This window comes from Arthrobacter echini (assembly GCF_008107445.1).
In the GTDB taxonomy this organism is placed as follows: Bacteria; Actinomycetota; Actinomycetes; order Actinomycetales; family Micrococcaceae; genus Arthrobacter_D; species Arthrobacter_D echini_A.
The window spans coordinates 730,237-787,907 of sequence record NZ_VSLD01000001.1 but is presented as its reverse complement, the minus strand read 5'-3'; the positions used below and the strand labels follow the sequence as shown (position 1 = coordinate 787,907).

48 protein-coding genes and 3 tRNA genes (2 of these 51 only partly in view) are annotated in these 57,671 nt (G+C 66.3%); 28 read left to right on the top strand and 23 right to left on the bottom strand.

What is annotated here, in order from left to right; genetic code table 11:
• The 3 genes in view from FQ377_RS03755 to FQ377_RS03745 are tightly spaced (at most 53 nt apart) and all read left to right on the top strand, a layout consistent with a single transcriptional unit that may run on beyond the window.
• Positions 1–141, top strand: the 3' end of a protein-coding gene (locus FQ377_RS03755) for a hypothetical protein (protein WP_148599856.1). Its footprint begins 624 nt before the window's first position; only the last 141 of its 765 coding nucleotides appear in the window; the start codon falls outside the window, past its left edge; the stop codon is at positions 139–141.
• Positions 138–1,739 carry a DNA polymerase Y family protein gene (locus FQ377_RS03750; protein ID WP_316245910.1) on the top strand — a complete coding sequence of 534 codons (1,602 nt, stop codon included), beginning with the start codon at positions 138–140 and terminating at the stop codon, positions 1,737–1,739. Before FQ377_RS03755 ends, FQ377_RS03750 begins: the two co-directional genes overlap by 4 nt.
• Positions 1,740–1,792: 53 nt before the next feature.
• Positions 1,793–5,209, top strand: coding sequence for an error-prone DNA polymerase (locus tag FQ377_RS03745; RefSeq protein ID WP_148600088.1), 3,417 nt, complete (start codon positions 1,793–1,795; stop codon positions 5,207–5,209).
• Between the two features lie 59 nt (positions 5,210–5,268).
• Here the strand turns inward: FQ377_RS03745 and FQ377_RS03740 are convergent.
• Positions 5,269–5,351 (bottom strand) — tRNA-Leu (locus FQ377_RS03740).
• Between the two features lie 322 nt (positions 5,352–5,673).
• On the opposite strand from FQ377_RS03740, the gene FQ377_RS03735 reads away from it, so the two are divergent.
• Genes FQ377_RS03735 through FQ377_RS03710 form a run of 6 tightly spaced genes read left to right on the top strand, consistent with a single transcriptional unit; the run spans position 5,674 to position 13,206 of the window.
• Positions 5,674–6,411 (top strand): FhaA domain-containing protein, encoded by a 738-nt coding sequence (locus FQ377_RS03735; protein WP_148599855.1) that lies wholly within the window; start codon positions 5,674–5,676, stop codon positions 6,409–6,411.
• A complete protein-coding gene (locus FQ377_RS03730; RefSeq protein WP_148599854.1) occupies positions 6,408–6,896 on the top strand; it encodes an FHA domain-containing protein FhaB/FipA in 489 nt (162 codons plus the stop codon). The genes FQ377_RS03735 and FQ377_RS03730 overlap by 4 nt, the downstream gene beginning before the upstream one ends.
• A gap of 2 nt (positions 6,897–6,898) precedes the next feature.
• Entirely contained in the window at positions 6,899–8,539 is a 1,641-nt protein-coding gene (locus tag FQ377_RS03725) for a PP2C family protein-serine/threonine phosphatase (RefSeq protein WP_262364276.1), read from the top strand.
• Positions 8,532–9,962: an FtsW/RodA/SpoVE family cell cycle protein gene (locus FQ377_RS03720; protein ID WP_148599853.1), complete on the top strand. Its 1,431-nt coding sequence runs from the start codon at positions 8,532–8,534 to the stop codon at positions 9,960–9,962. The genes FQ377_RS03725 and FQ377_RS03720 overlap by 8 nt, the downstream gene beginning before the upstream one ends.
• Entirely contained in the window at positions 9,959–11,401 is a 1,443-nt protein-coding gene (locus tag FQ377_RS03715; RefSeq protein ID WP_148599852.1) for a peptidoglycan D,D-transpeptidase FtsI family protein, read from the top strand. The genes FQ377_RS03720 and FQ377_RS03715 overlap by 4 nt, the downstream gene beginning before the upstream one ends.
• Positions 11,398–13,206: a protein kinase domain-containing protein gene (locus tag FQ377_RS03710; RefSeq protein WP_148599851.1), complete on the top strand. Its 1,809-nt coding sequence runs from the start codon at positions 11,398–11,400 to the stop codon at positions 13,204–13,206. The genes FQ377_RS03715 and FQ377_RS03710 overlap by 4 nt, the downstream gene beginning before the upstream one ends.
• Before the next feature lie 63 nt (positions 13,207–13,269).
• Here FQ377_RS03710 and FQ377_RS03705 read toward each other — a convergent pair whose 3' ends face one another.
• Positions 13,270–13,914 (bottom strand): aminodeoxychorismate/anthranilate synthase component II, encoded by a 645-nt coding sequence (locus FQ377_RS03705; protein ID WP_148599850.1) that lies wholly within the window; start codon positions 13,912–13,914, stop codon positions 13,270–13,272.
• A gap of 358 nt (positions 13,915–14,272) precedes the next feature.
• On the opposite strand from FQ377_RS03705, the gene FQ377_RS03700 reads away from it, so the two are divergent.
• Entirely contained in the window at positions 14,273–14,521 is a 249-nt protein-coding gene (locus FQ377_RS03700; protein ID WP_148599849.1) for a cell division protein CrgA, read from the top strand.
• A 222-nt stretch (positions 14,522–14,743) separates the two neighbouring features.
• On the opposite strand, the gene FQ377_RS03695 is transcribed toward FQ377_RS03700, so the two are convergent.
• Positions 14,744–15,457: a rhomboid family intramembrane serine protease gene (locus FQ377_RS03695; protein ID WP_316245907.1), complete on the bottom strand. Its 714-nt coding sequence runs from the start codon at positions 15,455–15,457 to the stop codon at positions 14,744–14,746.
• Positions 15,458–15,623: 166 nt separating this feature from the next.
• Positions 15,624–16,166, bottom strand: a complete 543-nt coding sequence (locus FQ377_RS03690) for a peptidylprolyl isomerase (RefSeq protein ID WP_148599847.1) — start codon at positions 16,164–16,166, stop codon at positions 15,624–15,626.
• A 174-nt stretch (positions 16,167–16,340) separates the two neighbouring features.
• Between FQ377_RS03690 and FQ377_RS03685 the strand changes: the two genes are divergently transcribed.
• Positions 16,341–17,216, top strand: a complete 876-nt coding sequence (locus tag FQ377_RS03685) for a hypothetical protein (protein WP_148599846.1) — start codon at positions 16,341–16,343, stop codon at positions 17,214–17,216.
• Between the two features lie 99 nt (positions 17,217–17,315).
• On the opposite strand, the gene FQ377_RS03680 is transcribed toward FQ377_RS03685, so the two are convergent.
• The 11 genes from FQ377_RS03680 to dnaA form a co-directional block, all read right to left on the bottom strand.
• Positions 17,316–18,233 carry a DMT family transporter gene (locus tag FQ377_RS03680; protein WP_148599845.1) on the bottom strand — a complete coding sequence of 306 codons (918 nt, stop codon included), beginning with the start codon at positions 18,231–18,233 and terminating at the stop codon, positions 17,316–17,318.
• Between the two features lie 83 nt (positions 18,234–18,316).
• Positions 18,317–18,389 (bottom strand) — tRNA-Ala (locus FQ377_RS03675).
• A gap of 189 nt (positions 18,390–18,578) precedes the next feature.
• Positions 18,579–18,652: transfer RNA gene (locus FQ377_RS03670), tRNA-Ile, on the bottom strand.
• Positions 18,653–18,732: 80 nt separating this feature from the next.
• Entirely contained in the window at positions 18,733–19,251 is a 519-nt protein-coding gene (locus tag FQ377_RS03665) for a DUF3566 domain-containing protein (RefSeq protein WP_148599844.1), read from the bottom strand.
• Entirely contained in the window at positions 19,248–21,917 is a 2,670-nt protein-coding gene (gene gyrA / locus FQ377_RS03660; protein WP_148599843.1) for a DNA gyrase subunit A, read from the bottom strand. Before gyrA ends, FQ377_RS03665 begins: the two co-directional genes overlap by 4 nt.
• Positions 21,918–22,060: 143 nt before the next feature.
• On the bottom strand, positions 22,061–24,085 hold the full coding sequence (gyrB, locus tag FQ377_RS03655) for a DNA topoisomerase (ATP-hydrolyzing) subunit B (RefSeq protein WP_395858463.1): 2,025 nt from the start codon (positions 24,083–24,085) through the stop codon (positions 22,061–22,063).
• A 247-nt stretch (positions 24,086–24,332) separates the two neighbouring features.
• A complete protein-coding gene (locus FQ377_RS03650; protein ID WP_148599841.1) occupies positions 24,333–24,866 on the bottom strand; it encodes a DciA family protein in 534 nt (177 codons plus the stop codon).
• Positions 24,859–26,109 carry a DNA replication/repair protein RecF gene (gene recF, locus FQ377_RS03645; RefSeq protein WP_148599840.1) on the bottom strand — a complete coding sequence of 417 codons (1,251 nt, stop codon included), beginning with the start codon at positions 26,107–26,109 and terminating at the stop codon, positions 24,859–24,861. Before recF ends, FQ377_RS03650 begins: the two co-directional genes overlap by 8 nt.
• 10 nt (positions 26,110–26,119) lie before the next feature.
• Positions 26,120–27,016, bottom strand: a complete 897-nt coding sequence (gene gnd, locus FQ377_RS03640) for a phosphogluconate dehydrogenase (NAD(+)-dependent, decarboxylating) (RefSeq protein ID WP_148599839.1) — start codon at positions 27,014–27,016, stop codon at positions 26,120–26,122.
• Positions 27,017–27,063: 47 nt separating this feature from the next.
• Positions 27,064–28,188, bottom strand: a complete 1,125-nt coding sequence (dnaN, locus tag FQ377_RS03635; RefSeq protein WP_148599838.1) for a DNA polymerase III subunit beta — start codon at positions 28,186–28,188, stop codon at positions 27,064–27,066.
• Between the two features lie 462 nt (positions 28,189–28,650).
• Positions 28,651–30,063 (bottom strand): chromosomal replication initiator protein DnaA, encoded by a 1,413-nt coding sequence (dnaA, locus tag FQ377_RS03630; protein ID WP_262364248.1) that lies wholly within the window; start codon positions 30,061–30,063, stop codon positions 28,651–28,653.
• A 460-nt stretch (positions 30,064–30,523) separates the two neighbouring features.
• On the opposite strand from dnaA, the gene rpmH reads away from it, so the two are divergent.
• From rpmH to FQ377_RS03590, 8 genes are all read left to right on the top strand, one after another.
• Positions 30,524–30,661, top strand: a complete 138-nt coding sequence (gene rpmH / locus FQ377_RS03625) for a 50S ribosomal protein L34 (RefSeq protein ID WP_022892375.1) — start codon at positions 30,524–30,526, stop codon at positions 30,659–30,661.
• Positions 30,662–30,742: 81 nt separating this feature from the next.
• Positions 30,743–31,123 carry a ribonuclease P protein component gene (gene rnpA, locus FQ377_RS03620; RefSeq protein ID WP_148599836.1) on the top strand — a complete coding sequence of 127 codons (381 nt, stop codon included), beginning with the start codon at positions 30,743–30,745 and terminating at the stop codon, positions 31,121–31,123.
• Positions 31,124–31,170: 47 nt separating this feature from the next.
• Positions 31,171–31,482, top strand: a complete 312-nt coding sequence (gene yidD, locus FQ377_RS03615) for a membrane protein insertion efficiency factor YidD (protein WP_148600086.1) — start codon at positions 31,171–31,173, stop codon at positions 31,480–31,482.
• A 2-nt stretch (positions 31,483–31,484) separates the two neighbouring features.
• Positions 31,485–32,447 carry a membrane protein insertase YidC gene (gene yidC / locus FQ377_RS03610; RefSeq protein WP_148599835.1) on the top strand — a complete coding sequence of 321 codons (963 nt, stop codon included), beginning with the start codon at positions 31,485–31,487 and terminating at the stop codon, positions 32,445–32,447.
• Positions 32,444–33,004, top strand: a complete 561-nt coding sequence (locus tag FQ377_RS03605; RefSeq protein WP_148599834.1) for a Jag family protein — start codon at positions 32,444–32,446, stop codon at positions 33,002–33,004. Before yidC ends, FQ377_RS03605 begins: the two co-directional genes overlap by 4 nt.
• Entirely contained in the window at positions 32,997–33,668 is a 672-nt protein-coding gene (gene rsmG / locus FQ377_RS03600; protein WP_148599833.1) for a 16S rRNA (guanine(527)-N(7))-methyltransferase RsmG, read from the top strand. Before FQ377_RS03605 ends, rsmG begins: the two co-directional genes overlap by 8 nt.
• 201 nt (positions 33,669–33,869) lie before the next feature.
• Positions 33,870–34,757: a ParA family protein gene (locus tag FQ377_RS03595; RefSeq protein ID WP_148600085.1), complete on the top strand. Its 888-nt coding sequence runs from the start codon at positions 33,870–33,872 to the stop codon at positions 34,755–34,757.
• 236 nt (positions 34,758–34,993) lie between these two features.
• Positions 34,994–36,295, top strand: a complete 1,302-nt coding sequence (locus FQ377_RS03590) for a ParB/RepB/Spo0J family partition protein (RefSeq protein ID WP_316245906.1) — start codon at positions 34,994–34,996, stop codon at positions 36,293–36,295.
• Positions 36,296–38,123: 1,828 nt separating this feature from the next.
• Here FQ377_RS03590 and trxA read toward each other — a convergent pair.
• The 5 genes from trxA to FQ377_RS03565 form a co-directional block, all read right to left on the bottom strand.
• Positions 38,124–38,450, bottom strand: a complete 327-nt coding sequence (gene trxA / locus FQ377_RS03585) for a thioredoxin (protein ID WP_148599831.1) — start codon at positions 38,448–38,450, stop codon at positions 38,124–38,126.
• 25 nt (positions 38,451–38,475) lie between these two features.
• On the bottom strand, positions 38,476–39,510 hold the full coding sequence (gene trxB, locus FQ377_RS03580) for a thioredoxin-disulfide reductase (RefSeq protein ID WP_262364273.1): 1,035 nt from the start codon (positions 39,508–39,510) through the stop codon (positions 38,476–38,478).
• A 164-nt stretch (positions 39,511–39,674) separates the two neighbouring features.
• Positions 39,675–41,216 (bottom strand): hypothetical protein, encoded by a 1,542-nt coding sequence (locus FQ377_RS03575; protein ID WP_148599829.1) that lies wholly within the window; start codon positions 41,214–41,216, stop codon positions 39,675–39,677.
• Between the two features lie 71 nt (positions 41,217–41,287).
• A complete protein-coding gene (gene murJ, locus FQ377_RS03570; RefSeq protein WP_148599828.1) occupies positions 41,288–43,015 on the bottom strand; it encodes a murein biosynthesis integral membrane protein MurJ in 1,728 nt (575 codons plus the stop codon).
• A 51-nt stretch (positions 43,016–43,066) separates the two neighbouring features.
• A complete protein-coding gene (locus FQ377_RS03565) occupies positions 43,067–43,543 on the bottom strand; it encodes an NUDIX hydrolase (protein WP_262364247.1) in 477 nt (158 codons plus the stop codon).
• A gap of 190 nt (positions 43,544–43,733) precedes the next feature.
• Between FQ377_RS03565 and FQ377_RS03560 the strand changes: the two genes are divergently transcribed.
• Together FQ377_RS03560 and FQ377_RS03555 are read left to right on the top strand one after the other, a co-directional pair.
• Complete coding sequence (locus FQ377_RS03560; RefSeq protein ID WP_148599826.1) at positions 43,734–45,179, top strand: CCA tRNA nucleotidyltransferase; 1,446 nt, start codon at positions 43,734–43,736, stop codon at positions 45,177–45,179.
• A complete protein-coding gene (locus FQ377_RS03555; RefSeq protein ID WP_262364246.1) occupies positions 45,176–45,826 on the top strand; it encodes a histidine phosphatase family protein in 651 nt (216 codons plus the stop codon). Before FQ377_RS03560 ends, FQ377_RS03555 begins: the two co-directional genes overlap by 4 nt.
• On the opposite strand, the gene FQ377_RS03550 is transcribed toward FQ377_RS03555, so the two are convergent.
• Positions 45,823–46,980, bottom strand: a complete 1,158-nt coding sequence (locus FQ377_RS03550; protein WP_148599825.1) for a DUF418 domain-containing protein — start codon at positions 46,978–46,980, stop codon at positions 45,823–45,825. The genes FQ377_RS03555 and FQ377_RS03550 overlap by 4 nt on opposite strands.
• A gap of 232 nt (positions 46,981–47,212) precedes the next feature.
• Here FQ377_RS03550 and mshA point away from each other — a divergent pair, with 232 nt between their 5' ends.
• Genes mshA through FQ377_RS03535 form a run of 3 tightly spaced genes read left to right on the top strand, consistent with a single transcriptional unit; the run spans position 47,213 to position 50,946 of the window.
• The gene (mshA, locus tag FQ377_RS03545) at positions 47,213–48,472 is read left to right on the top strand and encodes a D-inositol-3-phosphate glycosyltransferase (RefSeq protein WP_148599824.1); all 1,260 of its coding nucleotides are present in this window, start codon (positions 47,213–47,215) and stop codon (positions 48,470–48,472) included.
• Between the two features lie 9 nt (positions 48,473–48,481).
• The gene (locus tag FQ377_RS03540) at positions 48,482–49,252 is read left to right on the top strand and encodes a phosphatase (RefSeq protein ID WP_148599823.1); all 771 of its coding nucleotides are present in this window, start codon (positions 48,482–48,484) and stop codon (positions 49,250–49,252) included.
• Between the two features lie 26 nt (positions 49,253–49,278).
• Positions 49,279–50,946 (top strand): formate--tetrahydrofolate ligase, encoded by a 1,668-nt coding sequence (locus FQ377_RS03535; RefSeq protein ID WP_148599822.1) that lies wholly within the window; start codon positions 49,279–49,281, stop codon positions 50,944–50,946.
• Between the two features lie 78 nt (positions 50,947–51,024).
• Here the strand turns inward: FQ377_RS03535 and FQ377_RS03530 are convergent, their stop codons facing one another.
• The gene (locus FQ377_RS03530) at positions 51,025–52,110 is read right to left on the bottom strand and encodes an inositol-3-phosphate synthase (RefSeq protein ID WP_148599821.1); all 1,086 of its coding nucleotides are present in this window, start codon (positions 52,108–52,110) and stop codon (positions 51,025–51,027) included.
• Between the two features lie 192 nt (positions 52,111–52,302).
• Here FQ377_RS03530 and FQ377_RS03525 point away from each other — a divergent pair, with 192 nt between their 5' ends.
• The 4 genes from FQ377_RS03525 (at position 52,303) to FQ377_RS03510 (ending at position 57,435) form a co-directional block, all read left to right on the top strand.
• Complete coding sequence (locus FQ377_RS03525; protein WP_262364245.1) at positions 52,303–53,874, top strand: glycosyltransferase family 87 protein; 1,572 nt, start codon at positions 52,303–52,305, stop codon at positions 53,872–53,874.
• A gap of 122 nt (positions 53,875–53,996) precedes the next feature.
• Complete coding sequence (locus FQ377_RS03520) at positions 53,997–55,094, top strand: lipid II:glycine glycyltransferase FemX (RefSeq protein WP_148599820.1); 1,098 nt, start codon at positions 53,997–53,999, stop codon at positions 55,092–55,094.
• Positions 55,091–56,530 (top strand): phytoene desaturase family protein, encoded by a 1,440-nt coding sequence (locus FQ377_RS03515; RefSeq protein WP_148599819.1) that lies wholly within the window; start codon positions 55,091–55,093, stop codon positions 56,528–56,530. Before FQ377_RS03520 ends, FQ377_RS03515 begins: the two co-directional genes overlap by 4 nt.
• Before the next feature lie 116 nt (positions 56,531–56,646).
• Positions 56,647–57,435 carry a response regulator transcription factor gene (locus FQ377_RS03510; RefSeq protein WP_148599818.1) on the top strand — a complete coding sequence of 263 codons (789 nt, stop codon included), beginning with the start codon at positions 56,647–56,649 and terminating at the stop codon, positions 57,433–57,435.
• On the opposite strand, the gene FQ377_RS14975 is transcribed toward FQ377_RS03510, so the two are convergent.
• On the bottom strand, positions 57,405–57,671 hold the 3' end of the coding sequence (locus tag FQ377_RS14975; RefSeq protein WP_262364244.1) for a signal peptidase I. 747 nt of this gene lie beyond the right edge of the window; the window shows 267 of its 1,014 coding nt (coding positions 748–1,014); the start codon falls outside the window, past its right edge; it ends in the stop codon at positions 57,405–57,407. The genes FQ377_RS03510 and FQ377_RS14975 overlap by 31 nt on opposite strands.

Here is a 57,671-nt window from a genome sequence, read left to right as displayed (position 1 = left end):
GGACGGCTCCGCCACGCCTATGTGGGACTGGCCGAGCTGCAGGGCACCGCGGACGGAACCGTGCTCCCCGGAGCCCCCTCCCTCGGCGACGGCGATCCCGCCGGTTCCCTGTTCGAACCCCGGCTGATGAAGTCCTCGTGAGATCCACCCTGCCCGCAGCGCCCACCGCCACCCGGACCCTGATGTTCTGGTGCCCGGACTGGCCCGTGACGGCAGCACTGCGCGAACACGCGCTGCCCGCGGACACCGCACTCGTCCTCGTGGAGCGGGGGGAGGTCTTCGCGTGCTCCCCCGCCGCGCGCCAGGACGGCGTGCGGCGGGGACTGCGGATCAGGGAGGCCCAGGCCCGCAGCACCGGACTCGTGTCCCTCGCGTACGATGCCTCCCTCGACGAACGCGCCTTCGAACCCGTGACCGCGGCGGTCGAGACCATCATGCCCGGCGTGCAGGTGATCCGTCCCGGGCTGTGCGCCATCAGGGTCAAGGGACCCGCGCGGTACTACGGCAGCGAGGAGAAGACCGCCGGCGTCGTCGTCGACACCCTTGCCGCCATCGGCCTCACCGATGTGCGGATCGGCGTCGCCGACGGGCCGTTCGCCGCCGAGCAGGCAGCCCGGGCCACCGACCAGCTCGACGACGACGCCGCGCCGGTCGTCGTCATCCCGCCCGGTGGCTCGCCCTGGTTCCTCAGCAGCTACCCCCTGGAGGTCCTGGAGCAGCCGAAGCTCACGGTGCTGCTCAAACGGCTCGGCATCCGGTCCCTCGGCGACTTCGCCGCCCTCAGGGCCTCCGACGTCCGGAACCGCTTCGGCCTCGAGGGCGCCGTGGCCCACCGTCAGGCCGGCGGGCTAGACCACCACGACGTCGTGGCCCGCACGCCCCCGCCCCAGCTCGACGCCGTCGCCGATTTCGAGCCGCCGCTGGCCCGTATCGACCAGCTCGCATTCACCATGCGCACCAGGGCTGCTGCCTTCATCGACACCCTGCGCGGGGCCGGCCTGGTCTGCACGGCCCTGCACGTGTCCCTGCACACGGAGTCGGGCGAGGTCTCCGCGCGCCGCTGGCAGCACCCGCGCTGGTTCGACGCCGACGACGTCGTGGACCGTGTGCGCTGGCAACTGCAGGGGGCCAATGCGTCCGACCACGGCCTGACCTCCGGCATCACCCGGGTGCACCTGGTGCCCGACGTCGTCGAGGACCTCGGCGATCACGCCGACGGCCTGTGGGGCACGGGACCGGACGAGAGCATCCACCACGGCCTGGCCCGGGTGCAGAGCATGCTGGGCCACGGCGCCGTGCTCACCGCCGTCATCGCCGGGGGCCGGCTCCTGGCGGATCGCCGCGTCCTCATCCCCTGGGGGGACGTGCCGGCGGGATCGCAGTCCCCGGGACCACCCGCCAGGGAGCGGGACCAGCCCTGGCCGGGCAGGCTGCCGGGCCCGGCTCCGGCCACCGTGTTCGCCGACCCCAGGCCCGCCGTCGTCGTCGATGCGCGCGGCAATCCGGTGGACGTGGATCCCCGCGGTCTCCTGAGCGCCGATCCCGCCTTCTTCAGCGCCGGGTCCGACGGCGGACAGCGGCCTGTGCACTCCTGGGCCGGGCCGTGGCCCATCAGTGAACGGTGGTGGGATCCGAAGGGACGGGCGCTCCACCGCTTCCAGCTGGTGGATCAGTCGGGATCCGCCTGGCTGCTGCTGCTCGAGGACCACGCCTGGTGGGTGGAGGCGAGCTACGACTGACCGGGGTGCCGGCAGCAGGGACAGTGACGGGAACGACGACGGGACGGAGGACCATGGGCTGGAACAACCCACCCATCCCGTGGTCGGAGTTCGAGCGGAATCTCTCCGCGACCCGGCCCGGCGCACCGCCCGTGGGCGCCGACGGCGGTGACAGTCCCGCGTGGTCGCGGAAGCGCCTGCCCTACACGGCCCCTGCGGCTCTCCCCGCTCCGGAGGGCCCGGTGGTTCCGTACGCCGAACTGCACGTCCACTCCAACTTCAGCTTCCTCGACGGCGCCTCCAGCCCCGAGCACCTCGCCGAGGAGGCCCACCGGCTCGGGCTGACCGGCCTGGCCCTGACCGATCACGACGGCCTGTACGGCGCCGTCCGCTTCGCCGAGGCGACCGAGAAGTACGCCAATTTCTCGACCATGTACGGCACCGAGCTCTCGCTGGGACTGTCCCGACCCCAGAATGGGGAGGCGGATCCACAGGGCAAGCACCTGCTGGTCCTGGCCCGCGGGGCCGGCGGCTACCACCGCCTGTCCACGGCCATCACGGAGGCGCAGCTCCACACCGAGGCTGAGAAGGGCAAGCCCTGCTACGACCTCGAGCGTCTCGCCGGACATGCCGGTGGCCAGTGGATGATCCTCACTGGCTGCCGCAAGGGGTCGGTCCGCTCGGCGCTCACCGCCGGAATCACCGAGGCCGAGACCGAGCTCCGGAGGCTCGTGGACCTGTTCGGCCAGGATTCCGTCACCGTCGAACTGATCGACCAGGGCAACCCGCTGGACACTGCACACAACGCTGCCCTGGCCACCCTCGCCACCCGCCTGCAGCTGCCCACCGTCGCCACGAACAACGTGCACTACGCCACTCCGGACCAGCACCGGCTCGCCTCCGCCCTGGCCGCGGTCAGGGCGCGCCGGAGCCTGGACCAGATGGACGGCTGGCTTCCCGCTGCCGGTTCCGCCCACCTGCGCAGCGGGGCGGAGATGCTGCGACGGTTCAGGGACTACCCCGGAGCCGTGGAACGGACCGTGGACCTCGCAGCGGAGCTGTCCTTCACCCTGCGCAGTGTCACCCCCGGCCTGCCGAACATCGAGCTGCCCGAGGGGCACACCCAGATGAGCTATCTCCGGCAGCTCGTCTGGCAGGGAGCCGACAGGCTCTACGGGGGCCGGGCCGACGTCCGGGAACGCATCGAGCGCGAGCTGGAGGTCATCGAGGACAAGAACTTCCCGGGCTACTTCCTGATCGTCCACGATCTCGTGCAGTACGCCCGCCGACACGGCATCCTGTGCCAGGGGCGCGGATCGGCCGCGAACTCGGCGGTCTGCTATCTGCTGGAGATCACCGCCGTCGACTCCATCAAGTACCGGCTCCCCTTCGAACGCTTCCTGTCGAGTCTGCGCGACGAGGAACCGGACATCGACGTGGACTTCGACTCGGACCGGCGCGAGGAGGTCATCCAGTACGTCTACCGCAAGTACGGACGCTTCAATGCCGCCCAGGTGGCCAACGTGATCACCTATCGGCCGAAATTCGCCGTCCGGGACATGGCGAAGGCACTCGGTCACAGTCCCGGGCAGCAGGACGCCTGGTCGCGGCAGATCGAGCGCTGGGGGGGCCTGGTCTCCAGCAGCGATCACGACATCCCGGAGTCTGTGGTCACACTGGCGCAGGAGGTGCTGAAGTTCCCCCGCCACCTGGGGATCCACTCGGGCGGGATGGTGCTGACGGACCGGCCGGTGGGCGAAGTATGCCCCATCGAGCATGGACGGATGGAGGGTCGAACCGTCCTGCAGTGGGACAAGGACGACTGCGCCTGGATGGGACTCGTGAAGTTCGACCTCCTGGGGCTCGGCATCCTCGCCGCCATCCAGTACAACTTCGACCTCGTGGAACGGCACTTCGGTGAGACATGGGAGCTGCACACCATTCCGAAGGAGGAGCAGGGCGTCTACGACATGCTGTGCTTCGCGGACTCCATAGGGGTGTTCCAGGTGGAGAGCCGCGCCCAGATGGGAATGCTCCCCCGCCTGCAGCCACGCCAGTTCTACGATCTCGTGATCGAGGTGGCCCTGGTCAGGCCCGGTCCCATCCAGGGCGGTGCCGTTCACCCCTACGTCAAGCGGAAGATGGGCGAGGAGGAGGTCCGGTACATCCACCCCGAGCTGAAACCGGTCCTGGAGCGGACCCTGGGTGTTCCCCTCTTCCAGGAACAGCTCATGCAGATGGCCATGGTGGTGGGCGGCTGCACCGGCGCGGACGCCGACCTCCTGCGCCGCGCGATGGGATCGAAGCGGGGTGAGGAGCGGATCGACTCCCTCAGGGCCACGCTGTACGAGGGCATGGCGTCCAAGGGGATCACCGGAGAGACGGCGGACGCGATCTACAGCAAGATCTACGCGTTCGCGAACTTCGGTTTCGCCGAGAGCCACTCGATCAGTTTCGCGCTGCTGGTCTACGTGAGTGCCTGGTTGCGCCTGCACTATCCGGGGGCGTTCCTCGCCTCGCTGCTGCGTGCGCAGCCCATGGGGTTCTACTCGCCGCAGACGCTCGTGGCGGACGCCCGGCGGCATGGCGCCGTCGTGCTGCGCCCCGACATCCTGCTCTCCGGGGTGCACGCCGACCTCGAACCGCTGGAGGGGTACCACCCTCCCTCCGATCCTTCCCGGCGTACCACCGGCATGGACTGCTGCATTCAGAACGAGCAGGCGCCGGTAGGTCCCTTCGATCCGGATACACCCTTCGACTCCACCCTGCACCGGCGTGACGGCAACCATGCGGTGCGGCTCGGACTCGCCAGCGTGGAATCCCTCGGCATGAAGCTGGCCGAGAGAATCGTCGCGGAGCGGGAACGGGAGGGCCCCTACGAGGATCTTCCCGATCTGGGACGGCGAACCGGGGTCAATGCGGGCCAGCTCGAGGCCCTGGCGGCAGCGGGCGCGTTCGACTCTATGGGCCTGACCCGCCGGGAGGCGCTGTGGCATGCCGGCCCGGCGTCCACCGAGCGGGCCGACCAGATCAAGGGCACCGCCGTCTACATCCAGCCCCCGCTCATGCCCGAGCTCTCGGACATCGACAAGGTCGGGTCCGATCTCTGGTCCACCGGGATCACTCCGGACGACCACCCCATGCGCCACGCCAGGAGCAGACTGGTTCGTCGCGGCGCCCTGACGGCACTGGAGCTGAAGACGACGGAGTCCGGTCGGAGGATCGAGGTGGCGGGAGTCGTCACGCACCGGCAGAGGCCGGCGACCGCGAGCGGCATAACCTTCATGAACCTCGAGGACGAAACGGGACTGGTGAACATCATCTGCTCGGTGGGCGTCTGGCAGCGCCACCGCCGGGTGGCGCGCGAGGCCGGCAGCGTGATCGTCCGCGGCATCCTCGAACGCTCCGACGAGGGGATCGTGAACGTGGTGGCGGACCGCATCGAGGTCCTGCAGCTCAGGGCCACCAGCAAGTCACGCGACTTCCGCTGACCCGCGCCCGACGACGAAGGGCCCCCGCCAAGCGGAGGCCCTTCCCAGTTGTTGCACTGTGCGCGAGGGGGGATTTGAACCCCCACACCCTTTCGGATACTGGCACCTGAAGCCAGCGCGTCTGCCGTTCCGCCACTCGCGCAGTCTGAGTTTCCAACTCCTGCACGCAGGGGCGCAGATGTTGTGAACAGCAGAAACGAGCATAGCGGAGAGCCGCAGCAATCACCTAAACACCCACGGACATCGCCGGCCGTACCATGGATCCACGCACCGGGAGCTGCGTGGCTCGGTGATCGTTAGGACAAAGTGATCCTCGGGGAGCCCTCCTGAAGCCCTTTCAGGAGGGCTCCCAGTAGTATCGGATGGAACACGCCCGGCTGGACCCTGCCATCAGGCAGCACCGGGCACGATACCGCGGCACCCCGCCGTCGGACCGGCGCAGCGACAGGAGAAGGAGGCACGCGATGGGCATTCTCGACAACGTGGAACGTGGAATCGAAAAGTTCGTCCGCGGCGCCTTCGCGAGTGGCTCCCACTCCCAGGTACAGCCCCTGGAGATCGCCAGTGCCCTTCGGAAGGAGCTCGACAACCGCTCCCTGGTTCTCTCGCAGGGTCGCACCCTCGCGCCGAACGTCTTCGCCGCGCGCCTGTCCGACTCCGACTTCGACCTCGCCCAGCAATGGGGTTCCCCTCTCGCCGAGGAACTCTGTGATGTGGTCATCGCCCACGTGAACAGTCAGCAGTACAGCCTGCAGGGGCCCGTGCGTGTCTCCTTCGAGCACGACCCCGACCTTCGGGCGGGTGTCTTCGAGATCGATTCGTCCATCGAGAAAGCGGGCGCGGAGCGTCGCCCTGCGGGGCCCGCTGCTCCAGCGACGCCCCGGCACGAGCCCGTGCGGTACCAGCCGGTCCTCGAGCTCGACGGGCGGCGGCACTCCATCACCTCCGGTTCGGTGGTGCTGGGTCGCTCGTCCGAGGCGGACATCCTCGTCGACGACACCGGGGTGTCGCGTCGGCACCTGGAGATCCGCTCGGAGAACGGGCGCGTCTACGCCGTCGACCTCGGGTCCACCAACGGCAGCTACGTCAACGGCCAGCGCGTGGCGGGCCGCACGGAGCTCACCGACGGCTCGGCCATCTCCCTGGGGCGGTCACGCCTGATGTTCCGCATCCTTCCCGAGCAGGGCGGCGGACACCGATGACCGATGCCGGTGAACTCACCGTCACCCTGCTGCGCTTCGGATTCCTGCTCCTGCTCTGGGTCCTCGTCCTCAGCACCGTCGGTGCCCTGCGCCGCGACCTCGTCGTGGGCCGACGGAACAAGGTGGGTACGCCCACGGCACGGGAGATCCGCAGGAACCCGGACCTCGTGGAACAGGCGCCGCCGGCGCGCACGACGGCGCGGCAACTGGTCGTCACTGAAGGCCCCCTCACAGGGACGGTCCTCGAACTCGCCGCCAGCCCCATCCTGCTCGGCCGGGCACAGGAGTCGTCCATCGTCCTCGAGGACGACTACGCCTCCGGTCGGCACGCGCGCCTGTTCCCGCAGGGCAGCCGCTGGTTCGTCGAGGACCTCGGCTCCACGAACGGCACGTATCTGGCCGGTCAGCAATTGACGCGAGCCCTGCCCGTCGAGCCGGGAGTCCCGATCCGGATCGGCAAGACGGTCATCGAATTGAGGCCATGAGCATGAGGCTCGCCCTGCGGTTCGCCGCCCGCTCCGACGTGGGCATGGTGCGTGCGAAGAACGACGACTCCGCCTACGCCGGCCGCTATCTCGCTGTCGTGGCCGACGGCATGGGCGGCCATGCCGGCGGCAACGTCGCCTCGGCGTCGACGGTGCTGGACCTGATCCATCTCGACCACGACGGACACGGTGGCGAGGCGGGAACGCATCTCGCGGACGAGATCCAGACCGCCAACTCGCTGCTCTCCGAACTGGTCAGCACCAGTCCGCAACTCGCGGGGATGGGCACCACCGTCACGGCCCTGCTCCTCGAGGATTCCACGCTCCAGCTGGCCCACATCGGAGATTCACGCGCCTACCGCCTCAAGGACGGCGTCTTCGAGCAGATCACCACGGATCACACCTTTGTGCAGCGGCTCATCGACGAGGGCCGCATCACCCCCGAGGACGCGGAGGTCCACCCGCACAAGAACGTCCTCATGCGCGTCCTGGGCGACGTCGATGCCAGTCCCGAGCTCGATCTGGACCACTTCGACGCAGCGCTGGGGGAACGTTGGCTGCTGTGCTCCGACGGGCTCAACGCCGTCCTCCCCGATCGCGTCGTCGAGCAGACCATGCGCGACGCCCCGGATATCCGCGAGGCCGTCAACTCCCTCGTGGACATGACGCTCGCGGGCGGCTCGCCCGACAACATCACCGTCGCCGTGATCGAGGTCGTCGACGCGGACGACGACGGCGTACTGCCCGCCGCCCTGCCTCCGGCACGGGAGGCTGCGGGCGAACGCGACGGCGCAGTCGAAGGCTCCGGTGAGACAGGGGACCCCGCGGAGACGGACACGGCGGAGACCGCCTCCACGGATATCGAGCACAAGGGGGATCTGCCCGGTACGGCCATCCGCGCCGATGTGATCCGCGAGGATCTGCTGACCAGACCCCATGTCCTCGTGGGCTCGGCCGCCCTGGCCACCGAGACGGGCCAGATCCCCATCGTGACGCAGCGGACCACGGAGCGGCGCGCCGCGAAGATGCTGATGCGCCAATCGGACGAGGATCTGGCCGAGAACCTCGAGGACGAGCCTCCTGTCCGGAAGCGGCGCTGGCTCGTGCCGGCATTCCTCTCCCTGCTCACCCTGATCCTGGTGGCCGTCCTGGGCTTCGGTTACACCTGGACACAGACGCGCTACTACATCGCCGATGCCGATAATCGCGTCGCGATCTTCACGGGGGTACCCCAGAGGGTGGGACCCATCGATCTGAGCGACCTGTACCGGACCACCGACATCCCGGTCTCCAATCTGCCCGAGTACCAGCGCTCCCAGGTGAGGAACACCCTGCCCGCAGCGAGCCTGCAGGAGGCCGAACGGATCGTGGGCGATCTGCGCAGTGAGCTACGCGCCGTCTCCTGCGATCCGGTCACGCCGGGCACCGCCTCCGCGAACCCGAGTGCCGGCGGCGGGGGCCCGACCGCCGGCAGCACGGCGCGTCCTGGTCCCTCCGGATCGGCCGATCCATCGGCGTCCGCGTCCGGATCGACCGGCCCATCGGCGTCCGCGTCGCCGGGTCGGTCGGCGTCCGCGCAGGCCGGCGCCGCCTCCGGGACCGGTTCGCCGTCCGTGGACTGTGGAGGTACCGGAGATGAGTGATGTCCTGACCGCTCCCCGCTCACGGCGCAACATCGAGCTCGTCCTGCTCCTGCTCGCCCTCGTCGTCGCCATCGGGGCAAACTTCCTGGCCAACCTCGGGCGCAACGAACCGCTCGGCGACTACTTCTGGTCCCAGGCGCTGACACTCGGGCTCATGAGCCTGTTCCTCCACATCGTGCTCCGATTCCGGGCGAAGTATGCCGATCCGGTGATCCTTCCCATCGTGACTGCCCTGAACGGGATCGGCCTGGCCATGATCCACCGCCTCGATCTCTCGGCGGTCTCGGTGAATCCCGATTTCACCCCCGTGGCGCCGCAGCAGGTGATGTGGACCGCGGTGGCGATCGGGGCGGCAGCGATCCTGCTGCTCGTGTTCAGGGATCACCGGATCCTCCGGCGGTTCACCTATACCTCGCTGATCGTCAGCGCCGTGCTGCTCCTGCTGCCCCTCATGCCACCACCGCTCGGCCTGGAGATCAACGGGGCGCGGATCTGGATCTCGGTCGGTTTCGGCACGTTCCAGCCGGGTGAGATCGCGAAGATCACCCTCGCCATCTTCTTCGCCGGCTATCTGTCCACCAACCGCGATCTGATCCTGCTGGCCGGCAAGAAGATCGGCCCGCTCCAGCTACCGCGCTTCCGTGACCTGGCCCCGATGGCCGCGGCCTGGGTGGTCAGCATCGGCGTGCTGATCTTCCAGCGCGATCTGGGGTCGTCGATCCTCTTTTTCGGTCTCTTCATGGTCATGATCTACGTGGCGACGAGCAGGGTCAGCTGGGTCCTCATCGGCCTGGCGATGATCGCCGGCGGGGTGTTCGTCGCACTCGAGCTGTTCAGCCATGTGGCCCTCCGCTTCGACTCGTGGATCAACGCCTTCGACCCCGACGTCTACAACCGGTCTCCCGGCGGAAGCGGTCAGGTGGTGCAGGGCCTCTTCGGACTCGCCGACGGCGGCCTCCTCGGCACGGGTCTCGGCGGGGGCAGGCCCGACCTCGTGACATATGCGAACAGCGACATGATCATCGCCGCACTCGGTGAGGAGCTCGGGCTCATCGGCGTCGTTGCGATCGTGATGCTCTACGTCATCCTCGTCTCCCGTGGCATCAGGGCAGCTCTCGGGACCAAGGACGGCTTCGGCAAGCTGCTGGCGTGCGGTCTCTCCTTCACCATCGCGCTCCAGTGCTTCGTGGTGATCGGCGGCATCACCCGGCTCATCCCGCTGACGGGGCTCACCACGCCGTTCATGTCCGCCGGAGGGTCGTCACTGCTCGCCAACTGGCTGATCGTGGCACTGCTGCTACTCATCTCGGAGACCGCGCGACGCCCGGTCACCAGCACGCCCATGAAGAATTCGTTCCCCGAGCCGGTCGGCGTCACGGGGAAGATCAGCAGAACCAGGGAAGCCAGGGAGGGGAACCGATGAATCAGGCCATTCGCGGGGCCTGGGTGGTCGCCGTCACCATGTTCGCCCTCGTCCTGGGTTCCCTGACCTACGTACAGTTCTTCCAGGCGGCGGAACTGACGGCCAACCCCTGGAACAACCGCCAGCTCTATCAGGACTTCGGCCGTCAGCGAGGTGCGATCCTCGTCGACGGTCGGGCCGTGGCGCAGTCCGTGCCGTCCAACGACCAGTTCAACTACCAGCGTGTCTACGGGGAACCCGAGCGGTACGCACATCTGACGGGTTTCTATTCCCTCTCGATCGGGTCCACGCAGCTCGAGGACGCGGAATCGGAGATCCTCGCCGGTACCAGCAGCTCACTCTTCTACGACCGTGTGGTGAGCCTGTTCTCAGGTGCCGAACCGGGCGGCGCATCCGTGGAACTGACGATCGACCCCCAACTCCAGCAGCTCGCGTCGGACCTGATCCCGGAGGGCCAGCGGGGCTCCATCGTGGTGATGGAACCCTCCACCGGCAAGATCCTCGCGATGGTGTCCAAGCCGACCTACGACCCGAATCTGCTGTCGGGGCACGACACCTCGATCGTCGCCGAGAATCTTGCCGCACTCACGGAGCAGCCGGGCCTGTCCGTCTACACCAATCCGGCCACGGAGTCGCTCATCGCACCGGGGTCCGTCTTCAAGCTCATCGATGCTGCGGCGGCGCTCGAGTCCGGTGAGTACGACGCCGAGTCCGAGATCCCCAACCCGCCGGCACTGGAGTTCCCCGGCATCGAGTACACTCTCCCGAACTTCGTCTCGGGCGGGTGTGCGAGCCGGGCGACGGCGGATCTCGAGTTCGCCCTGGAGCAGTCCTGCAATACGGCATTCGCGCAGATCGCCCTGGACCTGGGTGAGGAGGCCCTCCGCAAGCAGGCGGAGCGGTTCGGCTTCGGCGAGGAGCTGTCCATTCCCACCCGGGTGCTGGCCAGTATCTTCCCGACGGACCTGACGGATCCCGAACTGGCCCAGTCGGCGGTCGGCCAGTTCGATACGCGCGTGACGCCCCTGCAGATGGCCATGGTCGCCGCTGCCATCGCCAACGATGGTGAGCAGATGAAACCGCAGCTCGTCTCCTCCATCAGGGCTGCCGACCTCGAACTGATCGACTCCCCGCAGCCGGAGACGCTGCGGCAGTCGGTGAGCCGTGAGACGGCGGACCAGTTGACTCAGTGGATGGTCAACGTGGTGGACAACGGAACCGCGGCAGGAGCCCAGGTCGCGGGCGTGAAGGTCGCCGGCAAGACAGGGACCGCCGAGGTCACCGACAGTGGAGACAATGCCTGGTTCACCGGCTTCGCCCCTGCGGACGACCCGCAGGTGGCCATATCGATCGTGATGGAGAACGTGGACATCCCCACCGGTCAGCAATTGACCTCACCCAGTGCCAAGAGACTCATAGAGGCGGTGTTGAACAGATGAGGCCAACGTCAGGAATCACCCTGGGCGGCAGATTCGAACTGACCGACCGCATTGCCATCGGTGGCATGGGGGAGGTCTGGAAGGCCCGGGACCGGATCCTCGGCCGCGTCGTCGCGATCAAGATCCTCAAGGAGGAGTACTCGGGCGACCCGGCATTCCTGAACCGCTTCAGGGCGGAGGCACGCCACACCGCCCTGCTCAACCATGAGGGAATCGCGAATGTCTTCGACTACGGCGAGGAGGGCGGGTCCGCCTACCTCGTCATGGAACTCGTCCCGGGGCAGCCGCTCTCCGCCGTGATCGAGAAGGAGCAGGTCCTCTCACCGGACCGGACCCTGTCCATCGTGGGTCAGACCGCCACGGCCCTCGCCGTCGCCCACCGCCAGGGACTCGTCCACCGCGACGTCAAGCCCGGTAATATCCTCGTGATGCCGGACGGTCGTGTGAAGATCACCGACTTCGGGATCGCGCGGCTCGCCGATCAGGTGCCGTTGACCGCCACCGGTCAGGTCATGGGCACAGCCCAGTATCTTGCTCCGGAGCAGGCCACGGGCCAGCCCGCAACGGGCTCCTCCGACATCTACGCACTCGGTGTGATCGGCTACGAACTGCTGGCCGGACGGCGCCCCTTCTCCGGCGAATCACAGATCGCCATCGCACTCGCCCAGGTCAACGACGCGCCACCTCCCCTGCCGGAATCGATCCCGCACCCGGTGCGGGCACTCATCGGCTCGATGCTGGCCAAGAACCCGGCCGATCGGCCCGCTGATTCGGAGGCCCTGGCGCGGGCAGTCGATGCCATCCGTTCCGGCGATATCCGGGCGGCGGAGGCCGCCGTCCCCGGAATGCTCGCCTTCTCCCGCGGCGCCGACATCCCTACGGCGGCGGTACGGCGCCAGGACACGCAGGCGACGACGGCCATCTCTTCCCCGTCGACGTCGGCCCTGCCGACCGTGGCCGCTCCCACCACCGCCGGGATCGCGGCGTCGCGGGACTGGTCGGAGGACGACGTCGACGGCCCTGACGGCGCGCAGGCGTACGACCAGGAGGTCAACCGGCGTAGCCCGTGGCTGATACCGCTGATCGTCCTGCTCCTGCTCGCACTCGGCGCGATCGCGTTCCTGATGCTCCAGCCCCTGCTCGTGGGGGACGACGCGGCGGACGTACCTCCGGTGGAAACCACCTCCGCGGCACCCACGACGCCGTCACCGGAACCCAGCGAGACGCCGAGCGAGTCCGCGGAGATCGTCATCACCACGAGCGACTATCTGGGGAGGCCGGTCGCCGACGTGACGGACGAGCTCGCCGAGCTCGGCTTCAGGGTGACGACGGACACGGATCCACCCTCCGACACCCGGGAGGGCCTCGTGACAGGCATCGATCCGGTCGGGAGCCTCAGCCGGGGCGACACCATCACCCTCAATGTCTCCAGCGGCCCCGAGAATGTCACGGTTCCGGCGGGCCTGCAGGGAAGAACCGCCGCCGAGGTGGACCGGATCCTCGTGGATCTCGGACTGGTGCCGGTGAACGAGGGGACCGAGGAGTCCCAGCAGCCCGAAGGCACGGTGGTCAGAACCGCACCCGGAGCCGGAGCGGTCGTCGCCACGGGAACCAACGTCAACTATGTCGTCTCCTCCGGTCCTCCCGCACCTGCGCCACCCGTCGAGCCCGCACCGAGCGAGGAACCCCCGCCCGCGGAGGATCCGCCATCGAGCCCGGACCCGGCGGCAACGCCGAGTCCGGAGCCCACCACGAGTCCGGCCGCAGCAGCCGACCCGACACCCGCTCCCACCTCGACGCCCTGAATCGGCAGCTCCGGAGGCCGCCGTCTGAACCCTCCTGAGGTCGGAGGGCGCCATGTTCCTACGTCAGCGTGCGATGAGTGGGCTGAGGCCCGCAGCGGTGGCAGCGGCCCCCCGGAGACCCAGGGACTCCAGCCAGTTACCCAGTAACTGGTAGCCGCCCTCGGTGAGCACGGACTCCGGGTGGAACTGGACGCCGTGCAGGGGCGCTGTGGTGTGGTCAAGTCCCATGATGATCCCGCTCGCCGTGCGCGCCGTGACGGTCAGCTCGGCCGGCACGTCATCGCTGACAGCCGCCAGCGAGTGGTACCGGGTTGCCGTCATGGGCGACGGCAGATCCGCGAAGACCCCGGTGGAATCATGCTCCACGAGGGAGGTCTTGCCGTGCATGAGCTCCGGCGCGTGCGTGACGGTTCCGCCGTACGCCTCGGCGAGCGCCTGGTGCCCGAGGCAGACCCCGAGCATGGGCTTCGCGTGGTTGCCGCACCAGGTGATGAGATCCACGCAGATCCCGGCCTCGGCAGGCGTCCCGGGGCCGGGAGAGATCAGGACGCCGTCGCGGGACGCCGCCATTTCCTGCGCCTCGGCGAGCGTGAGATCGTCATTGCGGACCACTGTCGTCTCGGCCCCGAGCTCCTGCAGGTATCCGACGAGGGTGTAGACGAAGCTGTCGTAGTTGTCCACGACGAGGATGCGGGTTGTAGCAGCCATGAGCTATGGGGAACCAATCGTTGAAGCGGTGGGCGGACAGGCCCGATGGGGCCCGGACCGACAGCACCTCGGAGGAGACCTGTGCCGGTGCATCGGGTCGTACGTCGTCGTCCATCAGATTATCCCCGTCCTCCTGCCCGGACCACCCGGCTCCACCTCCACGGCACCGACCCGACCCGCCAGGACGCGCGGCTTCTCGGGCAGGACCTCCCGCCACCCGGGTCTTGGCTAGAATCTTCAGGAGAACCGGGCCGCCGCCTGTCGATGGGCCCGTCGGCCCGGACAGAGCGTCCCGGCCGGAAAGCCGTCACACCACCGGCGCCGTCGATCCGCGACCGCGCCCCGTCGAGGAGTACCCGTGCCAGAGTCGAAGCCCCGCAAGAGAGCCACGTCCACAACGGCCCACGTGAAATCCTCGCAGCCCACACCGAATCCTGCCTGGTACAAACCCGTGATGTTCGGCCTGATGATCATCGGGCTGCTCTGGATCATCACCTTCTACATCTCCGAATCGCGCTTCCCCGTGGAGGCCTGGGGGTCGTGGAACATCATGGTCGGCTTCGGCATCGCGATCGTCGGCTTCCTCATGACCACCCGCTGGCGATGAGTGCCCGGCGAGTGGAGCTGTACACAGCATGTGCATGACGTTTTCCACAACTGTGCAGAAGATCGAGGATTTCGCCTGAATTTCCGGTCGATCCCCCGCAGCGCTTATCCACAGCTGTGGAATTACATGTGTGTAAGTTATCCCCGCTGTGGATAAAGGCTGTGGATAACGCACTGAGGGGCCGGTACGAACAGTACCGGCCCCTCAGTGCATCCCATGTGGTCAGCCGGGCAGACGTACGACCCCGACGAGGGTGAGCACGGCGAGCAGCGCCACGACACCGGCCAGACCCAGCCACTGGATGGTGGACTGCCGTTCGCCACGCGGCGCATAGGCGATGATCGCCGCGCAGGCAGCCCCCGTCAGGAGTCCACCGAGGTGCGCCTCCCAGGCGATGCCCGGGACCACGAAGCCCAACACGGCATTGATGCCGACGAGCACCACGATCTGCTTGACATCGTTACCGCGCTTCCGCTGGATGATGAACAGTGCGCCGAACAGTCCGAAGACGGCGCCGGAAGCCCCCACCACACCCTGGAGCGGATTCGGGCTGAGCAGGAGCACTCCGATCGACCCACCTACGGCGGCGATCAGGTACAGCGCTGCGAACCGGGCCCATCCCATGGCCGGCTCGAGGACCTTCCCGAGGATGTACAGCGCGTACATGTTGAAGGCGATGTGCAGGAAGGAACTCTGGGAGTGCAGGAACGCTGCCGTCAGCATGCGCCACGGCTGCGCGGGAATCACGCCCTCGAGCCCCGCCGTGAAGACGGGAGCGTAGAGCAGGGCGCGGGTCAGGTCCGGAACGACGAGTTGCAGGAGGAAGACCACCACACAGAGCCCGATGAAGGTGTACGTGGCAACGGGTCTGGTGCCGCGGGCAATACCGCCGAAGGCGTTCCTGCGCACCGGGGCGTTGGCGGCCTGCTCCCGCACGCAATCCACGCACTGGAAGCCCACGGCGGCGGGTCGCTGGCACTGCCCGCAGGCCGGGCGGCCGCACCGCTGGCAGCTCACATAGCTGACGCGATCGGGGTGCCGCGGACATACCGGAGCCTCCTGGCCGCCGGTATCAGGCGCAGGAACACCGAAGGACACTGGGTCAGAGCTGCTCGACGGTGATGCTCTCGATCACGACGTCATCGAGGGGCTTGTCCCTCATATCGGTGGCGATCGAATTGAGCTTGTCGACCACCGCGCGAGAATCCTCATCGGTCACATCGCCGAAGATGGTGTGCTTGCCCTGCAGCCAGGTGGTGGGCACCGAGGTGATGAAGAACTGCGATCCGTTGGTCCCGCGTCCGCCCTGGAGCCCTGCATTGGCCATGGCGAGCTTGTACGGTTCCCCGAACGTGAGGTCGGGATTGATCTCGTCGTCGAACTGGTAACCGGGGCCGCCTACTCCCTGTCCCAGGGGATCGCCTCCCTGGATCATGAAATCCTTGATGATGCGGTGGAAGATGGTCCCGTCGTAGAGCGGGGTGTTGCTCTTCTCGCCGGTCTTCGGGTGGGTCCAGGTGATCTCGCCGGTGGCGAGCCCGGTGAAGTTCTTGACGGTCTTCGGCGCGTGGTTGCCGAAGAGGTTCACGAGGATCTCGCCCTGGTTCGTACGGATGGTCGCTTTTGCTGTTGGAATGGCAGTCATCCCTCTATTCTTTCACGCTGCCCTGGCGAAAAAGCTGGAGCAGTGCCATTCCGCGCACAGTGAAATCACAGTGAAATGCCGAACCCGATGGATATCTGCGCACGGCCGGATAGCACCCCCTGCCCATGCAACGTAGGCTGATGTCAACGAGTAGGCACCCTTTTGGAGGTTTTTGTGAAGAAGAACGATCGTGTTGCCCATGAGCTCGAAGACGTCGTTGCCGGAGTGACCGCAGTGCGTGAATGGGCAGCGCCCCGCGTGGATGCAGCCTACGGGTGGGCGAAGCCGCGTCTCGACAAGGGCATCGAGACCGCCGGCCCTGCGCTCCAGGACACCTACCGCCGTGCGGCCGACGGCATCTCCGGGGGAATCTCCGCCGTGACGCCCAAGATCCAGGACGGGATCGACAAGGTGGGCCCGCGGCTCTCCCAGCTGATCGACGACACCACCCCCAAGCTCCAGGGCACCCTGGACAAGGCAGGGCCCGCGATCACATCGGCCAAGGGCAAAGTGGTGGACGACTACCTCCCCGCGCTGTCCACCAGGCTCGGAGAAGCCGCCGACACGGCGTCGCGGTCCCTGGCCGGTGTCACAGTACCTCCGGCTGTGGAGAAGACCGTGACGAAGGTGACCGGCAACAAGAAGACCGTGAAGAACGCGCAGAAGCGCCTCGCTGCCGCTGCCAAGCAGACGTCGAAGGACCTGAAGAAGAACCAGGCGCGCAAGTCCGGCAAGGGCTGGCTGGTCTTCGGCATCGTCATGGCAGCGCTCGTTGCCGGCGTTGCCGCATGGCGGGCCTCCAAGCCGGTCGAAGACCCCTGGAAGACACCGGCGCCGATCAAGGCGACCCCCGCTCCGGTGACCAGCGTCAAGTCCGAGGAGGCGAAGGAGGTCATCGCCACCATCAAGGAAGCCGCTGATCGCGCGGCCGCCACCGAGGGACAGACTGCGGACGCCAAGACCCAGGCGGACGTGCCGGCTCCGATCAACGCGACCAAGAACGCACCGGAGACCACCAAGAACACCGGCACGGACGAGCACCGCGCCTGATCCGGTAGTCGCCGCACCATCGACATGGAAGGACCCCCGGATCTTCCGGGGGTCCTTCCATGTCCGGGCGGAGATCCCCAAGCACGTGGAGGGCGTGAGTTATTCTCCGCCGAGAGCGGGCGGCGGGCTGGGGTTCTCGGATCCCAGCGGTCGACGTCGGCCCCTGGTCCGTTGCTGTCCGCGCACCACCACTGCCAGACCGACGAGGATCAGCAGGAGCCCTCCGTAGGTCCCGATCGGCAGCTTCTCGTCCAGGAAGACCGCCGCGAGGATCGCCGCACCCGGAATCTCCAGCAGGATGATCATCGATACGACCAGCGGGCTCATCACCGCGAGCAGATGGTTGAACACGGAGTGGCCCATGAGCTGCGCCAGGACGGTGACCGCGAGGATCCCTGCCCAGGCGGCTGGGCTGAAACCCACGAGCGGCTGCCCTGTGAGTACACACAGGACCGCGAGGATCGCCGCGCAGGCCCCGTAGCACAGCGTGGTGTAGGTGCCGGTGGACATGGTTCTCCTCGCGGCGGCGCCGGCCATCTGGTAGATCGCAGCCATGGCTCCTCCCGCCAGGGCCAGCACGTCGCCGAGCAGTGCTTCGCGGGAGAGCGATAGATCGAAACCGGTGATGATGACGACGCCGAGCAGGGCCACTCCGAGGCCGGCCACCACGGCACCCTCCGGCCGGCGGCCCAGCAGGGAATTGAACAGTGCTATCCAGGCCACCTGCAGGCACACCAGGGCTGTCGCTGCGGCGACCGACGTGAGTTTGAGTGCGGAGATGAAGCAGACGAAGTGGAGGGCGAGGGCCACGGCAGCGATTGTGAGCCGCTTGTAGTCGGGGGCGGTCAGCGCGGCGAATTCCGCGCGCTTCGCCACGACCGTCGGTACCGCCATCAGACCGGCACCGAGCAGATTCCGCCAGAAGGCGATCGCCAGGATCGGAGCGGCGGTGGCAGCCATGATGGGGCCGGATGCCGAGACTCCGATGACACCGAGGATCGACAGGAAGATGATCACCGGGCCACCCTAGTGCACTTCATTTCCCTGGCATCCCCTTAACGGGGTAGGTCCCGACCTTTCGGTCGGGACCTACCGTTCGGTGGAGGCACGGGGACTCGAACCCCGAACCCCCTGCTTGCAAAGCAGGTGCGCTACCAATTGCGCCATGCCCCCGAGAAGTATCCACCGGAACGGGTGGACCTATCGTGCTACGCGACGGAATCCGTCGCGTTGCTCCATACCTTTTTTCCTTCACCGCACCCTGCCACCGCGTGTAGACGAAGACACCTGCTGCGGCCGCTGCTGCAACGAGCAACTTCTTCACAACTGCCTCCTGACGAGTGCCTGCGAGTGGCGGATCCGTGGGCGTACCAGGACTTGAACCTGGGACCTCTTCGTTATCAGCGAAGCGCTCTAACCGCCTGAGCTATACGCCCCCATACCGCTACGGGCCAAGAAATGACTTTACCGTAGTGATTCTCGATTACTCAAATCAGGCCGCTGAGCGTGATCGGCCCTAGTCGTCGGTGAGCGTGACGCCGATACCACCCACGAGGCTCGAGGCGATGTTGTACAGCACGGCCGAGAGCATGGCCAGCGCTGTCAGGAGCACCACGTTCACCACCGCGATGATGGTGGCGAACGAGAGGACCTGGGCCAGGGATGCGAACTCCCGAAGATCGAAGCCACCGCTCTCGGATCCTGCGATCTCGCTCAGGAGCTGGTTCACCCCGTCGAAGATGCCCGTCAGATCCAGCACGGTCCAGATCACGAACGAGGCGACCACCGTGACGATGCCCAGGGCGACCGAGAGCAGGAACGACATCTTCAGGACCGACCACGGATCCACCTTGCTCACGAGCAGGCGCGCCTTGCGTGCCTTCGCCTTCGGGGCCGGCTTCACGAGCCCGGGTTTGCCCTGGTTTCCCGTGGACGCCGGCCGCTGCGCCGGGCGTGGGGGGCCCACTCGCGGCGTCGACCCCGGTGTCCGTACTTGACCGCCCGACGATCGCGGATTGGTGCTGCCCGAGCTCACTCGCTACCTCCGTGTTCCGGCGACCCAGCATCTGACTCAGCCACGTCCTCTGTCGACAACGGTACTTCATCCCCCGAGAACCCCACGGAATCCCCGGCCGGTTCCACGGTCCCGATGACGTCGACGTCCGGGCTGGCCTGCGCCGGATCGTCGATCAGACCCTCCTCGACGGCAACGCTGCGTTCGCTGTTGCGGGCCACGGCGATGATGCGGTCGGCCTTGTCCGGCTTGGCGAAGATGACGCCCATGGTGTCGCGCCCCTTGGCAGGAACACCGGCCACCGCGGAACGGACCACCTTGCCGCCGCCCATCACCACGAGCACCTCGTCCTCCTCCTGGACCACGAGTGCTCCCACGAGGTCCCCCCGCTCCTCCGCGAGTTTGGCCACCTTGATACCGAGGCCCCCGCGCCCCTGCACGCGGTAGTCATCGACCCTGGTCCGCTTGGCGAACCCACCCTCGGTGACGATGAAGACGAACGAGTTGTCCGTGACCACCTTCGCGGCGAGAAGTTCGTCGTCGTTGCGGAACTTCATCCCGGTCACACCCGACGTCGCGCGCCCCATGGGACGCAGCGCGTCGTCGTCGGCCGTGAAGCGGATGGACTGGCCCTTCCGCGAGACGAGCATGATGTCGTCCGTGCTGGAGACCAGCTGCGCAGAGACGAGTTCGTCGTTGTCGCGCAGGTTGATGGCGATCACGCCCGCCGTCCGGTTGGTGTCGTAGTCCTCGAGGCGGGTCTTCTTGACCAGTCCCCGCCTGGTCGCCAGGACGAGATAGGGCGACTGCTGGTAGTCGCGCAGATCCAGCACCTGCGCAATGGTCTCGTCGGGCTGGAAGGCGAGCAGATTGGCCACGTGCTGACCCTTCGCGTCGCGGCCGGCCTCCATGAGTTCGTAGGCCTTGGCACGGTAGACCCGACCGAGATTCGTGAAGAACAGCAGCCAGTGATGCGTGGTGGTGACGAAGAAATGCTCGACGACGTCGTCGCCCCGGAGCTGCGCTCCCTTGATGCCCTTGCCCCCACGCGCCTGCTGGCGGTAGTTGTCACTGCGCGTGCGCTTCACGTAGCCACCGCGCGTGATCGTGACGACCATCTCCTCCTCGGGGATCAGGTCCTCCATGCTCATGTCGCCGTCGTAGCCCTGGAGGATCTCTGTCCGTCGGTCGTCGCCGAACTTGGCGACGATCTCGGCGAGCTCCGTGCTGACGATGCCGCGCTGAACGTCCTCGGAGGCGAGGATGCGGTGGAACTCGACGATCATCGACTCCAGCTCGGCGTGGCGGTCCTGGATCTTCTGCCGCTCCAGCGCAGCCAGTCGACGCAGCTGCATGTTCAGGATGGCCGTGGCCTGGAGCTCGTCGATGGACAGCAGGGTGATCAGCCCGTCGCGTGCCTCCTCCGTGGTGGAGGACGCGCGGATCAGGGCGATGACCTCGTCGAGGGCATCGAGTGCCTTGAGCAGGCCACGGAGGATATGGGCCTCCTCCTCGGCCTTGCGCAGCCTGTACCGCGTGCGCCGCACGATGACCTCGAGCTGGTGGGTCACCCAGTGTCGGATGAACGCGTCCAGGCTGAGGGTGCGGGGCACGTCGTCCACGATGGCGAGCATGTTGGCACTGAAGTTGTCCTGCAGTTGCGTGTGCTTGTAGAGGTTGTTCAGGACCACCTTGGCGATGGCGTCGCGCTTGAGGACGATCACCAGGCGCTGGCCGGTCCGGCCCGAGGTCTCGTCGCGCAGATCGGCGATACCGCTGATCTTGCCGTCCTTGACCAGCTCGGCGATCTTGATCGCGAGATTGTCCGGGTTGGCCTGGTAGGGAAGCTCGGTCACCACGAGACACGTGCGGTTCTGGATCTCCTCGACGTTCACCACCGCTCGCATGGTGATGGACCCCCGCCCGGTCCGGTACGCGTCCTCGATACCCCGGTGGCCGAGGATCTGCGCGCCGGTGGGGAAGTCGGGTCCCTTGATCCGCAGGATCAGTGCCTCGAGCAGTTCCTCCCGGGAGGCCATCGGATTCTCCAGGTACCACTGGACACCCTCGGCGACCTCCCGCAGGTTGTGCGGGGGGATGTTCGTGGCCATGCCGACGGCGATACCGGAGGATCCGTTCACGAGCAGATTCGGGAAGCGTGACGGCAGGATCGTCGGTTCCTGGTTCTTGCCGTCGTAATTGTCCTGGAAGTCGACGGTCTCCTCGTCGATGTCCCTCACCATCTCCATGGCAAGGGGCGCCATCTTCGTCTCCGTGTACCGGGGGGCAGCCGCGCCATCATTACCCGGTGAGCCGAAGTTGCCCTGCCCCAGAGCGAGGGGGTAGCGCATGGTCCAGTCCTGGATCAGCCGGACCAGCGCATCGTAGATCGCCGAGTCGCCGTGCGGGTGGTACTGGCCCATGACCTCGCCCACCACGCGGGCACACTTGTTGAACGACCGGTCCGGCCGGTACCCGCCGTCGAACATGGCATACAGGACGCGGCGGTGCACGGGCTTGAGACCATCGCGGACGTCCGGCAGCGCGCGTCCCACGATGACCGCCATGGCGTAGTCCAGATAGGACCGCTGCATCTCGGTCTGCAGGTCCACCTGCTCGATGCGGTCGGTCAGGACCTCGCCCTCGATGGGCTCGTCCGGGCCGTTGCCGATGGTCTCATCAGTCATGATTCAGTTCCGTTCGTGAAGAAGTTCTCCGCCGCAGAGTGGACGCGGCCGGCTGCCTGTGCCCGGCGTCTTGTGTAGGCGCTTTAATATTCGCGAGGAACGAGCGAATTTCGTTGCGCCGGCAAGATGCCGGGTACCGGCACTCAGATATCCAGGAAACGCACGTCCTTGGCGTTCTGCTGGATGAAGTTGCGGCGGGACTCGACGTCCTCGCCCATCAGCACCGAGAACACCTGGTCCGCCGCAGCGGCGTCGTCCATGGTCACCTGGAGCAGCGTGCGATGGTCCGGGTCCATGGTGGTCTCCCACAGCTCCGTGTAGTCCATCTCGCCCAGGCCCTTGTACCGCTGGATGCCGTTCTCCTTCGGTAGCCGCTGGTTCCTGGCAAGACCCATCTTGATGACCTCGTCACGCTCCCGATCGCTGAAGACGTAGTCATGCTTCGCGTTGGACCATTTGATCCGGTACAGCGGGGGCTGGGCCAGATAGACGAACCCGTTCTCGATCAGCGGTCGCATGTAGCGGAACAGGAGGGTCAGCAGGAGGGTGGTGATGTGCTGTCCGTCGACGTCCGCATCCGCCATCAGCACGATCTTGTGATACCTGGCCTTCGCGACGTCGAAGTCCTCGCCGATACCTGCACCGAATGCCGTGATCATCGCCTGCACCTCGGCGTTGCCGAGCGCACGGTCCAATCTGGCCCGTTCCACGTTGAGGATCTTCCCGCGCAGCGGAAGGATGGCCTGGGTCTCGGGATTGCGTCCGCGGACTGCTGAGCCGCCCGCCGAGTCGCCCTCGACGATGTAGATCTCCGAGCGAGCAGGGTCCTTGGACTGGCAGTCCTTCAGCTTGCCCGGCATCCCCCCGGATTCGAGCAGGCCCTTGCGGCGTGTGGACTCCCGCGCCTTGCGTGCGGCCAGACGCGCCTGGGAGGCCTGGATGGATTTCCGGATGATGTCCCTGGCCGGGCCGGGATTCCGTTCCAGCCAGTCCCCGAGCCGATCCGTCACCACACGCTGCACGAAGCCCTTGACCTCGGAATTGCCGAGTTTGGTCTTCGTCTGGCCCTCGAACTGCGGTTCGGAGTGCTTGACCGAGATGACCGCCGTCAGACCCTCGCGGATGTCGTCACCCGTGAGGTTGTCGTCCTTCTCCTTGATGATGTTCTTCTCGCGCGCATACCTGTTGATCAGCGTTGTCATGGCCGCACGGAAGCCTTCCTCGTGCGTTCCACCCTCGTGCGTGTTGATCATGTTCGCGTAGGTGTGGACACTCTCGGAATAGGCCGTGGTCCACTGCAGGGCGATCTCCACCGACATGGTGCGGTCGGGTGTCTCGGTCTCGAAGACGATGACATCAGGGTGCACCACCTCCACCCGCTTCGACGAATTCAGGTGATGGACGTAGTCCACCAACCCGTTCTCATAGAGGTACTCCACCTCGCGGTGCTTCGGCGTCGGGTCGTCACCGGTCTCGACGGCCACCTCGTCCCCGACCTCATCCACGTGTTCATCGATGAAGGTGATCCGTAGGCCCTTGTTCAGGAAGGCGGTCTGCTGGAAGCGGGCGCGGAGTGTCTCGAAATCGAAGTCCGTGCTCTCGAAGATCGTATCGTCGGGATAGAACGTCTGCGTCGTCCCTGTCTCCGAGGTCTCCTCACCCTTCCTGAGCTCACCGAAGGGCTTGCCGCCGTCCGAGAACGACTGGCGCCACACATGACCCTGACGCCTGACCTCCGTCTCGACGCGTTTCGACAGCGCATTGACAACCGAGATACCCACACCGTGCAGTCCGCCCGACACGGCGTACCCGCCGCCCCCGAACTTCCCTCCGGCGTGGAGGATGGTCATGACCACCTCCACCGTGGGTCGCCCCTCGGTGGGATGCATGTCCACCGGTATGCCACGACCGTTGTCGATGACCTGCACTCCACCATCAGCCTGCAGGGTGATCTGGATGTGGTCGCAGTGACCGGCGAGGGCCTCGTCGACCGAGTTGTCCACCACCTCGTACACGAGGTGGTGCAGACCCCGCGGCCCGGTGGATCCGATGTACATGCTGGGACGCTTGCGAACCGCCTCCAGACCCTCCAGCACGGTGATCTCGCTGGCGCCGTAGGCATGCTCGGTCGTGGCCTCGAGGATCGGGGACTCGTCCTCGCCGATCAGTACATCGCTTGCGTTCAACTCGTTCTCGTGTGGCACGGGCGTAGTCGGCTCCTCAACTGGGTAAAGCAGAAATAAGCTCGTCCCATTCTACCCCGTGGAGGGCTACAATCGCGCACGAAGCAGCCCTCACTGGGCAGTAAAGCCGGTCCAGAGTGCTTGTCGGCCCCACCTACGAGCCCCGATACGACCACGGCACCCCCACGAGGGCTGCGGGCCGCCCACGGATCGTGGGCGGATCACGCTGTCACTACCCGTAGGTGTCCCGCGGACCCCTTCCGGGGACGGATCGACCACCCTTGCGCCAACTCGGGCCCGCGGGGCCGATCACTGACAGCTTCTTCACCACTCCCGCACCCAGTTCGGTCTCGAAACGCTGGAGCACCTGAGGCGTGATCAGCCGTACCTGGGTGGCCCATGCCGTCGAGTCGCATCGCACCAGGACGGTGTCCGCGTCGAAACTCTCGGGCACGCAGTGGGCTGCGATGTCACGACCCACGATCTCGTGCCAGCGACTCAGTACCGCACCGATCGCCACGGGGGACTTCCATCCGCGTTCTGCGAGCATGCGCGAGAAGACATTCCCGACACCCTCGGGATCGCGGCCAGCATATGTCGAAGTAGGTATATACCCGCGCCGTGATGCCTCTCCGCGCGCTCTGTTCCCGGTGTCTCGCGGTGTTCCCCTGGCGCGCGATGCATCCCGCAACCTGTTCAGCAGGGCCTGGGGCGCGTCCTGATTCTCCTGCTCCGGCTGTTCCCCGACCGGCGGGATGTCAGTCATCCGTACCCTCCCCGTGGGGGAGTGCCGGTCCTCGATCGCCGTCGAAACCGTCCTGGAGATCGATCCCCCCGGGAACGACACTGATTCGACGCCCCATGAGAGTCTCGGGGATGTCCTCCACCACGGCCGCGGTGATGAGTACCTGCTCCGCCGAGCCGACGATCGCGGCGAGGCGTGACCGTCGCTGGACATCCAGCTCCGCGAATACGTCGTCCAGGATGAGGACCGGTTCCGCCCCGGCAGTCCGACCGTCCTCCAACAGCAGATAGTAGGATGCCAGCCGAAGAGCGATTGCCATCGACCAGGTTTCACCATGGGAGGCATAGCCCTTCACCGGCGCACTCCCCAGTGTCAGACCGAGCTCATCGCGGTGCGGCCCCACGAGGGAGATACCCCGATCCAGTTCCTTGCGGCGGTGACGGAGCAGATCCGCGGCGAACAGTTCCCTGAGCTCGGAGTCCGTGAGGTGTGTCAGGCCCTCGTCGCGGACAGGGAGCGCGGCCCCGACGTCGTCGTCCGACATGAGTAGCTCACCGGACGACGAGACACTCGAGGAGTAGCGGATGTCCACGCCTTTGGATCCATCGGTCAGCTGCCCGTACGCACGCACCACCAGGGGGCGGAGCTGCTCCACCAGGCGAAGGCGTGCTGACAGCAGAAGCACCCCGGCCTCCACGAGATGCTGGTCCCAGACGTCGAGGGTCGCCTCGTGGGCGGTGGAGAACCGACCCGCTGCCCGTGCGGACTTCAGCAGTGCATTGCGTTGTTTGAGGACGCGTTCGTAGTCGGTACGGAGGGATGCGTGATGAGGGACCAGTGCTACCAGGACCTCGTCGAGATAGCGACGACGGACGGATGGTTCGGCCTTGACGAGGGAGAGATCTTCGGGTGCGAACAGGACGGACCGTAGAATCCCTGCGGCGTCCCTCGCTCGTACCGGATTCGCCCGGTTGATCCGTGCCCTGTTCGCGGTATCGACGTTGATCTCCACCTCGACGCTGGTGCGCTGCGTTCCGCGAACGAGCTTTCCGCGGATGATTGCACGCTCGTGGCCGAAGGCCACCAACGGTCGATCCATTGCGGTGCGGTGCGAACTCAGGGTGGCCAGGTACCCGATGGCCTCCACGATATTGGTCTTCCCCACACCGTTCGCGCCGACAAAGACGGTGACACCGGGCTCGATCGCGACATCGAGCTGCTCATAGCTCCGGAATCCGCTGAGCGAGAGGTGCTCGACGTACACCGGTCACCCCTTACCCAGGGGGCTGCCGTGAGGGCTTGACCGCATGCCCTCCGAACTGCTGGCGAAGCGCAGCCACCATCTTCATCGCCGGAGCGTCCTCCTGCCGCGAGGAGAACCGTGCGAAGAGGGCGGCGGTGATGGCGGGAGCGGGAACGCTGTTCGCGATGGCTTCCTCGACTGTCCAGCGGCCTTCCCCGGAATCCTCGACGTACCCTGCGATCCGGGAGAGGTTCGGGTCTTCCTCGAGCGCCTTGACGAGGAGATCCAGCAACCAGGATCGTACGACAGTTCCCTTCTGCCATGCCGCGAACGTCCCGTGGACGTCCCTGACGATGCCCTTCGCTTCCAGCAGTTCATAACCTTCGGCGTAGGACTGCATGAGGCCGTACTCGATACCGTTGTGCACCATCTTCGCGTAGTGGCCGGCGCCGATGTCCCCCACGTGGACGAAGCTCTCCGCGCGGTCACCCTCCGGTCGCAGCGCATCGAAGATCGGCATGGCGAGCTCGATGTCCTCCGTGCTACCGCCGGCCATCAGACCGTACCCGTTCGCCAGACCCCAGACGCCGCCCGATACACCGCAGTCCACGAATCTGATACCCCGCTGGGCCAGCAGCGTCGCATGGATCTGGTCATCGCTGAATTTGGAGTTTCCGCCGTCGATGACCAGATCGCCCTCGGAGAGGGCTTCCGACAGCTCGTGGACTACTCCGTCGGTGATCTGTCCAGCCGGCACCATCACCCAGATGATCCTCGGGGAAGGCAACGCGGACACGAGGCCATCCAGGGTAGTGACATCGGTGAGCTCGGGATCACGATCGAACCCTGTGACCTCGATACCCTGCTCGCGCAGGCGGTCCCTCATGTTGAAGCCCATTTTGCCGAGTCCGATGAGGCCGATGTGCATGAGCTTCTCCTTCTGGGGGCGACGGGTGGCGGGGTCTGTCGGTCTGATTACTGGTTGGGTAACCGCACGGGCATCAGGAGGTACCTGTAGTCCTCCTGATCACTCCCGGTCGCTTCCTCCTGCGCGGAGATCACGGCGGGTTTCGGCGGCGAGGTGAAGGAGAACCGGACGTACGGACTGCTGAAGGCACCCAGGCCTTCACTGAGGTACTGCGGGTTGAACGCGACGGTGATGTCCTCCCCTTCGAGGGTGGCCTCGATGACTTCCGACGCCTGGGCATCCTCACCGGTACCGGCGTCGAGTGTCACCTGTCCCTCCGTGAAGGCGAGCCGGACCGGGGTGTTGCGCTCCGCGACGAGTGATACGCGACGTACCGCTTCCACCAGGAGGGAGGTCTGGACCATCGCATGGATGGGTGTGGTCTCGGGGAACAGCGAGCGGATTTTCGGATAATCCCCGTCCACGAGCAATGACGTGGTTCGGCGCCCTCCAGACTCGAACCCGATCAGCTCGGAATCGTCAGAGAAGGCGATGTTGAGGTCCCCCGCTCCGCCCAGGGTCTTGGCCACCTCGCTGAGGGTCTTCGCTTTCACCAGGGCGGTGGTGGAGATACCGGGAGAGGTCGGCTTCCAGGACACCTCCCGCAGGGCCAGGCGATATCGATCGGTGGCCAGGAGGGTGATGAGATCTTCCTCGATCTCCAGGCGGACCCCGGTGAGGATCGGCAGGGTGTCGTCCCGGCTGGCGGCGATGATCACCTGGGACACGGCCTGGGCGAAGGCTTCACCATCCACCACGCCGCTGACTTCGGGCAGCCGTGGAAGCTCCGGATATTCGGCTTCGGGCATCGTGGCGAGATTGAACCGGCTGTTACGGCAGGTGAGGGTGACTTTCGAGCCATCGGTCATGACCTCCACCGGTGCGGAAGGAAGACTCCGGCAGATGTCGGCGAGCAGGCGCCCGGATACCAGGACGGTCCCTTCTTCGATGACATCCGCAGCGATCTCGAGACGCGCCGAGATCTCGTAGTCGAAGCTGGCGAGGCTGAGGGTTCCTCCTTCGGCCTTGATCAGCAGACCGGCCAGGACGGGTACCGGTGGTCTCGGTGAAAGGGAACGAGCGGTCCAGGAGACAGCCTCTGCCAATACGTCCCGCTCAACTCTGAACTTCACGGAGCAGTGCCACCTTTCGTCGGATCAGGGACCGCCGGGGAGAAATCAGCGGGGGTCTACTGCGCACGGACGGACCCCGACGCAACGAAGTACCACCCTACTGCGTGCGGACGTCGGCGGATAGCGGGGCTCTGAGCAGGGCCAGAGGCGCTTCAGAGCCCTGGTCCCAAGGTGCCGAGGGGTACGCGAAGTGTTATCTGAAGAACTTTTGAAGTTTAAGGTTCGTAGTGTTAATAACTGCTGTGGATTCTGTGGATAACACGATCCGAACGCGTATTGGTGCGGATTTTGCCTGTGGATAAGCTGTGAAGTGAATCAGTGCCGCGCAGTACCACGCTGTGGACGAAGATCAGGTCTGCTGCGACGTCCACAGGATGAGGGAAGTTGTCCTCATCCTGTACAGCTCTGGGGCACTAGTTATCCACAGGTTGATCCACAGCTGTTAATTACGGCCGCCTGCCGTCAGCCCTCGCGTTGTTTGTGCTTGATCCGGTTGGTGAGCTCCGTGACCTGATTGAAGATGGCCCGCCGCTCGGCCATGAGCTCGCGGATCTTGCGGTCTGCGTGGATCACCGTGGTGTGGTCGCGTCCACCCAACTCGAGGCCGATCTTGGGCAGTGACATGTCGGTCAGTTCGCGGCAGAGATACATTGCGATCTGCCGGGCGGTCACGAGCGTCCGTGTGCGGGACTTGCTGCACAGCTCTTCGAGGCTGATCTGGAAGTAGTCTGCGGTCTGGGCCATGATCACGGTGGAGGTGATCTCCCTGGCGCCGTCGTCGGAGATCAGGTCCTTCAGGACGATCTCCGCCAGATTCACGTCCACCTGCTGGCGGTTCAGACTGGCGAAGGCGGTCACCCGGATCAGCGCACCCTCGAGTTCGCGGATGTTGGTGGCGATCTTCGAGGCGATGTATTCGAGGACGTCGTCGGGTGCGCTCAGGCTGTCGCTGATCGCTTTCTTCCTGAGAATCGCGATACGGGTCTCCAACTCCGGTGGCTGAATGTCCGTGAGCAGTCCCCATTCGAAGCGTGACCGCATGCGCTCCTCGAAGCCGATGAGCTGCTTCGGGGGCAGATCCGAGGTGATCACCACCTGCTTGCTGTGGTTATGCAGCGCGTTGAAGGTATGGAAGAACTCCTCCATGGTCCGGTCCTTGCCGGAGAGGAACTGGATGTCATCGATCAGGAGGATGTCCACATTGCGGTAGGTCTGCTTGAAGCTCGAACCCTCGTCGTCCCGGATCGAGTTGATGAAGTCGTTGGTGAACTCCTCGGAATTCACGTAGCGCACGCGGATGCCGGTATAGAGATGACGCGCGTAGTGGCCGATCGCGTGCAGCAGGTGGGTCTTGCCGAGCCCGGAGTCCCCGTAGATGAACAGTGGGTTGTAGGCCTTGGCCGGCGCCTCGGCCACAGCGACGGCCGCGGCGTGTGCGAAGCGGTTGGAGGATCCGATGACGAAGGTGTCGAAGATGTACTTGGGATTGAGGCGACCGAACTCGTGGGAGTTGCTCGGAGGCGTCGGGGACGGCTTCGCTTCCCCCTTGGGTTCCGGAGCAGCTGCTTCGGGTGCCTCGTGCTCGATTTCCTCCTCCACGGGCGTCAACTCGGGATCGATCACGAACGCGCACTGCACCTCCTCGTGGAAGACCTCCCGCAGCGCTTCGTCGAGGGAACCCTTGAGCTGGGTCTGGAGGACCTCGCGCGTCAGCTCGTTCGGGACGGCGATGAGCATGGTCGTCCCGATGAGCCCCTGGGCCTGGGTGAGGACCATGAAGCCGCGCTGGCGGGGCGTGACGCGATCGTCCTGTTCGAGGGTTCGGATGACTTTCCGCCAGGAGCTCCCGACGTCGTTTATCTCATCTGTTCCCACGGAAGACCCCTCTTGGCTGCGTTGCTCGCGCTCGAAAAGGTCCGTCATCCACAGACTTGTGCACAGGTCATGGGCGGACGGACCATGGCCAAGACTAGAGGATGGAAAGTGGAGAAGATAGCGGAGTTCCGCGCCGCAGAGCTCCTCAGACGAAAGAGATGACCGACTGCGGGACAACAGTCGACCGACGCTTGACGTCCAGTTGTCCACAGGTTGTCGAGCTGATCACCCACAGGCCCGGCGAGCCCGGTTTGACGCCTCGTGACCGGTTCCCCTAACGTTATGAAGTCCACCACGTCTGCATTCTGCGTGCCATCACAGCTGTTCCGGAGTACAAGAAACCCCGGGAGGTGATGGCAGCCACGCGAGTGTCGGATGACCACCTTCATCGCGTCAGTCTGTTCTCCCCTCTTGTTGCAATGGGCCGGGCGCATCTCAAGATCGTTCTGGAGTAACTACAGTGAGCAAGCGGACTTTTCAGCCGAATAACCGCCGTCGTGCCAAGAAGCACGGTTTCCGCCTTCGCATGCGTACCCGCGCAGGCCGCGCGATCCTGTCGGCCCGACGCGGCAAGGGTCGTACCGAACTCTCGGCATAGACGGCTCCTGTCGGTGATGCATCCCTCGGATGACGGCACCGCACCAGGACCCGATGCTGCGACAACGGGAAGACCCCGACGATGCTTCCGGTGATCAACCGGGTACGAGCAGCCGGCGATTTCAGCCATACCGTACGTTCCGGTGCCCGCGCAGGGCGCCGGAACGTACTGCTATATGGTGTGCTGACCTCCGGCGGATCTCCGTCCCGGGTCGGATTCATCGTGGGCAAGAACGTGGGGAACGCCGTGGCCCGCAACCTCGTTAAAAGAAGGCTCCGTTATGCGGCGCTTGAGCAGCTACGCGCGCACCCCTATGGGTACGACCTCGTGGTTCGGGCCCTACCGGCGGCCGGTACATCCGACTGGCAGTCGCTGCGACACGAGTTCGCAGGTTGCCTCGGCACCGTGGTCCGGAAGCTGGAGCGGACGGATCGAGCCGATCGGGAAGGCGGAGTATCGTGAGGGACATCACCACCGGGGTGATCGGCGTTCTTGCCGGGATACCTCGTATGGCAGTGATCTGGATGCTCATCGCCTACCGGAAGGTGGTCTCCCCGCTGTACGGTCCGGTGTGCCGGTTCTATCCGAGCTGCTCGGCCTATTCGCTGGAAGCGGTTACGGTCCATGGACTTCCTCGCGGCAGTTGGCTCACGATACGGCGGGTGGGGCGATGCCATCCGTGGAACGACGGCGGCGTCGATCACGTCCCGCCAGGCGGCAGGAGTTTTCCGGACGGGAAAGTGCCAGCGATAGTTGTGTTGAACCACCCGGTGATCCCGGACGATGACGAAAGCCGCCCTGCGGCCCGAGGAGCAGACTGACTATGAATTTCCTAGGGACCATTCTCTTCCCCTTCGAGTGGCTCGTCTCGTGGATCATGTTCCTGTTCCATGAGGCTTTCTCCTACCTGGGCATGGATCCGGCGTCGGGCTGGACCTGGACGCTGTCCATCATCGGGCTCGTGGTGATCATCCGGACGGCGCTGATCCCGGTCTTCGTCAAGCAGATCAAGGCACAGCGCGGAATGCAGGCGCTCCAGCCGGATCTGCGGAAGCTCCAGCAGAAGTACAAGGGCAAGACCGACCAGCTCTCGCGCCAGGCCATGACCCAGGAGCAGATGGCCCTGTACAAGAAGCACGGGACCAATCCGTTCGCGGCCTGCCTGCCGATCATCATCCAGATGCCGTTCTTCTTCTCCCTCTTCCGCGTGCTGAACGGGGTCTCCCGCGCCAGTGCCGAGGGTACGAGCATCGGCGCACTCCAACCCGACTCGGTCCGGCAGTTCGACGACGCGACCATTCTCGGTGCTCCGCTGTCCTCCACCTTCCTCGGGAGTTTCGGCGCGGACGGCAATATCAGCGTCATCATCCTCTCGGTGCTCATGATCATCGCGATGTCAGCCTCGCAGTTCATCACGCAGAAGCAGATCATGGCGAAGAACATGTCCGAAGAGGCCATGCAGAGCCCATTCATGCGTCAGCAGAAGATCATGCTGTACATCCTTCCTCTGGTCTTCGGTATCGGCGGCATCAACTTCCCGATCGGCGTTCTCGTCTACTGGACCACCACGAACGTCTGGACGATGGCGCAGCAGTTCTACGTGATCCGCCGGATGCCGACCCCAGGTTCACCCGCGGCCAAGGCCCTTGCCGACCGTCGTGAGAAGAAGGGCCTGCCGATGGTTCCCCTGCTCGGGGAGCGGAAGTCGGAGCCGGCGATCGAGACGGTTCCCGAGCCCCGGGCACAGCGTGTGCAGCCCCAGCGCAAGAAGAGGAAGAAGCGATGACGGTGGAGAACGAAGATCACGCATCCGTACCGCAGGACGTAGTCCGCGATGAGGAGATACGGTCCGGGGACGACACGAGGTCGTCCCGTCTCGACGAAGAGGGAGACGTGGCAGCCGACTACCTCGAGGAACTGCTCGATATCGCGGATATCGACGGGGACATCGACATCGAGGTCCGAGAGGGCCGCTCGTACATCTCCATCGTTTCGGAGGACCCCGCGGACGACGCCCTGTCCTCGCTGGTCGGTCCGGACGGAGAAGTCCTCGAGGCACTGCAGGAGCTGACACGGCTGAGTGTGCTCACCGCGGCGGACGCACGGAGCCGACTGGTCCTCGATATCGATGGGTATCGCGATCGACGTGAAGGCGAACTGACGAAGATCGCCCAGCACGCGGCCCAGAAGGCCAGGGACTCGGGCGACGACATCGCACTCGCCCCGATGACCGCCTACGAGCGGAAGATCGTGCACGACGCGATCGCCGAATTGGGGCTCTCGAGTGAGTCCGAGGGCGAGGGTCACGCCCGGCACATCGTCATCTCCGTGAGCGATGACTGAGGACCTACCCGAGCCCGTCCACGCGGATCCTGAGCCGACGACGGAGGAGCGGGCCGCTGCGTCGGCGATCTTCGGTGATCGAGTGGACCTGGCCCGACGATTCGTGCATCACCTTGCGACCTCGGGAATGGAACGGGGCCTGCTCGGCCCGCGGGAGGTCCCCCGTCTCTGGGGACGTCATATTCTCAACTGCGCCGTGGTCGCCGAGTTGATGGATCGCGATTCCACTGTGGTCGATGTGGGTAGTGGTGCAGGTCTTCCCGGGGTGGTGATCGCCATCGCGCGGCCGGATCTGCGACTCCAGCTCGTGGAACCGCTCGAGCGCCGCACCCTGTGGCTGCACGAGGTGGTCGAGGATCTCGAGCTGGACAATGTGGAAGTGCTCCGTGGTCGGGCCGAGCAGATGATCGGGACGATCGTCGCCGACTACTCGACCGCTCGAGCGGTGTCCGCACTCTCCACCCTGGCGGGCTGGACAATGCCCCTCACCAGGGTCGGTGGAGAAGTACTGGCGATCAAGGGGCGCAGTGCCGGCGAGGAGATCGCGAAGGCGAGAAAGACGATTCGCACCCTGGGCGGTGGCCAGGTCGACATCGTGTCAACCGGGGTGGATCGGCTCTCCACGCCCACCACGGTGGTACGCATCCCGGTGGTGTCGCGGTAGGCACCCGTCCGGAGGGGATCGTCCTCGTCCTCCGTGGGTGCTCCTCCGGCTACCCTTGTAGATAACGAAGTCTGGCCTGTGAGAGTTGGTTTGTGCGTGTCCATTGATGGCAGCCCCCTGCAGAATAACGATGCAACCGCCGCGTCCGCCGACGCCGTCCCGTTGTCGGCACGCACCTCGGAAAAAGTTGCGAAGAGCGTGATGGAGACCATGGACGACTCCTCGCCGCTCGGACGTGAACTCGCCCGGGAAGCGAAGCGCCGGGAGAAGTTGGCGGGCAAGACGCTTCCCAGACCCACGAGCACCCGCATCATGACCGTCAGCAATCAGAAGGGGGGCGTGGGCAAGACGACGACGACGGTCAATATCGCGGCGGCGCTCGCGACCGCTGGTCTTCAGGTGCTGGTGATCGACATCGACCCCCAGGGCAACGCCTCGACCGCCCTGAATATCGACCATCACGCCGAGATCGACTCGATCTACGACGTCCTCATCGACGATGTTCCCCTGAAGGATGTCGTGGCACCCTGCCCCGATGTCCCGAACCTGATCTGCGCACCCGCAACGATCCACCTGGCCGGGGCCGAGATCGAGCTCGTCTCCCTCGTAGCGCGTGAGCAGCGGTTGCAGCGCGCCATAGATACCTACGCGAAGGACAGGGAGTCGCTCGGTCAGCCCCGGCTCGACTTCGTCCTGGTCGACTGCCCGCCGAGTCTGGGCCTGCTCACCGTCAATGCGTTCGTGGCGGCCAGGGAGGTGCTGATCCCGATCCAGTGCGAGTACTACGCGCTGGAAGGACTGAGCCAACTGCTCAAGAACATCGAGATGATCCAGAAGCATCTCAATGCTGATCTCGTGGTCTCCACGATCCTGCTCACCATGTACGACGGGCGGACCAATCTTGCAGCCCAGGTGGCCGCCGAGGTCCGCGAGCACTTTCCCGATCAGGTGCTCAAGTCGGTCATTCCCCGTTCGGTGAGGATCTCGGAGGCTCCGAGTTACCAGCAGACAGTGATGACCTACGATCCTTCGTCGAGTGGTGCGCTTTCCTACCAGGAAGCCGCGGCGGAGATCACTGCTCGCCCCTGAACGAAGCTCGTCCCTGCTCGCTGACGTAGAACGAACTCTTATCGGGCTCAAGCCCAGGATCCGGAAGGAACGACATGGTGGAGAAGCGGCGCGGTCTCGGTCGGGGTCTTGGTGCCCTCATTCCCAGTGCCCCACTGGAGGAGACGAAGGAGCACACCGAGAACCCGGGGTCGGCCGGCGGATCCGACCTCGATGACATCGAGCCCGGTGCGCGCCACCCCCAGGGTGGAAGACCTGTGGACCTGTTCTTCGAACGCGTTACGGCGGAGGACGTTGTCGAGACGCCACGCTCCTATTCGACGGCGCTGAGATCCGGCATCGACCGCAACGTGCGCGAGGCGCAATCAAAAAGAGGTGCGAAGTCGAGCGAAAAGATCTCAGGAACGGCGCCCGGCAGTAGGAGCAAGCCGCAAGGGGCGAGGAGCGAGAAGCCTTCTTCTTCAGGCGGGATAGGTACTGCGGACAAGGAGACTCGGGCTTCGGCTGGTGCGGACACAGGCAACGACGCAGGTGGACCTACTGGCAAGCAGGAGGGGAAGCAGATGACCGACGGCTATGAGATCGCGAAGGTTTCACGTGAAACATCGCCGCGGCCTGGCGCCCAGATAGACCCTGTGCCCGCCGCTCCGACAGAGCCAGTCACTTCGTCGGTGCCGACCGTACCGTCCGAGCCGACGGAACGTATCGAGGAATCAGACGAACCGACGAGCGGTCTTCTACATGTTCCCGGAGCAAGCTTCGCAGAACTCGGCCTCGACACAATCCGTCCGAACAGCAAGCAACCCAGGGTCGAGTTCGATTCGGACGAGTTGGCGGAATTAGTGCATTCGATCCGGGAGGTCGGAGTGCTGCAGCCGGTTGTGGTGCGACCATCGCAGAACGATGGTTCGACCGGCTACGAGCTGGTGATGGGTGAGCGCCGCTGGCGGGCCTCGAAGGAAGCCGGTCTATCGACCATCCCGGCCATCATCAGGTCGACGCTCGACGATGATCTGCTCAGGGATGCACTCCTGGAGAATCTCCATCGAAGTGCCTTGAATCCTCTCGAAGAGGCAGCAGCGTACCAGCAGCTGCTCGACGACTTCGGATGCTCCCATGACGAGCTGGCCGGTCGTCTCGGGCGTTCGCGCCCCCAGATCTCGAACACGCTGCGATTGCTGAGGCTGCCACCACTCGTGCAGAGACGAGTTGCCTCCGGCGTCCTATCAGCTGGCCACTCACGGGCCCTCCTCGGCCTGAATGATCCGGCCGCAATGGAGCAGCTCGCCCAGAGGATCGTGGCCGAGGGATTGTCTGTGCGTACCACGGAGGAGATCGTTGCTCTCGAGTCCGGGCTACGTCAGGTGTCCAAGCCTGCGCGACCGTCGACGGGTGCACGTCACGAACGCCTGGACTATCTGGCGACGTCACTCTCGGATCGACTCGACACAAACGTGAAGATCTCGCTCGGTGCGAAGAAGGGCCGCGTGAGCATCGAGTTCGCATCGGTCGATGATCTGAACCGCATCATCGGAGTCATCTCCCCCGATTCCGCGTAGGGCACGTCGCCTGGGGCTGGACTCGTACGTTGCTGAGCGGGCGGGACGATCGAATCTCGTTCTACGGGAAACGTGATGGTCGTTGATTGGGTGACGGCCCGTGTAATTGCTGGCAATCTGGGCGATGGGTTTGCTTTTCGTAATCGCCTCACCCGAAACGCCAGACCAAGCTGCGGTGGTACATGGGTTCGGTTCTCAGGCAGGTATGCCGCACACGACGGGGGAACCGTCTTGTGGAGCCGCGGCGGCCGGGTACACGAGCATCGGTGACGCAGAGCCGCCCGCGGGACGATCCCCGCTCGAGTTGCATCGGGAGCGGCCGAGTACGAGGCTCAGCCCGACCTGCCGTGACGATCTGGATTGAGAGAACCGCCATAGCCAACTGACGACAGCTGCCTGAAGAGCTGGCGCATACATTCCCGACCGAACGGTGCGCTTGCTGTTTCACGTGAAACGGTCACTGCTGACTGCTGCATACTGACTGCGGACCGTTAGTCATTACTCCTGGTCCACGAACCGCCGACTGTCTGCCGCAACGGCGGAGAACTAGCTGCGAACCGCCGACCGCCGACTGCCGAATCTCCACTGCTATTCGGCGGCTTCTCACTGCAGGCCAGGCCGAGGACGAACAGAGCTGGTAGTTCGACCAATCGTTCATAGACCTCTGAGCGGAGGATCATGCTTGAGCTGTGTCACGATGTTGCTGATGCCTCCGGTTACTCACCGACTGTATTCGGTTACTTACTACTCCTCCTCGGACGGAGGCGCACAAAATCGCTCTCCGGCCTCGAGATTCAAGCGGCTGAGCAGAGCCTGCTGGCCAGGGTTTGGCGCTGTGAGCACAACGCGTGCCCCCCGGTCCGTGATGTGATGACCGCTTGAGGCCGCGCTGTGGGCCGAATCGACCTTCGACGTTGCTCCTGGAACGATTCGACTCGAGGCGTTGCATCAAGGATCGACCTGACCCCAGACCTTGTCGTTAGCGAAGAACAGACTTTGTGTCGTAACGAGTTCCCGGTAGAGGCCTTGGTACCACGTGCAAGCCGAGTGGCCGATCGGTTCACTAATCGACTATCTGAAGACGGACATGGTTTCACGTGGAACGCACTGCAGCACGAGCTAGCTCGACCACGTGTCTGTTTTTTGGTTTCACGTGAAACGGCGCGGGCTCGGCACCCAGCCAAAATCGAATGCGCTCGAGGGAGGTCGGTTCAGCATCCCCTCGCCAGCCGCTACGGGGGTGACGGGCCCATCAGCGACGGGCTGCGCCTGAACTATTTAGCGCCTATGAGACGAATAGGGTTCAAGTTCGCACGCGAGACTTAGGGCGCGCTGGATTATCGATGTCAGGGCGACGCATTTCAGCGGTCGAATCAGTGGGACGTTTCACGTGAAACGGCGGCACCTATCGCTTCACTTGCGATTTCGACCTCCCGCATTCGGAGATCTACATACATATCAGCGGCCGCTTCATGGATACGGCTGAGGCTGGTGTCGATGTGCTGAAGCACGTTGCAGCACTGACCTGTTCTTTGTCGATCACGAACTGTCGATTAGTTCGCCAAGTACGTGGTGTCGACATCGAGCTGACAAGAGGACGAAAGGGCGCTGACCGGACCGCGTGGTTAATGACTTTGGGTTCGCTCTTCCATGCAACCGGGGCTGATGGACTCACGCCATGGGCTCTCGGATCCGCTCCGGACAAGTGACCGGGACAGCCGGCTTCTCGAGGCCGGGATGCAGCCGGCGCGGCGTGCCTGCTGGAGAGGGACGGGACGAAAAAGGACCCACCCGAGAGGGTGGGTCCTTTCCAGGGCACCGGCCTGAGTTAGCCGAGGAACGCAGCGAACTCCTGCTCGAGAACCTGCTTAGGCTTTGCACCGATCGACTTGGCGGCAACTTCGCCGCCCTGGAAGACGTACACGGCCGGGATGGACGTGATGCCGTACTTGGCGGAGATCGACGGATTGTCATCGACGTTCACCTTCACCACGTTGACCTTGTCCGCGTGATCGGCCGCAATGTCGTCGAGGATCGGGGACAGCATGCGGCAGGGGCCACACCATTCGGCCCAGAAGTCGACGATCACGGGCTTGTCGGACTGCAGGACGTCGGCTTCGAAGGACGAGTCAGTGACATCTTTTGCGTTGCTCATGGGTATTCTCCTTGTGCTCGATCAATCAGAATGATGCGGATTCCGAGACAGCCTCGGCCGGCGGCGTTGGAACGCGAGCGGCGGTCTGGGCGGCGCTGACGGTGTCGGCGAGGTAGTGCTCTACATCGAGGGCGGCCACACATCCGCTCCCGGCAGCAGTGATGGCCTGGCGGTAGGTCGGGTCGATGACGTCACCTGCTGCGAAGACTCCCTGGAGTGATGTCTTCGAGGTACGACCGTTGACGGCGATCGTACCCTCGCTCGTCAGTTGCAGCTGATCGCGGACGAGATCCACTCGAGGATCGTTGCCAATAGCAACGAACACTCCGCTGACCTCGATCTCGCTCGTAGTGTCGTCGACCGTACTGGCGACGGACAGCCCGGTGACCTTGGCCCCTCCGTGGATCGCAGTGACCTCGGAGTTCCAGAGGAACTTGATCTTGTCGTGAGCGAACGCCCTGTCCTGCATGATCTTCGATGCCCGGAGCGTGTCCCGACGGTGGATGATCGTCACGGAGCGAGCGAACTTCGTGAGGAAAAGCGCCTCCTCCATGGCTGAGTCGCCACCTCCTACCACCGCGATGTCCTGGTCACGGAAGAAGAAGCCGTCGCAGGTTGCACACCAGCTGACGCCGTGACCGGACAGTCGCTTTTCGTCGTCAAGGCCGATCTCGCGGTACTCGGATCCTGTGGAGATGATGACCGCCCGGGCGAGGTACTCCTCACCGGTGGCCAGGGTGAGCTTCTTGATCTCACCATCGAGCTCCGCCGACACCACGTCCTCGAACAGGATTTCTGTGCCGAACCGGCGCGCCTGCTGCTCGAACTGGTCCATGAGGTCGGGCCCCATGACACCCTCAGGGAAACCGGGAAAGTTCTCGACGTCGGTCGTGTTCATGAGCTCTCCGCCGGCTTTGACGGAACTGGCGATCAGCACGGGCTTCAGATTGGCGCGAGCCGTGTAGACCGCTGCTGTATAGCCCGAAGGTCCCGACCCCACGATGATCACGTCGTGGATCTTGGGCTCGGTGCTGGACGTGTCGGTGCTGGGCTTCTCCAGCTTGACGTCGGTATGAGTAGTCACGTTCTCGAAAGACCTTTCTGTCTTCTCCATCAGCTGAGCCGGCCGAGCCGGCCATCTCCGGGGACACTTGCAAGAACCCATCCACGGATGGGGTTATTCCATGGCGCAGACGGCCCCTGCGGTGCTGGGGCCGGATGGGCTCACCTGACGTCTATCTCGGCGATCCGCAGGCCGTAGGGATACTGTGCCTGGATGTCGGAGAGCCTGGGAAGCTGGGTGACATCGACGATCACGTAGCGGCCCGTGGGCTGCCCGGCGTCGCCCGCCTCGATCGGGACCTCCACAGTGGGTGCACTGAAGCTCCCCTGAGCGATCTCCTCCGCGCCGTCGAGTGTCGGTTCGTCATTGACCAGAACGGAGAAGCTGCCGCCGGAACCGTTGAGCTGTTCTATGGTGACGTCGGAGATGGTGGACGATTCCTCGAGTTCGACCACGAGGGCGAGGCTTCCCGCCAGGCCCCCGAACGTGTCACTCGCATAGACCTGGTTCCCCCAGAATGTGTCCGGATCGCCGTCGATGATCCGGGGGAGATCGGCATCGTTGCCGGCGTCGAGGCTGGGGTTGTCCGGGACCACGCGGGTGATGCCCGCGATGACCGGATCCACCGTCGCTGCCTCCGGTGCAGCGGATGCCGTCTCGGGCGCGCTGGTGGGGGTCTGCGCCGCCGTGGCTCCCGTATTCTGCTGCGCCGGATTGTCGGCGGCTTCCGTTCCCGCGAAGATGGAGCCCAGTTGGGTGACCACGAGGATGACCGAGATGACGAGGACGACACCGAGGATCACTCCGGTGACGATTCGTGCGGGGCTGAACCCGCCGGGGCCACCGGTGTTGCGATCCTGCTCGTCGTCGGAGACGTTGTCGCCCGCGCCGCCGGACTCCGCCTCCTCGTCGTCGAAGAACGGGAAGCCGGAGGTCGTTCCGTCAGGCGCCCCGATGGTGCCGGTGGAACTGCCGCTGACGGCGGCTCCTACCGTTCCGGCGACGACGGCCGGCCGGCCGATCGACTCTGCCTGCGCGTCGCTGCGGTAGGTACCCGGCCTGTGGGTCGGGGGCGGCGGGACACGATGTGACGTGGGCCTCGCGGAAATCTGTGCGGTGCTCTGCGGGGCGGCCTCCACTGATGTGGAGTCATCGGAGGGCTCATCGTCGACCCCCCCGATGGCGTCGAGGGGCTCGTCCTCGTGCTGATCCTCCTGGCGTCGCCCGAAGCGCCGCTTGAGTCCTGCCAGTCCGGACCAGCGGAACTCCTCGCGGTCGTCGTCGTCCTCGTCGTCGTCGGTATCGAGCTCTGTGGGGCGAGGGCCGCCGAAGATCTCCGAGCCGAGAGTGTCGGTGAAGAATGGTTCGACATATGGCTCCTCGGCTGCCGGATCGTCTTGCCGCACCACGAGGTCCAACAGATCCGCGGCCGGGGTGCGACCCGTCACCAGGTAGGTGCCCTCGTCCGTGGTCAGCAGGTCGAGGACCTGCAGATTGGCGGTTCTTTCCCCCGTTGCCAGTTCCCTGGCGCTCTCCACCACCTGGTCGGCGTTGCCCTCCGAGGCGGCGAGGATGCTGACCGGCCGATTGAGGACCTGATCCATGCCGTCGAGCACCAGGTCCTGTCGAGCAGATGCCAGAATATGCGCGGTCACCCTGTACCGATTGCCCAGGACCGAACCGACATCTACTGCTTCTGGCACGTCTTCCTCTCCCCGTCCGGCTGATTTCTACCCATGCTACCGTTCGGCCTGTCCGACGGCGGATCAGCGGGTCAGGCGTTGCGTCGGCCGAATCGGGCCAACAGTGGTGCCGCGAACTCGCGCAGTTCGGTCACCTTCAGCACCCTGAGCATGAGCAGGTAGACGGCCAGCATGGTGATCCCGCCGAGTGCGAGCACGGCAATGGCATTGAGCTTGGACTGCCAGAGGAAGCCGGAGGCGTCATAGCCGCCGAAGCCCCAGCACAGCACGCTGCCGACGATGGCCGCCGCGATACCGGCGATGATCAACCGCACGTGGAGGTCGAACACGCGCCCGGCGCCGTAGGACCCGATGGCGCGGGTCAGGAAGACGTGGCTGACGCCGACGGCGATCACATTGCCGAGCGAGTATGCGACGGCGAGCATCGGGACGATCAGCCGGGGATCGAACATGCCCGCCACCAGTGCGAGAGCCACCCCGACCACCGAGAGGATCAGCTGGATCTTCAGTGGAGTCCTGACGTCCTCGCTGGCGTAGAACACACGCGTGAGGAAGAAGTTGGCGCTGAGGAACGGCGCTCCCACCGCGAGGATCGCGATGATCACGCCGTTGATGGCCGCGACCTCCGGGGACTCGCTGAAGAGCATGCCGAGCGGTCCGGCGAAGGTGAGCAGCGCGGCCGCCCCGAAGACCGTCGCGACGCCGATGATGCGCAGGCCGTGGGACAGCGTGGCGCGGACGGAGGGCAGGTCGTTGTCGGCGTGGGCGGAGGAGAGCTGGTTGAACATGACCGTGGCCAGGGAGAGCGCGATCACCGCATGCGGCAACTGGTACAGCATGGTGCCGAATTCGAGGTTGGTAGCACCCGCGATCTCGACCGGGGGATCCTGGGCCAGGAAGGCGGGGCGGGCATTGCCGGCGATCGTGGCGATCTTCAGGTTCACGAGGTAGAGGCCATTACCCACGAGCATCGTCACGATCGTGACGGAGGCCAGCTTCCCGGTCCGTCCGAGACCCGAGCCGCGGAGACCGAACGTGGGGCGGAGACCGAGGTTCAGGCGCTTGAGCGGGATGATCAGCACGAGCGCCTGGATGATGATGCCCAGCGTGGTTCCCCCGGCCAGCAGCAGGGTCTGCTCACTCGTCCAGGACTCGGGACTGTGCCGTTCCACCTGCTCGGTACCCATGAGGGCGATGAAGGCCACGAGGAAACCGATCGACACGATGTTGTTGACCACCGGGGCCCACATGTACGGACCGAAGGAACCGTTGGCGTTGAGGATCTGCCCGGTCACCGCGTACATGCCGTAGAAGAAGATCTGCGGCAGACACCAATAGGCGAATACCGTGGTCAGGGCCAGCCTGGCGCCGGTGAAACTCGTGATCACGTCGACGAGGATCGGTGCCGCGAGCGTCACGAGCACGGTGAGGACGAGCAGCACGACGGCGGCGAGCGTCAGGAGCCGGCTCACATAGTCCGCGCCGCGATCCGGCTGTCGGCTGGCACGGATGATCTGGGGTACCAGCACCGCATTGAAGACGCCGCCGGCGAGCATCAGGTAAAGGAAGTTCGGCAGGTTGTTGGCCGAGGTGAAGAGATCCGACACCTGGCCCGCAGCGCCGATCGCCGTGGCCAGCAGTGCCACGCGGACCAGCCCGAGGAGCCGGGAGACGAGCGTGCCGGCGGCCATGATGGCACTCGATCGGGCGGTGGAACCGCTGCGGGGGGCGGAGGGGTCCGCCCGCTTCCGCGGGTCGGCGTCCGCGAGCGGCATCGAGGCTGTGTTCGTGTCAGACATCGTTCCCTATCGTCTCACCCGGGCGGCAGCGCCCGGCGCATGCCGGCTGCCTCAGAGGTGGTGGGGCAGTGCCTGCCGCGCCAGGTCGGCGATACGCCGCTCGTTGGGGAACGACAACCGCCGTCCGAGTTCCTGGAGGGGCACCCAGGCCACATCGACCGCCTCATGATCGGGATCGTTCTCGATGGTGAGCAGGCCACCGGTCGCGATGAGCAGGAAGTGGTGCACGGTCTTGTGGACCCGATGCCCGCTGACGGTGAACCAGTAGTCGATGCTCCCGAGCGCAGAGACGATCCGGCCCTCGATCCCGGTCTCCTCGGCGATCTCACGGACGGCCGCGTCCTCGTTGTTCTCGGGACCCTCGGGGTGGCCCTTGGGAAGACACCACTCGAGGCGGCCGCCTCGATTCAGGCGGGCGATGATCGCGACGTCGAAGGTGTCCTTCGAGGCATCGATGACCACTCCGCCGGAGGAGACCTCCTCCACCGTGGGCAGCTGGTGGACTGCAGGCATACCCGTTGTTCCCATTGACACTGTCAACGGGGTGCGTTTTGGAGCACTCGGAACGGGTCGGTCCATGCAGACCACTCTAACGATCTTTGCCTCGGGCTGACGACGGCGCAGCCCCGTCCGCGGGGTCCGGCCGGTGGGATGCCACCGGCAGCGGAACGGCGTCCGCTGTGGGAAACAGTGGCGGGTCTGGCACCCTTGAAGGACTATGTCGCACCTGCCGGACACCTCTGCACTCACCGCTTCCCTTCCTCCCGTTGTCCTCGAGGTCGGCGAGCTCTTCGACGCCGCCGGACACGAGCTGTCGCTCGTCGGCGGACCGGTGCGGGACCTGTTCCTCGGCAGGGTGTCCGGCGATCTCGACTTCACCACGGACGCCGATCCGGACCGGATCATCGCCGTCGTCAAGCGGTGGGCGGACGCGTACTGGGAGATCGGGCGTGCTTTCGGAACGATCGGCCTCCGTAGGGGCGGCTACCAGATCGAGATCACCACCTACCGCGCCGAGGCCTACGATCCGGAGTCCAGGAAGCCGTCGGTGGCGTTCGGCACGGACCTCGAGGAGGACCTCCTGCGGCGGGACTTCACCATCAACGCCATGGCCCTGAAGCTCCCGTCCCTCGAGCTCGTGGATCTGTTCGGCGGTGTACGGGACCTCCACGCGCGGATGCTGCGGACCCCCGGGACGCCGTCGTCGTCGTTCTCCGACGATCCGCTGCGCATGATGCGTGCCGCGCGCTTCGCCGCCCAGCTGGGCATGACGGTGGCCCCCGAGGTGGCACAGGCCATGACCGAGATGGCCGGTCGCATCTCCATCATCTCCGCCGAGCGCGTGCGCGACGAGCTGGTGAAGCTCATCAGCGGGACGTCGCCCGACGCCGGGATGGACCTCATGGTGGCGACGGGCCTCGCCGACCACGTGCTGCCGGAGGTCGCAGCCCTCCGTCTCGAGACGGACGAGCACCACCGCCACAAGGACGTCTACCAGCATTCGCTGACCGTGCTGCGCCAAGCCTGCGAGCTCGAGACGGACGACCAGGGCGCCGTGCCGGGGCCCGACGTCGTCCTGCGCCTCGCAGCGCTGCTCCACGACATCGGGAAGCCGGCAACCCGGAGATTCGAGCCCGGGGGCGCGGTCACCTTCCGCCACCACGACGCCGTCGGAGCCAAGCTGGCAACGAAGCGGCTGCGTGCGCTGCGGTTCGACAACGACACCGTGAAGGCGGTGGCCCGTCTGGTGGAACTGCACATGCGGTTCTACGGCTACGGCGAAGCAGGCTGGAGCGACTCGGCCGTCCGGCGGTACGTGAGCGACGCCGGCCCGCTCCTCGAGCGACTGCACCGCCTCACCCGCTCCGATGTCACCACGCGGAACCGGCGCAAGGCCGAACGGCTGGCCTTCGCCTACGATGATCTCGAGTCGCGGATCAGCGTGCTCGCCGAGCAGGAGGAACTGGCCTCGATCCGCCCGGATCTCGACGGAGAGCAGATCATGGCACTGCTCGGCGTCGCTCCGGGGCCGGTGGTGGGGCGCGCCTATCGGTTCCTCCTCGAGGAACGCATGGAACACGGTCCGCAGGAGCGGGCCGACGCCGAGACCTCGCTCCGTTCCTGGTGGTCCGAGCAGCCCGAATTCGAGGAGAGCACGCGATGACACCCATGACAGGTGCAGCAGCACCGGACCTGACGCCCGCCGGAACACCCTTGCCCCGGTTGTGGCTCCTGAGGCACGGCGAGACCGAGTGGTCGAGGGACGGCCGCTACACGGGGCTCACGGACCTCGCGCTCACGGAGAACGGGGAGCAGCAGGCCCTCGATGCGCGTCGCCATCTCGAGGGTGTCGACTTCGAGCTCGTGGTCTCCTCCCCCCTGCAGCGCGCCACGCGCACCGCAGAGCTCGCCGGCTTCCCCGACGCCGAGATCCTGCCCTTCGCACACGAATGGGACTACGGCGACAACGAGGGCCGCAACAGTGCCACCGTGCGCGAGGAGAACCCGGGGTACCTGATCTGGAACGACGGTGTGCCGAACGGTGAGACGCTGGACCAGGTCTCGGAGCGGGCGGACCGCGTGATCGCGCGCATCCAGGCCGGGTGCGGCACGCCCGCGGACCGGGATCCCGGTGCCACCCCCGTGCAGAACGCCCTGCTCGTTGCACACGGGCACTTCCTGCGGGTCGTCGCGGCCCGCTGGCTGCAGTTCGGGGGCATCGAGGGACGGCGATTCGTCCTGGGGACGGCGGCCGTCTGTGCGCTCGGGTGGGACAAGCGCACACCGGCGATCGTGCACTGGAACCTCTAGGCGCCACCGTGCCGGACTGATCGTCCGTAGGTGACGCGGCGCAGCGCCCACTCGAGCGGACCGGTGGCGAAGCGCCGGAGGAGCAGGCGGCTGGCGACCGCCTGGGCGAGATACACGGCGACGCCGACCAGCACCACGGCGACGGCGGGAAGCTGGTCCTGCAGCCCGAGCCCGTACCCGGTGAAGACGAGGCCGAGCAGGGCGGACTGCGCGATGTAGTTGCTCAGGGACAGTCGGCCCATCGGCGCGAGGACCCACGAGACGACGCGTCCCGGACGGGTCTTCAGGAGGAGCAGGAACCCTGCCGCGTAGCCGATCGTCACCAGCGGCGAGACGAGCACGGAGATCCCGGAGGCCAGCAGGGTGGAGCCGTCGTCGCCCCGGAGGGCGAGCCAGGCCTGGCCGGCGGAGAGGACCAGGCCCGCCGGCAGCGCCAGCAGGACGACGCGCCGCAGGACGGGCATAGGGGGTACCGACGGCCGGAGCACTCCCCATGCGGCGAGGGCCGAGCCGGCGTAGAACGCCGCGAGCGCGAGCGGTCCCTGGAAGACCACCACGTTGATCCCGATCAGACCGTAGGTCCCCGCGTTGGCAGCCAGTGCGCCGCCCGGTCCGTCGGCTGGGACGGCGGGGTCCCTGACGGTGTTCACCACGGCGTCGTCCGCGGTCCCGGTCAGCAGCGCGGAGGAGATGAGCAGGAGCGCCATCGCGGCCGTGATGGCGATCGCGAGGAGCAGCGCCACCCGCGGTGCGAGGGAACGCGTGGCCAGGAGCAGGGATCCGGCCAGGGCGTAGGTCAGCAGGATGTCGCCGTAGAACAGCGTTGCTCCGTGGAGGATCCCGAGGACCGCGAGGAAGCCCAGGCGCCTCGATGTCAGGTGCACCGCCTGCCCGCCGGCGCGGTCCCGGAGCACGGCGGCTCCGTAGCCGAACAGGAGCGAGAACAGCAGATGGAACTTGCCCTCGAACAGGGTGGCCACCAGGAAGCGGATGGTCAGGTCCGAGGTGGTGGCGGCCGCGGGAGCAGGCCCACCCGAGAGGGTGGTGGAATCGGCGAAGTACCAGATGTTCACCAGCAGGATACCGAGAAGTGCGAAGCCGCGCAGGGCATCCACGGCAGGAACGCGGTCCGTCGCCGGCACCGAACCAGCCATTCGTCCCGCCTTCCGGTGTCGTCGTCGCCAGGGACCGCCCGCAGCGGCCGTCCCGGCGGATGCTCCTCAGGGTAGCTTTCCCGTCTGTCGGGGATGGGGCGGCCGTCGTCCCGCCGGGCGCTCCGGCACTGCCGGAGCGCAGCCGCCGGAGCGGAATGTGAGCCGACATCGCAGCGTTGTAGTGTCAGGGGGATCGACCGGCACACCCCCGAGCCGGTCTGGGAGGAGAGGTGTGACCGGCGTCAGGCGCGTTGCCATGCTCTCCCTCCACTCCTCCCCGCTGGAGCAACCCGGCAGCGGCGACGCCGGCGGCATGAACGTGTACGTCAGGAGTACGGCCCTCGAGCTGGCGAAGGTGGGGATCGAGGTGGAGATCTTCACGCGCGAGGTCGGCGAAGGCCGTCCGCGCCGGGAGGTCCTGGGTGACGGCGTGGTGGTGCACCACCTCGACGCCGGCCCGGCGCGGCCCATACCCAAGGAGGCGCTCCCGGGCCTCACCGGGATCTTCGCCGATGCCATCACCGATGTGGCCCGGATGCTGACGGACCGCCACTTCGACGTGCTCCACTCCCACTACTGGGTCTCGGGTGCCGTGGGCCTGGAACTCAGCAGGGACCTCGAGCTGCCGCTCGTCCACTCGATGCACACCATGGCCCGCGTGAAGAACCTGCGGATGAGGAAGATCGGCTCGCCCGAACCCGCCGACAGGATCAGTGGGGAGCAGGCCATCGTGGACGGTTCCACGCGTCTCCTGGCGAACACGAGCACAGAGGCCACCGAGCTCGTCTCCCTCTACGGCGCCGAACCCGACCGCATCGACGTGGTTGCACCGGGAGTCGACCTCGCCACCTTCCACCCGGGCGACCGCGGTGCCGCCCGCGCATCCCTCGCCTTCCCGCCGGAGCAGTTCCATGTGGTCTTCGCGGGCCGGATCCAGAAACTCAAGGGCCCGCAGGTCCTCGTGGCGGCGGCCGCGGAACTGCGGGCGCGCAGGCCCGACATCCCGCTCGTGGTCAGCATCCTCGGGTCAGGCAGCGGATCCGAGGCCCTGGCGCTCCAACCCCTCATCGACGACGCCGGTCTCGGCGACAGCGTGCGCCTCTATCCACCCGTCGTGGCGGTCAATCTGGCCCAGTGGTTCCGGGCCGCGGACGCCGTCGTCATGCCGTCCTTCAGCGAGTCCTTCGGACTCGTGGCGCTGGAGGCGCAGGCGTGCGGCACGCCGGTCATCGCGGCCAACGTGGGCGGACTGCCGCAGGCCATCAGCGACGGGCGCAGCGGCATCCTCGTCGACGGGCACTCCGCCGGAGAGTGGGCGGGCGCCCTCGAGCGACTCCACGACGACACGGCGCTGCGCGTGAGGCTCGGGCGGGGTGCGGCCACGCACGCCCTGGCGTTCGGGTGGCAGCGCACCGCCCTGCTCACAGCACAGAGCTACCGCACCGCCGTCGAGCACTTCCCCGTCGGCGCCCCGCGCATCCCGGCGTCCTAGGATGGACGGGTGAATCCCACCGAGCTCGCCGAGTACTTCGATTCCGCCCGCATCACCGGCCTGGTCGCCACGCCGCGGCAGGACAATCTCCGGCACATACGGCTCTTCCTCGAGGGCGACGAGAACCTCGAGTTCGGTGTCACCCGTACACGCGAGTGGAGCTTCGACGACGTGTTCCAGCTCATGCACGAACGCGTGGGTATCAGCGGCGATCCCGCATACGTCCGGGGTCAGGACACCATCGACGCCGGTTCATGCGTCGCGGCCCTCGACCGGTTCGCCGACGTCCTCGGGGCCTCCGTGGGCAGGGGGGAGAGGATCCTCTTCGCGACGGGGCACCCCGCCGGGCTCCTTCCCGTCCATGCCGCCTTCGCCCGCTCTGCGGCTGCCGCAGGTGCCACCGTGGTGGCCGTGCCCGAGGGGCGTGCCTTCGGGGGCGGGGACATCCGCCGGCTGTTCGGGGTCCTCGCCTGGCACCAGCACGGGGGTCTCATGCACACGCACTCCCCGGAACCCATGCGGATCAGCCTCGATACGCTCGCGGAGGAGGGAGCCTCGCCCCCCGACCTCGTGGTGGCCGACCACGGGTGGGCCGGGTACGCCGCTAGCTCCGGTCTGCCCACCATCGGTTTCGCCGACTGCAACGACCCGGGCCTGTTCGTCTCCGAGGCCCAGGGACAGCTCGACGTCGCTGTGCCGCTCGATGACAACGTGTGTCCTGGACTGTACGGACCCCTGATCGACTACGTCCTCGAGCGGGCCGGGATGCCTCCGGTCTGAGCACTGCCCGCTGGTACGTTTGGCGCATGAGCGATCTTGAGATTGCCCGCAACGCTGCGGTCAGGCCCATCGAGGAGATTTCCGACGCCGCGGGCATCCCGCGCGAGGCGGTCGAGTTCCACGGACGCTTCAAGGCGAAGATCGATCCGCGCCTCCTGTCCGCGGACGGCGGGACGCCCGGCAGTGTGGTGCTCGTCAGTGCCATGAGTCCCACCCCCGCGGGCGAGGGCAAGTCGACCTGCACCGTGGGGCTCGCGGACTCCCTCGCCCGGGCCGGGCAGCGCGTGATGATCGCCCTGCGTGAGCCCTCGCTGGGGCCGGTGCTGGGAATGAAGGGCGGTGCCACGGGCGGCGGGTACTCCCAGGTGCTGCCCATGGACGAGATCAATCTGCACTTCACGGGTGACTTCCATGCCATCACGGCAGCGAACAATGCCCTGGCCGCCCTGATCGACAACCACATCCATCAGGGCAACGCCCTCGGCGTCGACCCGCGGCGCATCACGTTCAAGCGCGTGCTCGATGTCAACGACCGGGCGCTGCGCGAGGTGGTCATCGGGCTCGGCGGACCCACCGAGGGCACCCCACGGCAGGACGGCTTCGACATCACGGTGGCCTCCGAGGTCATGGCCGTCTTCTGCCTGGCCCAGGATCTCGACGATCTCCGGGAACGGCTCGGGGACATCACGTTCGGCTCCACCTACGACCGGACGCCCCTGACCGTCCGCGATCTCGGCGTCGAGGGAGCCCTGACGCTGCTGCTCCGGGACGCCATCAAACCGAACCTGGTCCAGACGATCGCGGGGACGCCCGCCCTGGTGCACGGCGGTCCGTTCGCCAACATCGCCCATGGCTGCAACTCGGTGATCGCCACGCGGACGGCCCGGCAGCTGGCGGACATCGTGGTCACCGAGGCTGGATTCGGGGCCGATCTCGGGGCGGAGAAGTTCCTGGACATCAAGGCCCGTGCTGCGGACTTCGCGCCAGGAGCCGTGGTCATCGTGGCCACGATCCGCGCGCTGAAGATGCACGGGGGAATCGCGAAGACGGAACTGGCCGCGCCGGACGTGGAGGCAGTAGCCAGGGGGACGGAGAATCTGCTGCGGCACGTCCGGAACATCGAGAAGTTCGGTCTGTCCCCGGTGGTGGCCGTCAACCAGTTCGGCACCGATGCGCAGGAGGAGCTGGACTGGGTGCTGGAGTGGTGCCGGAGCGAGGGGATCGAGGCGGCGGTCGCCGACGTGTGGGGCCAGGGCGGCGGTGGTCCCGGAGGGGACGAGCTGGCGGCGAAGGTCCTCGCGGCGCTGGACCGTCCGGTCGACTTCGCCCACCTGTACCCGCTCGAGCTCCCCGTCGAGGACAAGATCCGCACCATCGCCCGGGAGATCTACGGTGCGGACGGCGTCGAGTTCTCGGCACTCGCCCTGCGCCGGCTGGCGGAGATCCGGGCCAACGGTTGGGACAATCTACCGGTGTGCATCGCGAAGACGCAGTACTCGTTCTCGGATGATCCGACGCTGCTCGGAGCTCCGACGGGCTTCACGCTGCACGTCAGGGAGCTCATCCCGAAGACCGGGGCGGGTTTCATCGTCGTGAAGACGGGAGCCGTGATGACCATGCCGGGGCTGCCGAAGGAACCCGCCGCGCTGCAGATGGACGTCGACGCCGACGGGAACGCCGTCGGGCTGTTCTAGGGCCTTCCAGGGGACAACGCTGGAGCGACGCCGACACGGAGCGACGACTCCGTGTCGGCTGGGGTGCATCCGCCGGTGCTAGCGGTCCGCGTCGCCGCGGATGAAGGCCTCGACCTTCTCGTGGGCGATGTCGTCCGCGTACTGCTCCGGCGGGGACTTCATGAAATAGCTGGAGGCGGAGAGGATCGGTCCTCCGATACCCCGGTCGAGGGCGATCTTCGCGGCGCGGATCGCGTCGATGATGACACCTGCGGAGTTCGGTGAGTCCCATACCTCGAGCTTGTACTCCAGCGAGACCGGAGCGTCGCCGAAGTTGCGGCCCTCGAGGCGGACGAACGCCCACTTGCGGTCATCGAGCCAGGCGACGTAGTCCGAGGGGCCGATGTGGACATCGTCGGCGTGGAGCTGCGCCTTCACGTTGGAGGTCACGGCCTGGGTCTTGGAGACCTTCTTGGATTCGAGGCGATCGCGCTCGAGCATGTTCTTGAAGTCCATGTTGCCGCCGACGTTGAGCTGGTACGTGCGGTCCAGGGTCACCCCGCGGTCCTCGAACAGCTTCGCCATGACACGGTGGGTGATCGTCGCGCCGATCTGGCTCTTGATGTCGTCGCCGACGATCGGCACGCCGGCCTCGGTGAACTTGTCCGCCCACTCCTTCGTACCGGCGATGAAGACGGGAAGGGCGTTGACGAAGGCGACGCCGGCGTCGATGGCGCACTGCGCGTAGTACTTCGCCGCGTGCTCCGAACCGACCGGCAGGTAGCAGACCAGGACATCGGCGCGGGAGTCCTTGAGCTGGGCGACGATGTCCACGGGCTCCTCGTCGGACTCGACGATGGTCTCGCGGTAGTACTTGCCGAGGCCGTCGAGTGTATGGCCGCGCTGGACGATCACGCCGGTGGGCGGGACGTCCGCGATCTTGATGGTGTTGTTCTCGCTGGCTCCGATGGCTTCCGCCAGATCGTGGCCCACCTTCTTGCCGTCGACGTCGAACGCCGCGACGAACTGCACGTCATTCACGTGATACTTGCCGAACTCCACATGCATCAGTCCGGGGATGGCGCCGGACGGGTCCGCGTCACGATAGTAGTGCACGCCCTGCACCAGTGACGCGGCGCAATTGCCGACTCCAATGATTGCCACGCGAATGGGGTTCTGTCCCACAGTTCTCCTCGAAAGCCAGTTGAATATGCCCCCGCCGGCATCGTCCGGAAAGGGGGCCAGCATGAAGTGCCAGTCTACGTTCAGTTCGCAACGTGGATCGCAGCGTGCTCATTCCCGTGCACGCGTCGAACCCCTCTTCCTGAAGTCCCTCGCGGGCCGATCGTCCACGGCGCAGCGGGTTAGGCTCGATCCATGGTCATTGGTCCAGGCTCACGCTGGCCTCACCGTATCGATGTGCCGAGCCGTTCCGACCCCGTCCTCCGGCACCTCGTCGAAGGAGTCGGTGGTCCGCTGGGTCACCACAGCGCCCCCGGATCGACCCCCCCGGACTGGTTCACGGTGGAGCGCGTGCTCATCGTCGTGACGGTCTGCGCAGCCGTCCTCGCCGTCGTGGTGAAGAACCCGTGCCGAGTGGCGGGCTGGTCCTCGCCCGATTACTTCTACCGCGCGTGCTACTCCGACTGGACCGAGTTGTTCCGGAGCCGTGGACTGGGCGAGGGCACGCTTCCCTTCATCACCGAGGGGGCCCTGTTCGAATACCCGGTGCTGCTGGGTCTGCTCGCCTCCGCGACGGCTGTCCTCGTGGACGTCATGGCAGGGGGAGCGCCGCTGGAGGAGAAGACGCTCCTCTACTTCGACGTCAACGCCGTCCTGCTGACGGCGGTCTGGATCCTGACGGTGCTGGCAACCCTCAGGCTGTCCGGGCGGAGGCCATGGGACGCGATGATCGTGGCGAGCGCGCCTGTCATCATCGTCTCGGGCACCATCAACTGGGATCTGTGGGCCGTCCTGCTGGCGACGTCCGGGATGCTCGCCTTCGCGCGCAGGCACCCTGTGCTGGCCGGGGTGCTGTGGGGGCTCGGTGCGGCCGTCAAGCTCTATCCCGTCCTGCTGCTCGGCGCGGTCCTCGTGCTGGCGGTCCGGAGCGGCCGGTACCGTCCGTTCCTCGGTGCGCTCGCCGGTACGACGGCGGCCTGGCTCGCGGTGAACGTGCCGTTCCTGCTGCGTGATCCCGAGGCGTGGACGTACTTCCTGACCTTCTCCGAGACGCGCGACGCCGGGTTCTCCTCGGGCTGGTACGTCTACAACGCGCTGGCGCGGCAGGCGGGCGCGCCCATACTGTCGTCGGGCACCGTCAATGTGGCGGCGGCGGTGCTCTTCGCCCTGTCGTGCGCCGGGATCGCGGTCCTCGCGTTGAGGTCGCACCGGCGTCCCCGCCTCGCGCAGCTCGCCCTGCTGATCGTGGGTGCCTTCATCCTGTGCAACAAGGTCTACTCCCCCCAGTACGCGCTCTGGCTGATCCCCCTGATCGCCCTCGCCGTTCCGCGCTGGCGCGTGGTCCTCGGGTGGCAGCTGGTCGAGCTGCTGCACTGGGGTGCCGTCTGGCTGTATCTGGGCGGGCAGGTGAGTGGCGGGCCCCCCGAGCACAACCTCGGCCTTGGAACGTATTCGTGGGCCGTGCTCGCGCACATCCTGGCCACGGCGTGGGTCATGCTCCTGGTGGTCCGGGACATCCTCGAGCCCGGGCAGGATCCCGTACGGCAGGACAGCCTCGACGACCCGCAGGGTGGCCCGTTCGACCGCAGTCCTGATCGGCGGGTCGGCCGGACCCTCCTGCGGGCCCGTTCCCGGCGACGTCGAGGTGCGGTGTCGGCGGAGCCGGCTGCAGCCGAATTAGACGTCTCCGGTGTCTCCGGTGTCTCCGGTGTCTCCGGCGGATCAGGCGGGGGCCGGAGGGCAGGGCCGCCCGATCGTAAAGGCTAGGCTGGACGGACCGCGTGGGAGGCGCGCCGTCGGACCTTCCACGGCGTCCCGCGACCGCACCGGTCAGCGTCCCGGAGTGGGCAGCGCGGCGACCAGTGTCTACGACCAGTGGAAGAGGATCAGTGAGTGCAGCGCACCTGACCCACAGCGTGCTCGACAGGGCCGGTTTCGAGGCCATCGCCGCCGCCCACCCCGAGGTGGTGATCCCCATCGAGCAGACCCCCGATTGGGTGGAGTTCGAGCAGGCACTCGGACGCACTGCGCTCGGGATCTGGGCCTACGCGGACACGGGCGGCTCCGTGGTCGCGACCGCGAGCTTCATCCAAGTGACGCGGCGGCTCCGTGACTCCGTGGTGGTGGTCAACGGGCCGGTCTGGTTCGGCGACCGGACCCCTGCGGCGGAACGCGCGCTCATGGAGACGGTCCGCCGGCAGTTCCGCGAGGATCCCTCCGTCGACCCCCTCTATGTGCGCATGCAGGTCGCCACGCCCCAACCTCCCGCAACGGGGCCCATCGAGCACGGCTGGTACGAACGGGAGATCGTGGTCGATCTCACGATGTCCGAGGCGGCGCTCCTGAAGAGCTTCCGCCCCAATGCGCGCAACAGCATCCGCCGGGCGCAGCGTGACGGAGTCGAGGTGCGGCATATACCGCGGGAGGAATGGATCTCGGTATTCACCTCGGAACTCTTCCCGATCATGCGGGAGACCGCTGAACGCGACGGCTTCCAGTCCTTCGACTCCTCCTACTACGAGACACTCCTGACAGTCCTCGGCGATCGGCTGCGGATGCTCGTCGCCTACCGGGACGGACAGCCGCTCAGCTGGCTCATCACCACCGAGTACCGCGGGTACTCCGTGTACTACTTCGCCGGCAGCACCCAGGAGGCGCGGCGTGTCTTCGCCCCGTACCTGCTGCTCTGGGAAACGTTCCGGGTGCTCCGGTCCGCAGGCAACACGGCGTGCGGGCTGACGGGTATCGTCAGCGAGAACTACCCGGGACTGGCCAATGTGACCACGTTCAAGCGGAACTTCTCCCGGAACGTGGTGGTGGTCCCCACCACCTACGACATCCCGCTGGACGGTGCACGCTACACGGCCGTGGCATCGCTCCTGCAGGCCCGCCGCGCGGGCACGGTACTGACGACATCGGCACGACGGCGTGCATCCTCCGTGGTGGATAGGCTCCGGCGCGGACGCGGCTCGAAGGGCGGGGCGTGATGGATGTCGAGGTGGTCGGTGCGGGCCCGAACGGACTCGCGGCGGCCGTGGTCATGGCCCGCGCAGGGCTGAGCGTGCGGGTCCACGAGGCCGCTCCGACGATCGGTGGCGGGTCGCGGTCGGTCGAGCTGATGGAGCAGGGCCATCTGCACGATGTCTGTTCCGCGGTCCACCCCATGGCGTTGGCGTCGCCCTTCTTCCAGGACTTCGAGATCTCGCGTCGCATCGGATTCGCCATCCCGGAGGTGTCCTTCGCACATCCGCTCGACGGCGGGCGGGCCGGCGTCGCCTATCGCAGCATGGAGCGCACTGTGGCAGGCCTCGGTGTGGACGGCGACGCCTATCGCCGACTCCTGGAGCCCCTGAGCCACCGGGCCGAGGAGATTCTCGGCTTCACCCTGAACCACGTGGTGCGCATTCCGCGCCACCCCGCGGCGGTAGTGCGGTTCGGGCTGGCCGTGCTCGATCAGGGTCTGCCCTGGTGGAACAGGCGGTTCACCACCGAGGAGGCCGCGGCGCTCGTCACCGGTGTCATGGCCCATCCCGTGGGAACTCTTCCCTCGCCGGCCGGAGCGGGCGCCGGGCTGGTCCTGAATCTCCTCGCGCACACCACGGGCTGGCCGATCCCGGTGGGAGGCTCGCAGTCCATCGCGGATGCCCTGGCGCTCGACCTCCGGCAGCACGGTGGGCAGATCGTCACCGACAGTCGCATCGATACCCTCGCCGAGGTCTCGGACGCCCGCGCGGTCCTCCTCGACGTCGCACCCAGGACCTTCAGTGCCATGTCCCGGGGACGACTGCCCGCGACCTACGAGAAGGCACTCTCGACTTTCACGTACGGTAATGCCGCGTGCAAGGTGGACTTCATCCTCTCCGGCCCCGTGCCGTGGACACACCCCGAGATGCTCCGGGCCGGAACAGCGCATCTGGGCGGCACGCGCGAGGAGATCGCCGCCGGCGAGCAGCAGGTGAACCGGGGTGAGCACCCGGAGAGCCCCTACGTGCTGCTCTCCCAACCCTCCATCTTCGACCCGACCCGCGCGCCCGAGGGACGGCACATCCTGTGGACCTACTGCCATGTGCCGCGCGGCTCCACCCGGGACATGGCGGAGGCCGTGACCGCACAGATCGAACGCTTCGCTCCCGGCTTCCGCGACGTCGTCGTACGCACCCGGACGACGACGGCGACCGAGCTGGAGGCGTACAACGCCAACTACGTGGGCGGCGACTTCAGCAGCGGAGCGGTCAATCTGCGGCAGATCATCGCCAGGCCGGTGCCGTCGCTGCAGCCCTGGGCCACTCCGCTCAAGGGTGTGTACCTCTGCTCACAGTCCACGCCTCCCGGCCCGGGTGTGCACGGCATGGCGGGGTTCAACGCCGCACGCCTTGCGCTGAGGCGTGAGTTCGGACTGCCGGTGCCCACGCTGGGTCTCTAGCTCGCGCGTCACCACCTGCCGCCGTCGGGCCCGGGTTCAGGAAGTTCCGGGAACACGCGGGCTGAAGTGTGGCGATGCGATTCGTCGGCGCGCCGACATCTGGCACTGTGTAAACCATGACCTCCGAACCAGCCGCGCGTGTTGCACTCATCATCGAAGACGACGCCGATGTGCGCCAGCTCCTCGTCATGACCCTGGGCATGAACGGTTTCACCACGATCGAAGCCGGGAGCGGGCGGGAGGGTGTTGCCCTCGTCCGTGGACGCCGCCCGGATCTCGTGACCCTCGATCTGAATCTGCCGGACATCGACGGCGTGGAGGTGTGCCGTCAGATCCGTCCGCTGACCGATGCATACATCATCATGATCACGGCACGCCAGGACGAGATCGACCGCCTGATCGGCCTCGAGATCGGCGCCGACGACTTCGTGGTGAAGCCCTTCAGCCCGCGCGAGGTGGGCGCCCGCGTGAACGCGATGTTCCGGCGACCGAGGAATGCGGCCAGCGCCGAGCCGCAGCAGGCCGGGACGGTGGACGCCGCGCCCGTCGGGAGCCCGGCGGCCGTGGTGACCCCCGCCCCGGAACCCGTCGAGGGACTGCTGGTCCACGGGCCGATCGAGATCGACGCGGAGGGCCGGATCGCCATGCTCGACGGGGCCGAGCTCCCCCTGACACGCATCGAGTTCGATCTGCTGGCCACGCTCGTCTCGGGCCCGCGGAGGGTCTGGCAGCGCGAGACGCTGCTGGCGAAGATCTGGGGCGACGGCTGGGTGAACGACCAGCACCTGGTGGAGGTCCACATCCGCAACCTGCGCAAGAAGCTGAACGAGGACACCAAGGCGCCCCGGTTCATCCGCACCGTGCGGGGCGTCGGCTACAGGATGATCCCGCCGAGCGCCGACTGATACTCGGAGCCGAGGATCCGCAGCCGGCCGATCAGGCCCTCGTGCCGGTCCGGCTCGCCGACGAGTTCCAGGGCCGAGGAGGAGGCCTCCTCGAGCCGGCGGGCGCCCACCATCGAGGCGCTGACATTGAGGCTGAGCAGCGCCACCACGGCGGCGTCGCCGTCCCCCGCGCCGAACGCTGCGTCGATGGCGTCGATCCGCTGCGGGAGCAGGTCCACGAACATCCCGGCGAACTG

Excerpts from the sequence above, each read along its gene's own strand:
- FQ377_RS03705 (WP_148599850.1), bottom strand. The coding sequence starts at position 13,914 with ATGGCTGCTACAACCCGCATCCTCGTCGTGGACAACTACGACAGCTTC.
- FQ377_RS03560 (WP_148599826.1), top strand. The coding sequence starts at position 43,734 with ATGTCGCACCTGCCGGACACCTCTGCACTCACCGCTTCCCTTCCTCCC.
- yidD (WP_148600086.1), top strand. The coding sequence starts at position 31,171 with ATGGCAGTGATCTGGATGCTCATCGCCTACCGGAAGGTGGTCTCCCCG.
- FQ377_RS03510 (WP_148599818.1), top strand. The coding sequence starts at position 56,647 with ATGACCTCCGAACCAGCCGCGCGTGTTGCACTCATCATCGAAGACGAC.
- FQ377_RS03550 (WP_148599825.1), bottom strand. The coding sequence starts at position 46,980 with ATGGCTGGTTCGGTGCCGGCGACGGACCGCGTTCCTGCCGTGGATGCC.
- rsmG (WP_148599833.1), top strand. The coding sequence starts at position 32,997 with ATGACTGAGGACCTACCCGAGCCCGTCCACGCGGATCCTGAGCCGACG.
- rnpA (WP_148599836.1), top strand. The coding sequence starts at position 30,743 with ATGCTTCCGGTGATCAACCGGGTACGAGCAGCCGGCGATTTCAGCCAT.
- FQ377_RS03735 (WP_148599855.1), top strand. The coding sequence starts at position 5,674 with ATGGGCATTCTCGACAACGTGGAACGTGGAATCGAAAAGTTCGTCCGC.
- FQ377_RS03525 (WP_262364245.1), top strand. The coding sequence starts at position 52,303 with ATGGTCATTGGTCCAGGCTCACGCTGGCCTCACCGTATCGATGTGCCG.
- FQ377_RS03605 (WP_148599834.1), top strand. The coding sequence starts at position 32,444 with ATGACGGTGGAGAACGAAGATCACGCATCCGTACCGCAGGACGTAGTC.
- gyrA (WP_148599843.1), bottom strand. The coding sequence starts at position 21,917 with ATGACTGATGAGACCATCGGCAACGGCCCGGACGAGCCCATCGAGGGC.
- gnd (WP_148599839.1), bottom strand. The coding sequence starts at position 27,016 with ATGCACATCGGCCTCATCGGACTCGGCAAAATGGGCTTCAACATGAGG.
- FQ377_RS03715 (WP_148599852.1), top strand. The coding sequence starts at position 9,959 with ATGAATCAGGCCATTCGCGGGGCCTGGGTGGTCGCCGTCACCATGTTC.
- trxA (WP_148599831.1), bottom strand. The coding sequence starts at position 38,450 with ATGAGCAACGCAAAAGATGTCACTGACTCGTCCTTCGAAGCCGACGTC.
- FQ377_RS03595 (WP_148600085.1), top strand. The coding sequence starts at position 33,870 with ATGGAGACCATGGACGACTCCTCGCCGCTCGGACGTGAACTCGCCCGG.
- FQ377_RS03650 (WP_148599841.1), bottom strand. The coding sequence starts at position 24,866 with ATGACTGACATCCCGCCGGTCGGGGAACAGCCGGAGCAGGAGAATCAG.
- FQ377_RS03720 (WP_148599853.1), top strand. The coding sequence starts at position 8,532 with ATGAGTGATGTCCTGACCGCTCCCCGCTCACGGCGCAACATCGAGCTC.
- FQ377_RS03745 (WP_148600088.1), top strand. The coding sequence starts at position 1,793 with ATGGGCTGGAACAACCCACCCATCCCGTGGTCGGAGTTCGAGCGGAAT.
- FQ377_RS03535 (WP_148599822.1), top strand. The coding sequence starts at position 49,279 with ATGAGCGATCTTGAGATTGCCCGCAACGCTGCGGTCAGGCCCATCGAG.
- FQ377_RS03710 (WP_148599851.1), top strand. The coding sequence starts at position 11,398 with ATGAGGCCAACGTCAGGAATCACCCTGGGCGGCAGATTCGAACTGACC.
- murJ (WP_148599828.1), bottom strand. The coding sequence starts at position 43,015 with ATGTCTGACACGAACACAGCCTCGATGCCGCTCGCGGACGCCGACCCG.
- yidC (WP_148599835.1), top strand. The coding sequence starts at position 31,485 with ATGAATTTCCTAGGGACCATTCTCTTCCCCTTCGAGTGGCTCGTCTCG.
- FQ377_RS03555 (WP_262364246.1), top strand. The coding sequence starts at position 45,176 with ATGACACCCATGACAGGTGCAGCAGCACCGGACCTGACGCCCGCCGGA.
- FQ377_RS03730 (WP_148599854.1), top strand. The coding sequence starts at position 6,408 with ATGACCGATGCCGGTGAACTCACCGTCACCCTGCTGCGCTTCGGATTC.
- FQ377_RS03565 (WP_262364247.1), bottom strand. The coding sequence starts at position 43,543 with ATGGGAACAACGGGTATGCCTGCAGTCCACCAGCTGCCCACGGTGGAG.
- FQ377_RS03690 (WP_148599847.1), bottom strand. The coding sequence starts at position 16,166 with ATGACTGCCATTCCAACAGCAAAAGCGACCATCCGTACGAACCAGGGC.
- FQ377_RS03725 (WP_262364276.1), top strand. The coding sequence starts at position 6,899 with ATGAGGCTCGCCCTGCGGTTCGCCGCCCGCTCCGACGTGGGCATGGTG.